Here is a 55,415-nt window from a genome sequence, read left to right on the forward strand (position 1 = left end):
GTGGCGACACCGCCGCATCGGATCGCGCTGCGAAGAACAAGAGCGAGCAAAGCTGACGCGATTGCGAAGGCTTCGTTTCGCAAACGCGACAATGCGCAGCACGATCGTTCCCAAAATGATTCCGATGTGACGCCGCGCCTTGACGGCGGGCACGGCGCCGATCAGCATGCCGCGCGAATTTCAGGCCACAAGAACAGGACGCCCAAATGAGCGATCGCCTTCCGGGATTTTCAACGCTCGCCGTGCATGCCGGTGCACAGCCCGACCCCACCACCGGCGCGCGCGCGACTCCGATTTATCAAACGACCTCTTTCGTCTTCAACGATGCCGATCACGCCGCCTCGCTGTTCGGCCTGCAGGCGTTCGGCAACATCTATACCCGCATCGGTAATCCTACCAATGCGGTGCTGGAAGAGCGCGTCGCCGCGCTCGAAGGCGGCACGGCCGCGCTCGCGGTCGCTTCCGGCCATGCCGCGCAGGTCGTGGTGCTGCAGCAGCTGCTTCAACCCGGCGACGAATTCATCGCCGCGCGAAAGCTCTATGGCGGCTCGATCAACCAGTTCACGCACGCCTTCAAGAGCTTTGGCTGGAACGTGGTGTGGGCCGATCCCGACGATATCGCGAGCTTCGAGCGTGCGGTGACGCCGCGCACGAAAGCGATCTTCATCGAGTCCATCGCCAACCCCGCCGGCAGCATCACCGACATCGAGGCGATCTCGACCGTGGCGCGCAAGGCGGGCGTGCCGCTGATCGTCGACAACACGCTGGCTTCGCCCTATCTGATCCGTCCGATCGACCACGGCGCTGACATCGTCGTGCACTCGCTGACGAAATTCCTGGGCGGCCACGGCAACTCGCTCGGCGGCATCATCGTCGATGCCGGCACCTTCGACTGGTCCACGGGCGGCAAGTACCCCATGCTCTCGGAGCCGCGCCCGGAATATCACGGCATCCGGCTGCAGGAGACCTTCGGCAATTTCGCCTTCGCGATCGCCTGCCGCGTGCTGGGCCTGCGCGACCTCGGACCGGCGTTGTCGCCCTTCAACGCCTTCATGATCCTGACCGGCATCGAGACTCTGCCGCTGCGCATGCAGAAGCACTGCGACAATGCCAAAGCCGTTGCCGAATACCTCGCGGGACATCCGGCGGTGGCCTCGGTGAGCTATGCCGGGCTGCCGAGCGACAGGTACAATCAGCTCGCGCGCAAATACGCACCAAAGGGCGCCGGCGCGGTGTTCACCTTCAGCCTGAAGGGCGGCTATGACGCCGGAGTCAGCCTGGTGTCGAAGCTGCAGCTGTTCTCGCACCTCGCCAATGTCGGCGACACCCGCTCGCTGGTGATCCATCCGGCCTCGACCACGCACAGCCAGCTCGACGACGCCGCCAAGATCAAGTCCGGCGCCGGCCCGGACGTGGTCCGGATCTCGGTCGGTATCGAGGACAAGGAAGACCTGATCGCGGATCTGGAACAGGCGCTGGGGACGTAGCGCCTGGGAACGACGGCGGCCGTTTTGGCCGCCGTCGGTTAACCCTCATTAACTATATCTGCCTCATACATCGTGCTTGGATCGCCCCTTTGATTCGGAGCCGACGATGCTGCGCTGGATGGTGCCCGCTCTGGCTGTGATGCTAACGGCCTCGGCGGCCATTGCCGCCGATCTGCCGGCGACGCCGAAGCGGCGCGCGGCCGGGCCGCCGCAGGACCCACCTCAGGTCTATGTCGAAACCGATCCGGATGCGCTGATCTCGCCGGCCTACGGCATCGGCAGCTACATCCGCAACCTGCCGGGCACGCCGCTGCTGCCGGGCTCCCACACCTTGCCTGGCTATTACGGCCGCCCCTGGAGCTACGATTATCAGGGCGCCTATTACGGCGGGAAACAGGTCGATTATTTCTGGCGCCTGCCCTACGCGTGCGGTGTCTACGGCTATTGCTGATCAGCCGGGCTGATGGTGATCAGCCGGGCTGACCCACGGGGACCGCGCGCGGCTGCGCCTGCGCAGACTGCCGTGACGCCAGCCGCTCGACCTGCATCACTGCCAGCGTCAACACCACGATCGCAACCGCCTGATGGGTCAGCGCGAGATCGATCGGCACCTGGTTGAGCAGCGTGAGGATGCCGAGCACCGCCTGCACGCTCACCGCCGCGAACAGCCACAACGCGCCGCTCGCGGCCGCACCTGCACGCGAGCGCACCGCGTCGATCGCATGCAGCAGCGCCAGCACGATCAGCACGTAGGCGGTCATGCGATGCTCGAACTGCACCGTCAGCACATTGTCGAACATGTTGCGCCACCACGGCGTCTCGAACCACAGCCGTTCCGCCGAGGGGATGAGCGCCCCATCGATCTCAGGCCAGGTGTTGTAGGCCCGCCCGGCACGCAAGCCCGCGACCAGCGCACCGAAATAGATCTGCACGAAGGTCACCGCGAGCAGCACCGCGCTCGTGAACCGCAGCCGAGCCGGCGCCGCGATCTGCGGCCGCTGCTCGAGCCGCCGCACCGTCCAGACGATCCCGGCGAAAATCAGGAGCGCGAGCGAAAGATGCGTCGCCAGCCGATATTGCGACACCTCGGTGCGTTCCGTCAGGCCCGAGGCCACCATCCACCAGCCGACCGCCCCCTGGAGGCCGCCGAGCGCGAACAGCAGCCACAGCCTGCGCTTCAGCTCACCCGACAGTCCGCCGCGCCAGAGGAAGAACAGGAACGGCAGCAGATAGGCGACGCCGATGAAGCGGCCGAGCAGCCGGTGGCTCCACTCCCACCAGAAGATCGTCTTGAACTCGGACAGGCTCATGCCTGAATTCAGCTCGCGATATTGCGGGATCTTCTTGTAGGCCTCGAACGCCTCGGCCCATGCCGCTTCCGACAGCGGCGGAACACTGCCCGTGACCGGCTTCCATTCGACGATCGATAGGCCCGATTCCGTCAGCCGTGTCGCACCGCCAACCAGCACCATCAGTGCGATCAGCGCGGCCACACAGATCAGCCACCAGCGCACGGCGCGATGCGGCTCGGATGGGGCGGAATTCGTCGTCATTTCAAGGACAAAACCAAGCCTGTGGCGAAGAGACTTGAACCCGGTTGAGTGCCCCTTATAGTCCCCCGCTCCCGCAGCGCAAGTAACGCGAAAGCCTTAAAGTTCCCGCCATGACGATCCGCACCCGCAAGTTCCTCGGCGCCATCCTGCTCCTGGTGCTGGCCACCGTTTGGGCCCTGCTCGGCATGGCGGCGGCGCAGATGCCGTGGATCGCCGAATCCGGCTGGCGGCAGGCGATCTACTACGTCGTGGTCGGCATGGGCTGGGTGCTGCCGGCGATGCCGATCGTGAGCTGGATGCAGCGGCCCGATCGCCTCAGGTCTGGCTCGTAGAGCTCCCGGTCGGCCGCACCGGCGCAAAAGCGGCGCCCGACACCAGCACGCGCAGCATCCGCAGCGAGCGCACCCGCCCGTCCCAGGAGATCCGCGGCAGCGCGCGCAAGTTCGTCCGTCCCTCCGCCTCCACGATGCCCGGGATCGTCGAGGCCGCGCTGGCGAAGCCCGCCTGCTCCGCCATCACGACGTGGCTGCGCCGGAACGAAGCGCGGTCGCCGAACGGATAGGCGAAATGCCTGATCTCGCGGTTGAAAGCCGATTCCGCCACGGCCTTGCCCATCGTCATCTCGCGCAGTGCGGCCGCGTCCTTCATGTTGGCCAGCATCGGATAGTTCACCGTTGCGCTGCCGATCGTCACGAGCGGATCGCCGGCGAGCCTGGCGAGGTCCTCCCAATCCATCGACGCCTCGCGCGAGAGCGCGGCGAGGTCGATCCGGTAGCGCGTACAGAGATCGGCGATCGCGGCCGACAGATCCGCCGGCGGCAGCGAGCGCAGCCAGCTCTCCAGATGCGAGAACAGCGCCTGCTTCCCGGCCTTGTCGGCGACCGTGAAGCGCTGCTCCTTGTCGCCCATCATCAGGTCGATGCGGCTCTCGCGCGCGATCACCTGCTCCAGGGCGAGCCACCAGGCCTCGCCGACGCCGTCGGGAAAAGCGGTCGGCACATAGATCGTAAAAGGCACGGCGTGACGCGCCAGCACCGGATAGGCGAAGGTGATGAGATCCTTGCCGGCGCCATCGAAGGTCAGCGCCACGAAGCGACGCTTCTCCGGCAGCATCACCGCGCGCCGGCAGACCTCGTCCATGCCGAGAAAATCGTAGTTCCACCGCTTCAGCGCGCGGATGGCGCGATCGAGGAATTGCGGCGTAATCTCGTGCTCGCGCAGCGGCTGAAATCCGCGCCGCCGAGGCCGCACGTAGCGGAAACGCAGGATGGCGCCGGCACCGCGACTGCGCAGCATGGCCTGGCCGGTGAACCAGGCCAGCTCGAGGCGCAGCCGTTCCAACCATCTGTCGTCGGAAGCCAAAATCCCACCCTTCGCGCGCGCCGGCGGTCAGTTCCCTCGCCCCAGTCATTACCCTTTGTTGACCTTTGTTTGCAAAGGTCGGCCACGGGCCGAAATACGTATTCTCGATTTCTCGACAGGTTTCGCGAATGACCATGGCTGCGGCGATGCAAAGCCGGACGGCAGAAGCGCCAGCGCGGTCGAGAGCGAGCCGTATCGCGCGAGTGGAGATCGTCACGGATCTCGCCGAGGCCGAGGCGGTCTGGCGCGGCTTCGAGGCGAGCGGCCATCTTTTCACGCCCTACCAGCGCTTCGACCTGCTCGACCCCTGGCAGCGGCTGGTCGGCGCCCGTGAAGGTGCCCGGCCGTTCATTGTGATCGCCCGCGACGCCGATCGGCGCCCGCTCCTGCTGCTGCCGCTCTCGCTGCGGCAGGGCCACGGCGTGCGCACCGCCGGCTTCATGGGCGGCAAGCACACCACCTTCAACATGGGCCTGTGGAACGCCGAGTTCGCAGCAGAGGCCGCCAGCGCCGATCTCGATGCACTGCTTGCGCCGCTCGGCGAGCACGCCGACGTGCTCGCACTGACACAGCAGCCCGAGCGCTGGCACGACCAGCAGAACCCATTTGCAGCCCTGCCGCGGCAGCGCCCGATCAACGGCTGTCCGCGATTGGTGATGGAGCCGGGCGGCCCGCCGGCATCGCGGATCAGCAATTCCCTGCGCCGACGCCTCAAGAGCAAGGAGAAGAAGCTTCAGTCCCTCGCCGGCTACCGCTATCACCTGGCGACGTCCGAGGCAGACATCATCCGCCTGCTCGACTGGTTCTTCCGTGTCAAGCCGGCTCGGATGGCGGAGCAGAAGCTGCCGAACGTCTTCGCCGAACCCGGCGTCGAGCAGTTCGTCCGCAGCGCCTGCCTCGCGCCGCGCGGCGAAGGTCATGTCATCGACATCCATGCGCTGGAATGCGACGAGGAGGTGATCGCGATCTTCGCCGGCGTCGCCGACGGCGAGCGCTTCTCGATGATGTTCAACACCTACACGATGTCCGAGCACGCCCGCTACAGCCCCGGCCTGATCCTGATGCGCTACATCATCGACCGCTACGGCGAACGCGGCTACCGCTCGCTCGACCTCGGCATCGGCTCGGACGATTACAAGCGGATGTTCTGCAAGGACGACGAGGCGATCTTCGACAGCTTCGTCCCCCTGACCTCGCGCGGCAAGCTCGCGGCCATGGCGATGTCCTCGCTCAGCCACGGCAAGCGGCTGGTGAAGCAGAACCAGATGCTGTTCGACATGGCCCGCCGGCTACGGCAGGCGTTCGGGTAGCTCTTTCCACTTGCACGGCTGTCTTCCCTTCTCCCCTTGTGGGAGAAGGTGGCGCGAAGCGCCCGATGAGGGGTATGCCTCCGCGAGCTCGAATGGAAAGGTGAACTCGCGGAGAGATACCCCTCACCCGTCTCGCCGCTAACGCGGCGAGCCACCCTCTCCCACAAGGGGAGAGGGTAAGAAAGCCTACGCCGCCACCACGCGCGGCGTCTCGGCGGCATCGGACGGCTGCACCGGCTTGCTCAGCATCGCCACCGCGCTGAAGCCGACGGCTCTAAGCTGCTCGCACATCTGCGCGCGCGCATCCGCCGCCATCGACGCATCGGGCACCACGACGGCGCGGGCATGGGCCGTCAACAGGTCGGCCGGCAGGTCCGAGGCGCTGCCGGCGTCGATCAGCACGTGATCGTAAGCTCGCAGCAGCGCGTCGATCGCGAGTGCGACGCGCGGCGACTGCAGCAGGCTGCGGTCGAAGCCGGGACGGCCGGCCATCACCAGATGCAGCCGCGACAGCTTGTCCCGGGTGATGACTTGCGCGAACGAGGCCTCGCCCTGCATCAGCTCGGCAAGGCCGGGAGCCTGCGCATCGGCGGAGACTGCGGCAATGGTCGGCGAGGAGGCGGCGAGATCGACTACGACGACGCGTGCATCGCGCGCCAGGTTCCGCGCCAGCGTCAGCGTCGACAGCGTGATGGCCTCGCCGGGCGCCGTGCCGAGCACCGTAACCTTCTTGGCCGCAGCGCCCGCGGCACGCAGATCGTCGGCCAGACGCTCGATCTCGGCGAATTCACTCGTATCCAAATCGGCCGCCATCTCCGGCTGCAGCGGCGCGGGCTCCGCCAACACCGGATCGAGCATTGGTTCGCCGCCCCTGTCGACCACGGGCTCGATGGCCCGCTGAACGACCAGCGGCTCCTGGCGCACCGGCGTCTGCGCGGAGCCCATTGCCGCGCCCGGCGCGGTCTGGCGCAGCAGCTCGCCGGTGACGACGACGCCGGACGAGAGCAGCAGCGTTGCGATCGTTGCGATCAGCACGATCGGCAGCTTCTTCGGATAGGCCGGCGTGTTCGAGACGATGGCGCGCGAGATGATGCGGCCGTCAGTCGGCGCGGTGTCGATGGTCTCGCGGGTGTTGGCCTCGCGGTACTTGGCAAGATAGGTCTCGAGCAGATCACGCTGCGCCTTGGCCTCGCGCTCCAGCGCGCGGAGCTGGACGTCCTGGCCGTTGGTGGAGGCCGCCTGCTTCTTGAGCTGCTCGAGGCTCACGGTGAGGCCATCGACCCGACCGCTGGCGATGCGGGCGTCGTTCTCGAGCGAGCGCGATATCTTGGCGGCTTCGTCTCGAATCTGATTGTCGAGGTCGCCGAGCTGAGCCTTCAGCTCCTTGATGCGGGGATGATTGCCGAGCAGCGTCGACGATTGCTCGGCGAGCTGCGCCCGCAGCGTCACCCTCTGCTCCGACAGCCGGCGCATCAATTCGGAGTTCACGACCTCGGACGCCTCGATCGGCTTGCCGCTCTGGAGCATCTCCTTGATCAGCCGTGCCTTGGATTCCGCATCCGCCTTCATCGAGCGCGCATTGTTGAGCTGGGTATTGACCTCGCCCATCTGCTGGTTCGACAGCGTGGTGTTGTTGGTTCCGACGAACAGGCTGGACTTGGAACGGAAGTCCTCGACCCGCGCCTCGGCGTCCGAGACCTTCTTGCGCAAACTCTCGATCTCGCCGGCCAGCCATTGGCTGGCGTTCTTGGCCTGCTCCTGGCGCGCGGCCTGCTGCAGCACGAGATAGCCGTCGGCGATCGAGTTGGCGACGCGCGCGGCGAGCTCGGGATCGGCGGACTGGAATTCGACCACGATCACGCGCGACTTGTCGACGGCGTAGGCCGAAAGTCGCTCGTAATAGGAATCGAGCACGCGCTCTTCCGGCGTCATCGCGAACGGATCGCGGACGATACCGATCAACGCGGCAAGCGACTTCAGCGGCGAGATGCCCTGCAGCACCGGGTCGAATTCGGGGCGCTCGGCGAGCTTGTTCTTCTTGATGATCTCGCGCGCCAGATCGCGCGACAGCACCAGTTGCACCTGGCTGGTGACGGCCTCGGCATCGAGCGCCTGCCGCTCCTCGGTGCGGTCGCTGTTCGGACGCAGGAACACGTTCTCGCGGCCGTCGATCAGAATCCGGGTTTCAGATTTGTAGCGCGGCGTGACGAGATTGACGATGGCGAGCGAGGCAACGAGCGCCAGCACCGTCGGCACGATGACCCAGCCGCGCTTGCGCGCCAGGGCCGCACCGAGCGCGTGCAGGTCGATGTCGCCGGATTCGACCTGCCCAGGCTTGGCGATGACGGGCGCGGGCTTCGCTTCGGGCTTCGCTTCGATCTTGGCCTCAACCTTGGCTTCGATCTTTTCGGCTTCCGCTTCGCGCTTTTCAGCCTTCGCTTCGCTCTTGGGCGCAGCTTCGCCTTTGGACTTCGCGACGGCCCGCGCGATCACAGCCTTGTCCTTGCCGGCACGCCAGAACGCTAAACGCATCGAACACTCCCGCAGGGCAATGCTGCGACTCTACCTCAACCGGGGCGATTACACTCCATTAAGGTTGCCGCTGGGTTAATCGTGACGACCCGCGCCTTGTGCACGTCGACCCGTCACCGTTTGTTAACCACGAGGCCCCTTAATCCATCTCGATTTTTCACGAGAATTGTTCGGCAAGTCGCCGTCGAGCTGGTTTTGATCATGCCCCCCTCTCCCGACCGGCCGCTTCGCATCCTTCACGCCGTGCGCGCTCCGGTCGGCGGCATCTTCCGCCACATCCTCGACGTCGCCAACGGCCAGGTCGACCGCGGCCATCATGTCGGCATCCTCGCCGACAGCCTCACCGGCGGCGAGCGCGCCGACAAGGCGCTGACCGAGCTTGCGCCGCGCCTGAAGCTCGGCGTCCACCGCATGGCGATCCGCCGCGAGCCGTCGCCCGATGACGTCCTGGTATGGCTCCGAATGCGGCGGCTCATCGCCACGCTCAAGCCCGACGTGCTGCACGGCCACGGCGCCAAGGCCGGTGCCTTCATCCGCATGCGGCGGCGCTCTGACGACACGATCCGGATCTACACCCCGCATGGCGGCTCGCTGCATTATCCGCTCAACACCTTCAAAGGCGAGTTCTACGCGCGGCTCGAACGCGCGCTGATGGACTCCACGGACCTGTTCCTGTTCGAGAGTGCCTTTGCGCGCGACACCTATCAGCGTATCGTCGGCACGCCCAAGGGCGTGGTGCATTGCGTCTTCAACGGCGTGACGCCGGAGGAATTCGAGCCGGTCATCACCGCCGAGGATGCGACCGACCTGTGCTATGTCGGCGAGTTCAGGCACATCAAGGGCGCCGACCTGCTGGTCGATGCCGTGGCGCGCCTGCACGAGGGCGGCAAGAAGGTCACGCTCACGCTCGGCGGCGACGGCGAGGAGACGGCCGCGCTGAAGGCGCAGGTCGAGCGGCTCGGCCTGGCGAACGCCATCCGCTTCATCGGTCACGTCAAGGCGCGCTACGGCTTCTCCAAGGGGCGGCTGCTCGTCGTCCCCTCGCGCGGCGATTCCATGCCTTATGTCGTGATCGAGGCCGGGGCCGCGGGCATTCCGATGATCGCATCCAAGATCGGCGGCATTCCCGAGATCCTGGGCGTCGACAGCCCCGCACTGTTCGGCCCGAGCGATCCCGAGGCCATGGCGGAGGCGATCGCCTCAGCGCTGGACGATCCGCAAACCACCGCGCAACGCGCACTTTCCTTGCGCGAGCGCATCTCGGCGCACTTCTCGCAAGCCGCGATGGTCGAGGGCGTGCTCGCCGGCTATCGCGACGCATTTGCCAATCATTAACCATCCTTAAGTCCAGCTTTAGAGAATCTTCCGATTTGTTCGATAATCGAAGCGCCAGGGTATGCTTGCCCGGGCGCGCAATGCCGTGCCGCGGGTTCTGGAATGGACGTGAACGCCCGTGGAACCGCTCAACGCACGCTCGATGCTCGATGCCGCGGCCAGCGCTGCGGCAAAGCCTGCTGACCAGCCCTTCGTGGAGCGCCGTCGCCGGCTCTCGCCTGCCGCGCTCGACGTCGTCAACCAGAAGGTCGCCCGCGCCTATTCGCCGATCGTGATCGCCGGCTTCGTGCGCCTTGCCGATTTCGCGCTGCTGAGCCTCGTCGGCATCGCAATCTATCTCGGCTACGTCATGCCGCTCGCGGGGGCGTTCAGCTGGATCTATCCAGCCGAGGTCATCGCCGTCGCCATCGCCGCCGTGGTCTGCTTCCAGGCTGCCGACATCTACCAGGTGCAGCTGTTCCGTGGTCAGCTCCGGCAGATGACGCGGATGATCTCGTCCTGGTCGTTCGTCTTCCTGCTCTTCATCGGCATCTCCTTCTTCGCCAAGTTCGGCAGCGAAATCTCGCGGCTGTGGCTCGCCGCCTTCTACTTCCTCGGACTCGCCGCGTTGATTGCCGAGCGCCTGGTGCTGCGCGCGCTGGTCCGCGCCTGGGCGCGCCAGGGCCGGCTCGACCGCCGCACCATCATCGTCGGCTCCGACAGCAACGGCGAGCAGCTGGTCGAGGCGCTGAAGGCGCAGGAGGATTCCGACATCCACGTGCTCGGCGTGTTCGACGACCGCAACGACAGCCGCGCGCTCGACACCTGCGCCGGCGCGCGCAAGCTCGGCAAGGTCGACGACATCGTCGAGTTCGCCCGCCGCACCCGCGTCGACCTCGTGCTGTTCGCGCTGCCGATCTCGGCGGAGACGCGCATCCTGGAGATGCTGAAGAAGCTCTGGGTGCTGCCGGTCGACATCCGCCTCTCCGCGCACACCAACAAGCTGCGCTTCCGGCCCCGCTCCTATTCCTATCTCGGCGAGGTGCCGACGCTCGACGTGTTCGAGGCGCCGATCACCGATTGGGACCTGGTGATGAAATGGCTGTTCGACCGTATCGTCGGCAGTCTTGCGCTGCTCGCAGCCCTGCCGGTGATGGCGTTGGTTGCGCTCGCGGTGAAGCTCGACAGCCCCGGCCCGGTGCTATTCCGACAGAAGCGGTTCGGCTTCAACAACGAGCGCATCGACGTCTACAAGTTCCGCTCGATGTACCACCATCAGGCCGACCCGACCGCCTCGAAGGTGGTGACCAAGAACGATCCGCGCGTCACCCGCGTCGGCCGCTTCATCCGCAAGACCAGCCTGGACGAGCTGCCGCAGCTCTTCAACGTGGTGTTTTCAGGCAATCTGTCGCTGGTCGGCCCGCGCCCGCATGCGGTGCAGGGCAAGCTGCAGAGCCGGCTGTTCGACGAAGCCGTGGACGGCTATTTCGCCCGCCACCGCGTCAAGCCGGGCATCACCGGTTGGGCCCAGATCAACGGCTGGCGCGGCGAGATCGACAACGAAGAGAAGATCCAGAAGCGCGTTGAGTTCGACCTCTATTACATCGAGAACTGGTCGGTGCTGTTCGACCTCGTCATTCTCCTGAAGACGCCGATCTCGCTGCTGACCAAGAACGAGAACGCGTATTGAGTTTCTCTGTCATGCCCCGCGTAGGCGGGGCATCCAGTACTCCGTAGCGCCAGTGGTTTCCACGATAGGCGCCGCGGAGTACTGGATCGCCCGGTCAAGCCGGGCGATGACGGCTGTGTTGTGGCGCATGAGTTGCGTAAGCGTATGAGCGTGTGATGGCGTATGCGGCGACAGCCGGTGGAGTGAACGCAGCCGCAACGGCCGCGCCCGGCGTGCTGGCGTTGCAGCGCGCGCTGGTGTGGCTGGTCGGCGCCTCTGGCGCCATCGTCTTCATCGAGCCGAGCCCTTACGAGATCGCGACGCTGCTCGCGACCGTCACCTTTTTCGCCACCGGCCTGCGCCTGCGTCTCGTGCTGATGCCGCTGCTGTTGATGCTGATCCTGCTCAATGTCGGCTACACCATCAGCGCGATTCCGCTGTACGAGCGGACGGAGGTGGTGAGCTGGATCGCGACCTCCTGGTACATGGCGGTGACCGTGGTGTTCTTCGCCATGGTCATCTCCGAGGACACCGAGGCCCGGCTCGACATGCTGCGACGCGGCCTCGTGGTCGGCGCGATGATTGCCTCGCTGCTGGCGATCGCCGGCTACTTCCACCTGATTCCCGGCGGCAACGACCTCTTGACGCTCTACGGCCGCGCGCGCGGCACCTTCAAGGACCCGAACGTGCTCGGCGCCTACTTGATCCTGCCGGCGCTGTTCGCGCTTCAGAGCGTGGTCTCCGATAAATTGGCCAAGGCATTCCGCAACGTCATCGCCTTCGGCATCATGTCACTGGCGATCCTGCTCGCCTTCTCGCGTGCGGCCTGGGGCGGCCTGGTGCTGACCTCCGCCTTCATGCTGGCGCTGATGGTGCTGACCAGCCACACCAATGCGCAACGTTCGCGCATCGTCATCATGGCGATCGTCGCCGCGGTGCTCGGCCTCGCGCTGATCGCCGTGCTGCTGTCGTTCGATTCCACGGCGGAGATGTTCAAGCAGCGCGCGAGCTTCGGCCAGAGCTATGACGAAGGCCGCTTCGGCCGGTTCGGCCGGCACATCCTGGGTGCGGAGATGGCGCTCGATCTGCCGTTCGGCATCGGTCCACTGCAATTCAACCGCTACTTCCCCGAGGACACCCACAACTCCTACCTCAACGCCTTCATGTCCGGCGGCTGGCTCTCCGGCGTGTGCTATCCCGCGCTGGTCTTCACCACCGTCATCATGGGTTTCCGCCACGTCTTCATCCGTGTGCCGTGGCAGCGCGCCTACCTCGCGATCTTTTCCGCCTTCCTCGGCACCGTCGGCGAAAGCTTCGTGATCGACACCGACCACTGGCGGCACTTCTGGATGATGCTGGGCGCAGTGTGGGGGATGATCGCAGCCGCGCAAGCCTACAAGCTCAGGTCCGGCGAGGACGCTTCTTCAGCTTGAGATCCGGCCGCTTTTCCGGCGGCGTGTCGAGCAGACCTTTCAGTGCCTCGGTCGCCGCGAGCGTGCCCTTGTATGCTTCATTGGAGAAGCGAAGCAGCAGCCGCAATTCCTCGTCGGAATAGCCGTTGCAGACGTTCTCCATCGCCTGCTGCATCGGCACGTAATACTGGCCGAGGCCGGCGATCGCCTCCGGCACGACCGTGATGAAGACCTTGCGACGATCCTTCTCGTCTCTTTCGCGCCGCACCAGGCCCGCCTTTTCGAGCCGGTCGACAACACCGGTGATGGCACCGGTGGTCAGGCCGGTGACCTCGGCGAGCCGCCCTGCCGTGACGCGGCCTTCGAGATACAGGATGTCCATGCATTCGAGATCGGAATTGGCAATTCCGGCAACGTTGGCAACGGTCTGTCCGTAGAGCACGCCCTGCGCGGAGGACCTGCGCATGGCGTCCTCGAGTTCCTGCAGCAGCGCAGCGCGCGCCTTCGTCCTTGACAAGGCCCACCTCATCTCTTAGGCAATATATATCTTAGTAACTAAGATATTTAGTGACCGTAATTTCTCTTGCACCACGGAAACGTCGGGAGCAAGCCATGGCCCACCGTACCCGCAAGGCGCTGATCATCGGCGCCGGCATCGCCGGCCCCGTCGCCGCGATCCTGCTGCGCCGCGCCGGCATCGAATCCGCGATCTACGAGGCCTGGCCCTATTCGAAAGGGACCGGCGGCGGCCTGCAGATCGCACCGAACGGCATGCATGTCCTGGACGAGATCGGGCTGGCGAAGCAGCTGATCGACCGCGGCTCGGTCGCGGAAGCCTTCAACTTCTATTCGCAGGGCGGCGAGAAGCTCGGCTCGATCAACCGCGACCTGGCGCGGCGCTTCGGCCAGCCGGCCGTCAACATCGCGCGCGCCACGCTGAACGAGATCCTGATCGACAAGGCCTGGTGCGCCTCTGTCTCGCTCTATTTCGAGAAACGCCTGATCAAGATCGAGGATCGCGGCGACCAGCCGATTATCGCCTACTTCGCCGACGGCACCACCGCCGAAGGCGACTTCCTGATCGGCGCCGACGGCGTGCACTCGGTCGTGCGCCGCCAGGTGGTGCCTGACGGCCCGCAGCCGTTCGACACCGGCCTGATCGGCTTCGGCGGCTTCGTGCCGCATGCCGTGCTCGACGGCAGATCCAGCGGCCAGCACGTCGAAACGACCTTCGGCCAGAGCGGCTTCTTCGGCTACGGCTATTGCAGCTCCGATCCGAAAGACGGCGTGATGTGGTGGAGCACGCAGCCGGCGCACGGCATGGACGCGGCGACGTTCCGCGCGCTCGACCATGCGACGCTGAAGCAGCATCTGCACAGCTTCCATCACGGCTGGCATGATCCGATCCCCGCCATCATCGAAACGGCCGAGAACATCGTGGTCACCGACACGCTCGACGTCGCGACCCTGCCGACCTGGTCGCGCAAGCGTTCGCTTCTGATCGGCGATGCCGCGCACGCGACCAGCCCTCACGCCGGCCAGGGCGCCTCGCTGGCGCTGGAGGACGCGATGCGATTTGCTCGGCTGATGCAGGAGGGCCAGGAGCTCGGCGCCACTTTCCAGGCCTTCGAGGCCGAGCGCCGCCCGCGCACCGAGAAGATCGTCGCGATCGCCCGCCGCAACGGCAACAACAAGCGCGAGTTCAGCGCCACCGGCGCCTGGATGCGCAATCAGATGCTGAAATGGCTGCTGCCGCTGGGCGCCAAGGGCATGGACTTCATGTACGCGTACGATGCGCGGGCGGCGTGACAGAGACGGTGCCGTAGGGCGGGCAAAGCGCAGCGTGCCCACCACCGAGAGATGGTGGGCACGGCGCGTTGCGCCTTTGCCCACCCTACGAGAGCCAACCTAGCTCTCCACTTTGAACGTCAGCCCGGCATTGTCCTGCAGCCGCTTGATCAGCTTGTGCTGCATCGCTGCGCCCGGCGTCCAGAAGCCGGCGGGAACGTCGCTCGCATCGCGCAGCAGGCAGATGGCGCATTCGGAGATCATCTTCGAGGTCGAGCCGTAGCCGGGATCGCGGTCGCCGGTGACGCCGGCGCGGACCATGCGGCCGTCGGGGGCGATCGCGACATAGAGCAGGTTGAACAGGCCGTTCTCCCGCTCCTCCTTCGACGGCCCCTCGCCCGGCTTCGGCGCGTTCGGGCCGGTCTTCTCGGCATTGGCCGCCATCACGCGCTTGGCGTTGGCCTCACCCTTCTCGCCGGGGCCAGTCAGCACCATCTCGTCGTAGACGAAGTCCTTCCCGTAGGGAAAGCCCATCAGCATGTTGGAGCGATGGACGTTGCGGGTGTTGATCAGCGCCATCATGAACGGCGCGGCCCAGGATTGCAGGTCCTCCTCGAAGACCGCCCTGTTGCCCTTGGGCTGCTTCGGGCCGGTGAAATCAGGCGTCAGCGCGAAGTGGTCGTTGAGGATGGCGACGAGGCTGAGATCCTTGGCGACGGCGTCGAAGGTCGCCTTCGCGCTCGCCGCCGTGCCGCCTGACAACGTGCCGCGCATGTCGCGCACGCGGCCCTTCACGCGCGGTGCCGGCGCGCCGAACACGCGCCTGGCTTCCTCCTGCACGAAGAAGGTGCCGAGCTCGAACGGCACGGAATCATAGCCGCAGGAGAACACGATGCGCGCGCCGCTCGCCTTGGCCGCCGCCTCGTACTTGTCGATCATCTGCCGCATCCAGACCGGCTCGCCGCAGAGATCGAAATAATCCACACCCGCAGCGACGCAGGCAGCTAACAGGTCCTCGCCGTAGAACTGGTAGGGGCCGACCGTCGTGATCACCGATTTGGTTTGCGCCACCATCGCCTTCAGCGACGCCGCATCCGACGCATCCGCCACGATCAGCGGCGTGTCGGCCGGCGCGCCGATCGCATCTCGCACCGATGTCAGCTTGTCGAGGCTGCGTCCCGCCATCGCCCATTTGAGCGCCGTGTCGTCCTTGTAGTGCGCCGCCAGATATTCGGCGACGAGCTGACCGGTGAAACCGGTTGCGCCGTAGACGACGATGTCGAATTTCGCAGAGCTCATGATCGGCCTTTACTTCTTCGCGTAGCTCACGCCCATGCCGGCACGGACGTCGCTTTGAATGCCATAGGGCGGGATCGGATAGCGCAGGCCGTTCTTCGCCAGCGCCTTCATGCCCTCGATTGCCTTGGCGAGATGCGAGGGCTTCAATGCCATCAGCATCTCCTCGTCCGGCACGCCGCCATAGCGCCGTTCGGCATAGCATGGCAAGGACAGGCTGGGCTCCCCAGTCTTGAGCGCCCGCCCCCATGAATCGGCGCAGGCGGTCTCGCCAACCACGCCCCATTCGAACTTCTTGTAGCCGGTATATTGCAGCCCGTTGATCAGGATGATCATCTGCCCCGGCGTCGCATAGACGAGGCAGATATCGGGAGGATCGAGCCGGCCGCTCGCGAGCGGGCTGACGGCGAGCGCCTGATAGTGCCCGAACGGAACCACGTCCAGCGCCGCCTGGCGGTTGCGCGCGTCCTCCGCCGTGCCGTGCCAGACCCCGACATAGTTTTCGCCGGCGAGCCATTTCTCGTCCTGCGGCGCAAGACCGATCACCGCACGGCATTGGCTACCCACGAGATCGTCGGCGGTGATGCCGACGGTCCAGCCCAGGCGCGCAGCCATGCTGACGATCTGGTCGGTGGTGTGAATTGCGTTCGGGCGGCGGATCTTCGGGATCGCCTCCATTTCTGCGACGCTCGCGAACAGCTTCATGCCGATCACGTTCGTCTTCAGCCGCAGCAGGCTGTTGAGATCGGCGACGAGGCCGGCAAGGTCGATCCTGCCCGTACTCTGCTGTTGCATGGCTTCCTCCGCGCCGGCGATGGTGCGCCGCGTATTCTTGTTTTGCGGCTTTGTTCTAGTCCCTGCCCGGTCCCGGAAGCAACTCGGAGATCCTGCCCATCAGACGGTAAGCGGTAAGACCGATCCACTCGCGCACCGCAACTTCGGTTCGTCTCAAGCCGTCCGCGCCCATGTTGGTGAAGGAGAATAGATCCTCACGTCCTCCCATCCGCCAGTCCACCGGATAGGCCTCGACGTCAAATCCGGCCTTGCGGAAGATCCCCATCGAGCGCGGCATATGGAAGGCCGACGTCACCAGGAGCCAGCGCTCGCCGGGCTTTGGCGATACCAATTGCTTGGTGAAGATCGCATTCTCCCAGGTGTTGCGGGAGTTACGCTCGAGGATCAGGCGGTCCTTCGCGATGCCGAGATTCTCCAGGATCGGCGCGGAATAGTCGGCCTCCCTGGCCTCGCTCGACACCAGGTTCGCGGAGCCTCCGGTGAAGACGATGCGCGCATTGGGGTAGCGGCGCGCAAGCTCGGCCGGCGCAAACAGACGATCGGCCGCGTGCGCGACGACCGGCGTGCGATGCGCCGCCGACAGATCGGTGTCGACCGAGCCGCCGAGCACGATGATGCCGTCGGGCGCGCCGCGCGAGGCGTCCCACGCCGGGAAGCGCGACTCCAGCGGGTAGATCAGGAGATTGCCGAGCGGCGAGAACGCCGCGAGCGCCAGCAGCACCAGCGTGGTCACGGCAAGCCGGCGGCCAAACGCGGCAAAGCGCGTCGCCATCAGCACGACAGATACAATTCCGAGCTCGACCAGAAGATTGATCGGCAGCAGCGCGACGCCAATGGTCTTGGAGAGAGCGAAAAACAGAGGAGCCTCGCTGGAATGATCGTGCCTGCCATGCGCGGGCTTGGCCGGCACGGCCTTGTTCGGAAATCCTTCTTGAAAGAGGATCGATCGCCGGGTCAAGCCCGGACCGATCAAACCAACCGGACGCGGCAAATGACCCATCATCACCTGCATTCCAGCCCCGAAACCTGCCATTGGGGCTTCTTCGAAGCCGCACTCGAGCCCGTCCTCACCGTGGCCAGCGGCGACGAGGTGACGGTCGACACCATCAGCGGCGGTCCCGACATGCTGCCTGATCGCGACAGGTTTCACATTCCGCCCGAGATGCACGAGGTTCATGCCAGGAGCGAACGCATGCTGCCGGGCCACATCCTCACCGGTCCGATCGCGGTCGAAGGGGCCGAGCCCGGCGACGTGCTCGCGGTCGAGATCCTCGACGTGCAGCTCCGGCAGGATTGGGGCTGGAACATGATCAAGCCGCTGTCCGGCACCCTGCCCGACGATTTCCACGAGACGCGGATCCTGAACATTCCGCTCGACCGTACCAGGATGGTCGGCCGCATGCCGTGGGGCCTCGACCTGCCGCTGAAGCCGTTCTTCGGCGTGATGGGCGTATCGCCGCCGCCAGCCTGGGGCCGCATCTCCTCGCTGATCCCGCGCGCGATGGGCGGCAATCTCGACAACAAGGAGCTCGGCGCAGGTGCGACGCTGTATCTGCCGGTGTTCGTGCCGGGGGCGATGTTTTCCTGCGGCGACGGCCATGGCGTGCAGGGCGACGGCGAGGTCTGCGTCACCGCGATCGAGACCGCGCTGCAGGGCCGCTTCCGCCTGACGCTGCGCAAGGACCTGAAGCTCGACTACCCCCGCGCCGAGACGCCGACGCATTACATGACCATGGCGATGGACCCCGATCTCGACCAATGCGTGGTGCGCGCGCTGCGCGACATGATCGCGCTGCTCGGCGAAACGCGAAATCTGTCGCGCGAGGATGCCTACACGCTGTGCAGCCTCGCCGCCGATCTCCGGGTGACCCAGACCGTCAACGGCGCCAAAGGCATCCATTGCATGATCGAAAAGGCGATCGTGCACGGCTGAGCCGCCGCGCCCTTTCCTGACCTGCCGACATCACGCCGCCGCCCGGTCTTCCCGGCGGCGCGTCGTGGCGTGCCTGATTCCCAAGCGATTCCAATCACGTGACCTTCGGCCCCAGCGCTGATTTGACTTCCACCCCCGAACCTAAATAGAGTCTTAATCGTTACTTTTATGTACCCGAGTAAGAGGCTAGCGTTCGGGCCATGGCCACCGAAAAAGCCGAGACTGACCGCATTCCCGTAACCTTGGCGCTCTCGACCATCGCGTATCTGGAGAAGCTGGTGAGACAGGGCACCCACGGCACCAGCGTTCCCGGCGTCGCACGGACATTGATCGAGGAAGGCATCCGTCTCGCCATCAAAGACGGTCTTCTGTCGATCCGCGACAATGGCAGGACGTGAGCGCGCTCGGTACGTGAGGCGGACGGATCTCGAGACCGCGGATGGCCGACATCTGCAACCTGGGATCGCCGACAAATGCCTGTTCTCTCACCGACCTGGACCGACGAACGAATCGAACTCCTGAAGCAGCACTTCGAGGCCGGCCTCTCCTGTCGCGAGATCGCCGCCGACATCGGCGTCAGCCGCAACGCGGTGATCGGCAAATTGTCGCGGCTCAATCTGACGCGCGGCCGGACGGTCGACGACCGCAAGGTCCAGGACAAAGGCCTGGCGCCGGCGCGGATGCGCAAGGCCGTGCCGCGGCTGCAATACGAGATGCTCGCCACGATCTATGGCGAGACCGATGCGCCGGTGTTTGCCGGCCCAATCGACGAGGCCAACCGCTGCTCGTTGCTGGAGCTGTCGGAGAATCGCTGCCGCTGGCCGATCTCGACGCCGGGCGCAGCCGATTTCTGCTTCTGCGGCAACACGGCGCCGGACGGCCAGCCCTATTGCGCCGGCCACAGCCGCCTCGCCTACCGGCCGCCGGCGCGCACCCGCGTGATACGCGGCTGACGTTGCGGGCATCTTGACAACAAAAAACCTCCGGCGGGGCATCGCCGGAGGTTTCTGGAGGCTTAGCATGAAGCTAAGAGCCGCAACTTTCGTATCTGGCTGGCAGTGATATAGCTTAGTAGCTCAAGTAAGTAAATAAGTTTGACGCGACGGAATCGCATGGCTCGCCTTCGTGTTCCGCAATGGCATTCGATTTTCCGAAACTCTTGCCCATGAAAAACCCCGGCAGTTTCCCGCCGGGGGTCTCCGATCGATTTGCGCGATCGATGATCAGAAGTTGCGCTGAGCGCGCAGCAGCATGCTCACCGAGTCTTGGTCCTTCAGCTCGTACACGGCCGCCGGCTTCGCAGCGCTGGCAATGCCCGGGCTCGCGATGAAGCCGGAGTACTTCTGGTCCAGACGCGACCAGCTCAAGTCGGCAGTGAACGCCAGGCCCTTGACCGGGGTCCACACGGTGTTCACACCGACCACCGCGAAGTTGAAGTCCGGATTACAGGTCGAACCGGCCAACCCGATTGCGGCGAAGTTGGTGCAGATCAGGGCCTTGCCCGTGTTGCCGTACTTCAGCTGGGCGTAGCCACCGTAGATGGCGCTGGCCCAGTTCGGGCTCCAGTTGTGGGTATAACCGCCACGGAAGCCCCAGGTCTTGACGGTATCGATGCCGGTACCGGTTCCGAACACGCCGTCGGCGAGACCGGCGAACCCGGTGCTCTGATACGCGCCGTTGCCGCTGCCGCTGAACATGAAGAAGCTCTGCGGGAACAGGCTCTGGAAGTTGTAGCGGGTCGCACCATCGGTGTAGACGGCCTGCAGGTTGATGACGTCACCCGCGCCGGTCGGGATGTTCTTGATCGACAAGGCGCCCTGCACGGCCCAGCCCCACTTGTCGGAGGGATGACCGGTCACTTCAGTCGCGCCGTAATAGGCTGAATGCAGCTCATGGGCCGCGACCGAGATCTGCGCCAGACCCCAGGCCTGGTCGACACGAACCTGACCGATCACCTCGGGCATGCGCGTGCCGCCCCAGGCGCTGGCGCCATAGACGCCGGTCACGAACTGCGCCGCCGTACCCGACGACACGTTCCAGAGGTTCGATTGACCATTGTTCGCCGAGGTCTCGTCCTGCAGCGCGAACGAAGCAGTGATGCCCTGGCCGAAGTCAGCCGTGTAGGCAACCTGGTTCACGCCGTTGACGTGGTTGGAGCCGCCCGGAAGGGTATCGGGGCCGCCGGCCGGATAGCTCTGCCAGGGAGCGTCGAAGATCGAGACCGTGCGGCCGAAGGTGAAGCCCGCGAACTGGATGAACGCATGGTAGAGACCGAGCGAGGCCGAACTGGTCGAGAACGCCGACGGGTTGCTGCCGGTGACGTTCGTGGAGTCGTAGCTGACGACCAGGTCGGCGTAGGTGCGAACAACGCCGTATTCGGTCGCCGTGCGGGTATCGATGTTGAAGTCCAGACGAGCGCGGCTGTAGTAGTAGTTGGTCAGACGGTTGTTGGACCCGCCGTTCACACTGCTCGAGCTGTTCCTGAAGCCATAGTCGCCGCCGCCGCCGAGAAGCATGTCAGCGCGGATGTAACCACCAAACTTGATGCAGGTATCGGTGCCCGGCATGTAGTAGAAACCCGCGCCGTAGAGCGAGCAGATCTTCACGTATTCGACTGCCTTGGCCTTGACCGGAAGATCAGCCGCCTGAGCTCCACCAACGGCGATCAGTCCCGCCGCAGTGCCGAGCAAAAGGCTCTTCACCACTTTCATTTAAAACCTCCAAGTTGCTCATTTCACGGAGACCGGACCGTGAGGCCCCCCAGATCCCCGTCTCTTCATCAAATCCGCTCGGCCGCTTCGCGTTTTCGGACGTACCTGCATTCGCGAGGGACGTGAGCGAACCACCTGCAACGGGACGATCGAGAACCCCCCACCGTCGGGATCAATATGCCCGCGCCGTTCCGTTAATCAAAATAGTTTATTAGATCAGCTTTGTGGTTTCACTAACCCTGTGGCCGCAACGCAACACCGGTGTTGAGCCAAAAAGCCTGATCGGGTCATATTTGTAGTTTTCGTGACACCATTACCCTGCTCTGCACTTGCGTCAGAGCAGAGTTGCGTGGACTATGCCCGCCGAAAATGAGCCGGAAAGAGAATCAGCTTGCGGGAGTGACGCTGTGTCCGCGACGAGGAAGGAAGGCGCGCGCCTGCGCACCATCGGCAACCTGGATATCATCAGGCGATTCACCTGGGAGATATCGTCGATCAACATGTATCTCGAGGAGCTGCGTCAGTTCTGGGCGAGGACGCTCGGCATCAGCGGACCGCAATGGCTGATCCTGATGGCCATCTCGGACCTCGACAAGGACGACGGCATTCCGGTCAACGTCGTGTCCAAGCTCCTCCACGTCGATCCGTCCTTCGTCACCACCCAGTCCAAGCTGCTGGAGAAGAAGGGCCTTTTGCGCCGCCGCCCCTCGCCGACCGACGCGCGCGTGGTCCGGCTATCCCTGACCGAGAAAACGCAGAAGCACCTGGCGAGCCTCAACGAGCAGTACAAGACCATCAAGGAATTCGTCTTCCAGGAGTTCGACGAGGCCGAGCTCGCCGAATTCACCACCAAGCTCGCGACGCTGAAGACCCGGCTGGAAAAGGCCTGCGTCCGCCTCAGCCTGGACCTCTGACGGCTCGCCGCTAGATCCGCCCCGCGCCACGGAGCCGCGATTCCAGCCAGTCGAATATATATTCGTTGGCAAGGCTCGGATTGTCGGCATGGGCCTGCGCGGCGCCGGTCTCCGCCGCGGTGAACACTTTCAGCGTGACATCCGAGCTGCCGAGCCGGGAATTCCGGACGAGCTGACGCGCCCGGTCGGCCTTGAGCCAGCCGTCCTCCCCGAGCGTGATCAGCACCGGGCAGTCGGCGCTGGAGGCCATCAGCGGCGCATGCGGCACAGGGACGATGCTGACGTCGCTCATCGCGAATCGGCTGGCGAAAAAGGCCCGCTCGTGCAGATCCCACAGGCCGCCGTCGCAGACGGCGGCGGCAAGCCGCGGCTCCTGCAGCACCGCGCGCGCCACGAAGGACGAGCCCCAGCCATCGGCGATGATCCCGACCCGCGCGAAATCGACGTCCTGCCGCATCTCCAGATAATCCATGACGCCGGGGATCGCGCTCTCGAGATCCTGGCGCCGCAATAGCGCCTCGAGAAAATCGTCGCGCTGGTCGCCGAACAGGTCGAGCGCCAGCATCGAGAAGCCACGCTCGCGCGCGTGCGGCACGAGCTTGAACAGAAATTCTTCCTTGCGGTGGCCGGGCTCGCCGATGCAGATCACGGTCGGCGCCGGCTCCTTCCCCGATGGCGCGGGCAGGAAGTATCCCTGCAGCGAGTGCCCGTCGAGCCAGGGTATCGTCACCACCTCGCCGGCCGGGCTGCGCGCGGCGAGATAGCGGCGCGCGCATTCCTGCATGGCCAGCACGGCGACCCAGCGGCGCTCGTCGGCGGGATCGAGCGGCATCGCTGCGGCACCATAATAGTTCATGGCGCGCAGCCAATTGCGCTGCGCACTGGCGCGGTGGCCCTCCGCGAACGCGGTCTCCGCGCGCTGCCGATTGGTCTGCGCCAGCTTCTTCCACTCGCGGTGCCAGGAGCGGTCGTCGCCGCGCTTCAGCTGCCGCGCGATCATCAGGCATTCCGCGATCGTGGCGCCACCCTCCTGGGCCGCCGCGAGCAGCCGCGTGAACTCAGCTGAAATGTCCTCTCGCTCCGGGCAAAAGGTCCAGTCGTCGGAGAGGCATGCGGGCATCATTGGGAGCTACGCTCTAATCGTCGCGTTACCCCGATTGACTAAACCATTTCAAGTCGCCGACCAAGCCGGCGCGCGCGTCATTACAGGCATGTGAGATCAACATCGCTTGAACAACGTCATGACGGATGCGTGACATTGCAACAGATCATGGTGCGCGACGAACATTGGCGGGAGCTGGCACTTAGAATTGTCCAAGTATCTCTTGCCATGACGACCATCATAGCCATATCGGCGCGCCTTGCTGGGCGCGCTAAAGAATATGACCCCTAGCGGCGGCGTGCGCGCACGCCTCTCCTTCGAGACGGCGCTGACGTGCCTCCTCGGGTGCGATGGGTGGGCGCCCCGGCAGCGGCCTCAACCAAGCCGCCAGCCGACCTCCTGCGTAATACTTTCGAAGAAGGCACGGTCATAGGCCTGCTCCGGCGCGGCGCGCACGCGCTCGTCGAGAAGCTTGGCGTCCTCGCCGACCAGAATGCGCCACCGCTCCGCCTTGACCCCGTCGAGGATGATCTTGGCGGCTTCTGCCGCCGTCGTCGGCGCATCCTCCAGGAAGCTGCGGGCGCGCTCGGCGAACGCCGCCTGGATGTCCTCGTCCGACATCCCGTCGGCATCCGGCACGCCGGCCGCGACCATGCGCTTGCGGGTCAGCGCGACCTCATCGGCATTGAGCCGCTCCGAGCCGTCGGCGCTCTGCACCTTGCGCGAGTTGGAGACGATCGAGGTGCCGATATGGCCGGGCATCACCACCGAGCATTTGACGTGCGGCGCATGCAGGCGCAAATCGTTGATCAGCGCTTCGGTGAATCCCTTCACTGCGAATTTGGCCGCACTGTAGGCGGTGTGCGCCTGGTTCATGCCGATCGAGGCCCAGAAGCCGTTGACGCTGGCGGTGTTGACGATGTGGGCTTCGTCCGCGGCCACCAGCATCGGCAGGAAGGTGCGCACGCCGAGATAGACGCCGCCCCAGCAGATGTTGAAGGTGCGCTCCCATTGCTCGCGGGTGTTGGTGAACAGGCTGCCGCCGCCGCCAATGCCGGCATTGTTGAACAACAGATGGATCCTGTCGGTCTGCTGCTGCTCGGCGAGCTCGTCGCGAAAACGCTTCAGATGGTCCTCGATCGCGACGTCGGCGACGTGCGTCGTGACGCGCAGCCCCTGCGGCAGCTTCTCGGCCTCGCACAGCCGCTTGGTCTCGGCCATCGCGGCCTCCGAGACGTCGCACATGGCGACGTTGCAGCCCTCGGCCACGAGCTGCCGCGCGAGCTCGCGCCCCATGCCCGTGCCGCCGCCGGTGATGACTGCGATCTTTCCAGCAAAATCCTTCATGGGACTTCGGTCCCTCCCCTTGTCGGTGTGTTTCTTGGTCACGGCGCCGCTGACCGCGGCGCGCGCAAAACTGTAGCAGCGCGACATCCGCGGGTAAAAGCCGTGCGCTGCCCTCTTCGCCTTCGGTAATTTCGGCGGGCGGACTACGCGCGATGTTGCGCGCGGGCCTTGTGAAGTGGCTCATAGGCGACACGGCCCGGATAATCGATCATTCCTGAGTATTTTCCAGCGGGTTCCCCGTATTTGTCCGGCTTCGGGTTAATGGCAATTTTTCTACAATCCGAATCGCCAAATGGGGGTGGACGCTGGATTGAGTCGGCCAGGCCAGCGTGTTGTTTGCGTGTCACAGGCTCTGGCACTCCGCTTGCATCCTCTTCGTGGTCAGAAACAACCAACGAGGTGATAGGAATGTTCGTGACCGTCGTTGCCGTGCTTTGCCGGCTTGGCGCAGCCAGCTCAGGCAGTTGTGTCGAGGAAATCGTGACAGACAGCAACATGACACCCGAGATTTCGCTAATGCAGTGCGCGATCGGCGCACAAGCGCCTCTCGCGAAGTGGATGGGTGAGCATCCGATCTATCACGCGAACTGGCGCCTCGAGCGCTACAAATGCGTGCCGGGTCATTACGAGATCAAGGGCCACGCCTAAGGCCCCGCAAAACCACTGGTACCGAGACCACGGATACCAGAACGATCGATCCAAGAGGAAACGCCCGGGGGCCGCTTATCCCTGCGTGCGGACACTGCCAGCGCCAGACCGATCACGGCAGGCGCTCTGTGACAATGATCACGCCCTCCCTCTAAGCCACTTCACGCAAGATGATCGCGCGTGCCCGCCGTCCTTCCGGCGTCGGCATCAGCGCGAAGTTGTGCGGTTGCTCGCGCAATAGATGCAGCTCGATCGGCACGCCCACCGCCCTCGCTCTTGCGGCAAGGTCGACGCTGTCTGGATACAGAAGATCGCGCGTGCCCGAAAAAATCGTCATCGGCGCGAGCCCGCGGAAACTGCCGTTGAGCGGGCTGACGAAGGGATGGCCGACTTCGAGCTCGCCGGCATAGAGCCGCGCGGCCTCGACGATGCCCGGAATATCCTGGATCGGATCGCGCGCCGCGATCGCAACCTGCTCCGGACGGCCGACCGAGGCATCGGCCGCGGGCGAGATCAGCAGCAACCGGCTCGGCTGCCGATGACCGCGATCGCGCAGCCATTGGCAGGCGGCGAGCGCAAGCCCAGCGCCGGCCGAATTGCCGACGACCGTCACTTTTGCATCGCCAGCGTCTTCCAGCAGCATGCGCAGCAGCTCGGCCGTCGCCGGCACGACGTCCTTGGCGGTCGCCCGCGGCGCCAGCGGGTAGATCGGCACGACGCAGCAGATTCGCGCCTTGCGCGTCATCTCACCGATGAAGCGCCAATGCGCCGGCGCGATCTCGTTGATGTAGCCGCCGCCATGCAGGAACATGACGTAGTTGCAGCCCTCGTGGCCTGACGCCGGCTCGGTGTAGTAGACCGGCCAGCCGCCCATCTTGGTCAGCGTCACCTCGACGTTGCCGACCCCGACCGGCTCGTGAGAGGCCGGCGCCAGCGCCAGCTTCTGCACACGCGCCAGCACCGCCTCGGCGGATGCAAGCTGCTGCTTGTAGGGAAGCTGCCGCAGCAGCAGGTTAAGGGCCCGGCTTTGCAGGCTTGGTGCTGGATCGCGCGGCGCCCGCGCGCCGAATACGCAGCCGCCCGGACAGAATTGGAAGGCCGATACAAGTCTCGCAACGCTCATCGCCACATCCCCATCCGGCTGTTTCGACCCGGCGACGAAGAGGGTTGCCGACCCGCCGCCATTGGTCGATATAATGCGAGCATTCACTCGCTTTTCCTACTCGCATTCAGATCACAAGTCCGTGGCCCGCAAACCGTCCACAACACCCCGGAAAAATGCCTCGCAGGAGCGATCCCGTGCCACCGTCGACGCGCTGGTCGAGGCAACTGCTCGCATTCTGGTCAAGGAAGGCTTCGAGAAGGCCAGTACCAACCGCATCGCCGAGATCGCCGGCGTCAGCGTCGGCTCGCTCTACCAATATTTTCCCAGCAAGGAGGCCCTCGTCGCCGCCGTGATCGATCGCCACAATGATGCGATCATGAATGTCGTCCGCGCCGCCTTCGCGGAGGTCGCCGACCTGCCGATCGAGATGGCCGTGCACCGCCTCGTCACCGTCGCGATCGAGGCCCATCACATCGACCCGAACCTGCATCGCGTCCTCGCCGAGCAGATCCCCCGCTCCGGTCACCTCGCGGAAGTCGAAGCCTACAGCCACGAAATCCACGCCCTCGTGCGCACCTATCTCGAACGCCACCGCAAGGAGATGCGCAAGATCGATCCCGCGCTCGCAGCATTCATGTGCGTGAGCGCGATCGAAGCCATCGCGCACAACACCGTGCTGAACGGAGAGATGCTGTCGGAGAAGATGGTGAAGGTGCTGGTGGACGAGACGACGCGGATGGTGGTGGGGTATTTGAGGTAGCGGAGCCTGAGATTACGGAAATCGGCGACAGCGCGCCCATTTGGATGAGGCAGCGTCCTGCGCCCTGAGAGGCGCGCCAGAATGCAGTCCAGCACTGTCACCGTAATGTCCGAACACGACGGATCGAGGAAGCGCCCACTTCGCCAGGCCCGATGACACAAAGCGCACCGCGTTTGTTCGGGACCAAGTTACCATGCATAGTACCGGGGCTCTCGGCGGGCCGCTTGACTCAGGTCAATATCCCGCCGGCCTCAGCGCGCCAACATTGTCGTATGGGTGTTGTATTGCCTGCCATCTAGCGTGAGCGATCCCGGCGGAGTGCCGGGGCGCGGACATCGATCGTGAATCGTGACACGACGGAAAGCAGAATGAAGCTCGCGCTTGCGCTGCCACCACCGCAACGTGATTTGCGTCTCGACCTGTTTCGCGGCCTCGCCAACTGGGCGATGTTTCTCGGCCATGTGCCCGGCACAGTGCTGGTGTGGTGTTCGTTCCGAAATTATGGATTCAGCGACGGGGCCGACCTGTTCGTGTTCATCTCCGGCTACACCTCGGCGCTCGTTTATACCCGAAAAATGGAGCGAGGCTTTGTGTTCGGAACGAGCAGGCTCTTCAGGCGCGTATGGCAAATCTACACCGCCCATATCGTGCTATTCATGATCTACCTGGCTTTCATCCATTTCCTGTCGGAGAGGTTCAACGCGCCTGATCTGATCGATCTGTTCAACGCCGGACCGGTCACCAGCGCGCCGATCGAGATGATGACGCAGGGGCTTTTGCTGCGATACAAGCCTCTGAATTTGGACGTGCTGCCGCTGTACGTCGTCTTGATGGGCCTGTTTCCTCCGATCCTCTGGTTGATGTTGAGATTTCCCGACGCCGCCATGATCGGGTCGGTGCTGTTATATCTGGCTGCGCGGCAATTCCATTGGAACCTGCCTTCCTATCCGTCGGGAAGCTGGTACTTCAATCCGCTGGCGTGGCAGCTTCTGTTTGTTACGGGCGCATGGCTCGCGTTGACCGGTGCGGGGCGTCTGCATTTCTTGCTGCGGTCCAGGTTCGTGCTGGTTGTTGCGGTTGCCTATTTGATTTTTGCGGCGATCATGACGTTAGCTGCTCACCAGCCTCAGCTCCGGGCCTTGTTTGCGCCTGCCTTGTTCGAGCTTTTCAATCCCAACGACAAGACCAATCTGGCGCCCTACCGCTATCTTCATTTGATGGTACTGATTATCCTTGGTGCCCGGTTCATACCGATCGATGCGCGCGGGCTACAAGCCACCATCTTGCGACCCCTGGTAAAGTGCGGCCAGCAGTCCCTCGAAGTGTTCTGTGTGGGCATTCTCCTGGCCTTCATCGGGTACTTCATCCTGCAGTTGGCAGGGAACGGCATCCTCGCTCAACTGCTCGTCGGAGCTGCGGGAATCGCGATCATGACGGCGGTTGCCTACTACAGATCCTGGTCAAAGCGAGTAGAGAAACCTTCACATGAGAGTCCGGTGGATGGAAAGAGGGCGCCGGAAAGCACCGGCCCCCTCGAGCATCTTGTAGTGCGCGCCGCCGGAACGGTGCCGCAGGTCGCTTGCGGGACGGGTACGCAGCAGCAGCCGTTAAGGGAAGTTTGACAACCGCGCCGGCCGTCAAGATCGCGATCGAGGCCCATTCCATCGACCCGAATCTGCACCGCGTCCTCGCCGAGCAGATCCCCCGCTCCGGCCACCTCGCCGAGGTCGAGGCCTACAGCCACGAAATCCACGCCCTCGTGCGCGCCTATCTCGAACGTCACCGGAAGGAGATGCGCAAGCTCGACCCCGCGCTCGCAGCGTTCATGTGCGTGAGCACGATCGAAGCCATCGCGCACAACACGGCGCTGAACGCAGCCGAGATGCTGTCGGAGAAAATGGTGAAGGTGCTGGTGGACGAGACGACAAGGATGGTGGTGGGGTATTTGAGCTGGGTGGGCGACAAGCCAGGGCACTTGCGATCTAGCTCCGCACGATGCTTCTTGAGCTTCGCATCTGGCCTGATGACGATCGCACTGCCCGCGTCCAAAGCTGATCGTATTTGCGCGACTCATCCTCCGCCGGGACGCGACCGCGTCAGTCGTCGCGCGGTAACTCGCCTCGCCAATTTAAATATTTATGCATATTTAATTTTGACAAATTAAATCATTATTATTTGAGGCCGGGCAGAACCGGAGCGTGGCCAATCTCAGTCAGGCACGCTCTTGCTCCGCGATGTCGGTATGTCATCACCGTTTTGCGCGTCTTGAGGAACGCGACCTCTGAGCTTGCATTGTCGGCTTGATCTTCAATCGTTCACGAGGTCGACAATGCATCTTCTCGTCAGAATGGCGGCGATTGCGACAGTCCCTGCTTGGATCGGATTGAACGCGAACGGCGCTGCAGCACAGGATTTCCATGACCGGTGGTCCATCATTCCGAAGGCTCAGGCAGAGCCGGCGCCTGCTGGACCCGAACAGCCGAAGAAGGATCAGATTGAGGCGCCACCTCCAACCGCACAAGAGCCATCGGCTGATCGCTCGGGCATGCGATCTTTCAATCGAGTCTTTTCGGGAAAGGCCTCCTATTATTCATATTCCAAAGGCAAGACAGCGAGCGGTTCGACATTCAATCGGAATCACCTCACGGCGGCGCATCGCAGCCTGCCGTTCGGCACCAAGGTCCGCGTGACCCATGGAGGAAGCAGCGTCATCGTCACCATCAACGACAGAGGCCCGTTCATTCGTGGCCGCGTCCTCGATCTCTCGCTCGCTGCCGCGCGCAGCTTGGGGATTACGAATCGCGGCGTAGCTCAGGTTCGTGCCGAGGTGTTGTAGCGGGCGGCTTTTGAACGGCCGTGACATTGAAAACCCGACGCGTTTGTGGATATGACCTCGAGTACTCACCGCCTTCAACGGGATGGCGATGGGGTATTTGAGGTATCAGCGCTTGTGCCTTTTGGGGAAGCCGGCGGAAGCCTCGCAGAATAACAAGTAGTCCCGCAACGCCGATCATGTCGGCGGGCAGACGAAGGTCGTCAGGCTTCCTTCTTCTTCACGCTGATATTTCCGTCGCCCTCGATATATGCCTCTACGACGTCCGAGGGACTCGCTATCCCCTCCTCGCGAAGCTTGCTCATCAACTCATCCATCGTCACCAGCTCCTGCCGCATGTGGCGGCGAAGGACCTGCCCGTTTTTGATGAGCAGGAGCGGCGCCGGCCGAGCAAGCCGCTCCACGAAAGGCACGTGATACCCGACCCAGTCGATGGCTAGATTCCAGAAAATGATGGTGGCAACGAGCACGATACCTTCTGTGATCGAGTGGTATTCGCCCGCCATGCCATTCTGCGCCGCGTCCGCCAACAGGACGACGAGAAGCAAATCGGGAATGCTGAGTCCGCCGGTTTGTCGCTTCAAAATGAACCGCATCAGGGTGAAGATGCCGAGATACATGATGGTGCCCCGCACGATCATTTCCATGATGGAATGCGTCGGGACGAAGATCTCGTTCCACGATAGCTGAAACATGTGTTGCCCTCGCACCTAAATGGAAGCGTCCTGATACCACGTATCGATGGTCCGCTATGAGGCGGCTGATCGTAGCGTCTTCTGGGAGGCTCAACCGTACTGGCGTGATGGCACGGAGATGGTGCGGACGCTGGTGGACGAGACGACGCGGGTATTTGAGGTCGGTGGGCCCTTAGGGCACGATCTGCTCAAAAGGTCAAAAATGATAGTTCACGCCGACTCGGGCGACGTGGAAATCCGCCCGGCCGAAATTTGCGGTGTATCTGGACAAGTTCGGACCAATACCCGTTGCGAGTGCGTTGGCCGTCACTGACGATTTGCCGAGGTCAACGTAGAGATATTCGGCCCTGAAGCTCCAACCAGGCGCAAAGCGCCATTCACCGCCTCCGCCGACCGTCCAGCCAGTCTGAATGCGGGAATCGTTCCCCGTGAAGCAAGTCGATCCGATCGTACAGCTGAATGAAGTGCCGGCGACGGAGACACTCAAAGCGCCCCCCGGTCCGTTCACGATGTAGTCGTCAAATGTCGCTACTCGACCAAAAGCAAAGCCGCCGGTCCCATACAGAAGAACGCTAGGCGTGACCAGCGCCCCCAGACGACCACGAACGCTCCCCCACCAGTCAATCTTTTGCTCAGCCGAGATGGTCTGTGCGAAGGCTGGGGGTAGAATCGGCGTTGTTTCACGACCGCCGCCGCGCAAGCTGGATGCGCTCAAGTCAGCTTCCACGCCGACTAACCACTTGCTATCGAGTTGCCAATTGTAGCCGGCTTGCAAGCCTCCCGTTACACCACTCATCGAAAAATCGTGAGGGCCGGGAGCAACCTGCCCCGCAAAAGGAGGCAGAATCGGAACTCCAGGATTGAAGATGAAAGCGGTGGCCGCGTCACTCGTAAAATTGACGGACCGGTCTGCCCATGCGCCGCCAACGTTGCCGCCAGCATAAAATCCCGTCCAGCTTGGGCTGGAGTCAGCCGTGCGCGCTTTCGTGAAAAGTGCAGGGCTTTGGTCAGCAGCTTCCGCCCCCGAAGCGACACTCGCCAAGACTGCTACAGCAGCCAGTGCTCTTCTCACGGGACACCCCTCCGCGATTCCAAAGTGCCCAAAATTCTTAAATCATGTTGACACTGGATGGTGTGACGCGAGGGCAACACCTGCGGAACGTTGCAAAATCAACCGCAAACGGCCGGCCCGCGGTCAACCGACGGCCCGGAAAGGAATTCCGTTCTTGAGGAATTTGGTCGGAGCGAGAGGATTTGAACCTCCGACCCCTAGTCTCCCAGACTAGTGCGCTAACCGGGCTGCGCCACGCTCCGAATGCCGTTCCATTAGCTAGGATCGCCGCTTTGCGCAAGGCGAGGCCGCAGCATTTTGGTGTATCCGCCCAAAGCTCCCGGAACTGCCCCGCAAAGCCGGGGACCGCCCTAGCCCTCCTTCAGGGCCTGATCCAGCATCTCGCGGCAGGCGATGAGGTCGCCGAGGACCCGCTCCAGCCGCTCGCGGTCGAGCGCGCTGGGGCCGGCGGGCACGGCGGCGCCGCCTTTGCGGAAGGTGGTGAGGATCTCCTCGTCGTCGACCTCGGTGAAGCGGAAGTCGATGCCTTCCTCTTCATCGCCCTGATAGTCGTCATCGTCGGTGTCGGTGATGCCCTTGATGGGGGCCTCGTCCTCGGGCTCCATCAGGCTCGCGCCGATGGCGTCCTCGATGGCGCCAAAGGAGACCGCGGCCGCGCTGTCGGCGAGGCCCTGCACCGATTTGACGCCGTGCTCTTTCAGGATCCGCTGCACCCCGCGGATGGTATAGCCTTCGCCGTAGAGCAGCCGGCGGATGCCTTTGAGCAGGTCGACGTCGTCGGGGCGATAATAGCGGCGGCCGCCGCTGCGCTTCATCGGCTTGATCTGGGAGAAGCGGGTCTCCCAGAACCGCAGCACGTGCTGCGGAATGTCGAGTTCCTGCGCTACTTCGCTGATGGTTCGGAACGCATCCGGCGCCTTGTCCAAAGGCCAGTCCTTTCCGAAAGGCGGTTACGCCTCTTCTTGAGCCTGGGTGGCGTCACCGTTGGTACGGTGCTGGGCGTTGATCCGCTGCTTCAGGATCGCCGACGGCTTGAACACCATGACGCGGCGCGGCGAGATCGGCACCTCGGTGCCGGTCTTCGGGTTGCGGCCGATGCGCTGGCCCTTCTTGCGCACCATGAAGGAGCCGAACGAGGACAATTTCACCGTCTCGCCCTTCTCCAGGCAGTCGGTGATCTCCTTCAGCACGAGTTCCACGAAGGCAGACGATTCCGTGCGCGATAGGCCCACCTTCTGGTAGACGGCTTCGCACAGATCGACACGCGTTACGGTTTTGCTGGTCTCGCTCATCGCCCTGCCCCACCTCACGGCGAACAATTCTTGTCTGAAATTATGAGCTTACGATACGGCGGTCAACACCGCACATCAATGCACACGTCGCGATAATCGGCGCGGATTCCGGCAAAATTTTATCGGTGTGGCTTACCAGCGCACCAGCGCGGAGCCCCAGGTAAAGCCGCCACCCATGGCCTCCAGCAGGACCATGTCGCCCTTCTTGATGCGGCCGTCCTTGCGCGCCACCGAGAGCGCCAGCGGGATCGAGGCCGCCGAGGTGTTGCCGTGACGGTCCACCGTCAGCACCACCTTCTCCGGCGCGATGTGCAGCTTGTGCGCGGAAGCGTCGATGATTCGCTTGTTGGCCTGGTGCGGCACGAACCAGTCGATGCCGTCGGCATTGAGCCCTGTCGCCGCAAAGGCATCGACGATGACGTCGGTGATCATACCGACCGCGTGCTTGAAGACCTCGCGGCCCTCCATGCGCAGATGGCCGACGGTCTGGGTCGAGGACGGCCCGCCGTCCACGAACAGCTTTGCCTTGTGGCGGCCGTCGGAGCGCAGATGCGTGGTCACGATGCCGCGGTCGGTCGCGGCATTGCCGGGCTGCTCCTGCGCCTCCAGCACCACGGCGCCGGCGCCGTCGCCGAACAGCACACAGGTGCCGCGATCGTTCCAGTCGAGGATGCGCGAGAAGGTCTCCGCGCCGATCACCAGCGCGCGCTTGTAGGCCCCGGTGCGCAGGAAATTGTCGGCGGTGGCGAGCGCGAAGACGAAGCCCGAGCACACTGCCTGCAGATCGAAGGCCGCGCCATGATTGATGCCGAGGCCGTGCTGCACGGCGACGGCGGTCGCGGGGAAGGTGTTGTCGGGCGTCGAGGTCGCCAGCACGATCAGCTCGATCGATTGCGCGTCAACGCCGGCATCGCGGAGCGCCGCCTGTGCCGCCTTGATGGCGAGGTGCGAGGTGAACTCGCCCTCGGCCGCGATGTGCCGCTCGCGAATGCCAGTGCGCTGCACGATCCACTCGTCGGAGGTATCGATGCGCGCCGCCAATTGGGCGTTGGTCACCACCTGCTCCGGCAGATAAGAGCCGCAGCCCAGCACGACCGAACGAATCTGAGTCACGAAACATCCTCCGGCGCGGGCTGCACGAATTTGAGTGCACCACCCTCGCGGTTGAGCATCTGATTGATCTTGTTCAGGAGATCGTAGTGAGCCATCTCATAGCCAACATCGATCGCATAGGCAAAGCCTTCGGCGTTGGTTCCGCCGTGGCTCTTGACCACCACCCCGTTCAGTCCCAGCAGCACGCCACCATTGGACTTGTTGGGGTCCATTTTGTCGCGCAGGGCCTGGAAGGCGCTGCGCGCGAAGAGGTAGCCGAGCTTGGACATCCAGCTCCGCTGCATCTCGTGACGAAGCAATTCCGCCATCTGCCGTGCGGTTCCCTCGGCCGCCTTCAGCGCTATGTTGCCGCTAAAGCCTTCGGTGACGATCACGTCGGCGAGCCCCTTGCCAATGCCGTCGCCCTCGACGAAACCGATATAGTCGAGCTCCGGCAGGTTCCGCGCCCGCAGGATCTCGCTGGCCTCGCGGATCTCCTCGTGGCCCTTGATCTCCTCGGCGCCGATGTTGAGCAGCCCGACCGTGGGCCGGGTTTTGTTGAACAGCACGCTCGCCTTGGCCGCGCCCATCACCGCCATCGACACCAGATGGTGGGCATCGCCGCCGAGGGTGGCGCCGAGGTCGAGCACGACGGACTCCCCGCGCAGGGTCGGCCAGATCGCCGAGATCGCCGGCCGGTCGATGCCCGGCAGGGTGCGCAGATGGAAGCGCGCCATCGCCATCAGCGCGCCGGTATTGCCGGCGGAGATCGCGACGTCCGCCTCGCCCTTCTTGACCGCGTCGATCGCGAGCCACATCGAGGAGGTCTTGCGGCCGCGCCGCAGCGCCTGGCTCGGCTTGTCCTTCATGCTGACGGCGACGTCGGTATGGATGATCTTGGAGGCGGCCTTCAGCTTCGGGTGCTGGTCGAGCTCGGGCTCGATCCTGGCGCGGTCGCCGACCAGCAGGAACTCGGTGTCGCGATGCCGGCCAAGCGAGATGGCGGCGCCCGGAATGACCACGGCGGGGCCGACATCGCCCCCCATGGCGTCCAGCGCGATGCGAACCTTGCTTGGCATGTAAGTCCTGGAAACCTGGTCTGGTGCGGTCTTGGGATCAGCGGGGCCGCAAAATGGGTTCGCCACCGGGACGGCGGCCGGCCAAGCGCCACGCCGCACCCGGACCGGGGCGCGACAATAGCGTTTTGTACCCCCGAAACAACCTCTTGCCCCCAGCCTTTTGCATTCGGGGCAATCCGGCCGCCGGGCGCGGATTTCGCGAGAAATCCATTGAAATCAGTGAGATAAACAGCTGTCTCAAACCATCAGGGCAAATGGCTCGCGTCCCCTGGCAAGGCAGCCGCGAGCCAAAATGCCCCTCATTGGCCCTTCTTCTTGTCCTGCAATGCCTTCAGCACGGCGAAGGGATGGTCTTCGGGGTCGGGAGCGGTGACCTCCGCCTCGAACACGGCCCCCTCCTTGCGTGGATAGGGATCGATCGCCAGGAACAGGACGTCGGTGGCGAGCCGGCCGAGGTCGATGATGCCGCCCGTGATCGGCTCGGGCGGGTCGGCAACCTCGGGCGGCGCCTCGTCGTCCTGCCCCTCCTCGATCAGATCGGCCAGGCGGCGCGCCTCGGCCTCGGGGGCGAACATCAGGTCCACCTCCTCCTCGATCTCGCTCTCGATCGGATCCAGCGTGACGACGCAGGTCTGGCCGATCCGGCCACGAACCAGGCCCGTGACCTGGACCCGCCCCCCGCTTTTCGGCACAACATCGAAGCTGGCATGGGCGGACAGGATCTCGCGCAAGCCCGCAACCTCCGCCATCGCCTGCCGCTCGGCCACTGAGGCCTCGAGCTCGCGATGCAACCCGCCGTCCGGGATTTGCGCAACGATGACGGGCGCCCGCCAGGGATCGCGCTCGGTATCTGGTCGGCTCATGGCGTGACATCCTCTGACAGCGCCCGGGGAAACTTGAAGGACGCGCGCAGCAGCGCGGCCTCGTCGGTCCGGCCAAGATCGGCCTCGCTGGCCCTCGCATAGGCCGCGAGCCGCTCCGCCTGGTCGAAGCCGGTCCCATTCAAGATATTCTTGCAGATCGCCGCTGCCAGCGCCTCGCCGCCGGCTTCCATCGCCTGGTCGTAGGCCTGGACGCGGCCGTAGAATGCCTCGCCGAAGGCCCGCATCCGCTTCGGCACGGTCTGGTCGCCCACCCCCATCTCGCGCAGATTGTCGTCCATGTCCTCGCAGAAGCGGTCGAACAGCGCCTGCGACAGCTCCGCGGCGCCCTGAACCGCGCGCAGACGGCGCAGCAGCAGCCAGAGATGCAGCAGCAACAGGTCGAAACGCCCGTTAACCGTATCGGGCACACCCAAAACCCGGTAAAACAGGGGTTCTCGCGCCTGCGTCACGATCATGCCATAGATGGCCTCAATGGTGCCGGGCGGGGTTCGCCGGGGTTTCCTGAAGTGATTGAACGGCCAAAGCATTGTGGTTTCCGCAAGCGGGCGCGCGCGAGTTGCATTCAGACGCCCAGCCCGGTACTTCAGCGCCTCGCGCGACGCAAGGGGACGGAATCAGTTCCGCTATGACGACAACGAACCAGATCAGCCTGCGCGCGGATATGCGGCGCGGCCTTCATGCCTGTTGGCGCGGCCTGCGCATGCTCGCGGCCACCGCCGTGATCGGCGTGGCCCTTGCAGCTTGCACCGGCGAGCAGTTCCAGAAAGGCTACATCCTGCCGCCCGGCGCGCTCGAGCAGATTCCGATCGGCGCGAGCCAGGATCAGGTGCTGATCGTGATGGGCACGCCTTCGACGGTCGCGACCCTCGACGGTGAAGTGTTCTACTACATCTCGCAGCGCTCGGAGCGCCCGGTCGCCTTCATGAACCAGAAGGTGGTCGATCAGCGTGTCATCGCAGTCTATTTCGACAAGACCCGGCGCGTGCGCCGGCTTGCGAATTACGGTCTCCAGGACGGCAAGATCTTCGACTTCATCAGCCGCACCACGCCGACGTCGGGTCAGGAGATGAGCTACCTTACCCCGCTGTTCAAGCTGCTCAGCTTCAACTGAGGCCGTCGAAGGATTCGATCGAAGCGGCTTGTCGCTTCGCGTCGAAAATGCGCGTCGAACGAGGCTCCTGAAGCCGCTTAATTCCATCGCAAGGTATATGGGCTTACGCCTGCGTCGTCGTGCCGCTCTCTGCGCGGCACTTGTCGTCGCGCGCGACTTGCGGTCGCACGTGCCGTTCCCTACGGTTCCCGCAAAGCAAAAAGCAGGAGTGGATTCGTGCATAAGCCTTTGTTGTCCCGCCGTCGTGTGCTCGCCGGTGCTGCCGGCCTTTCGGCCGCAGCGATTCTACCGCGATCGAGCCTTGCCGACTGGAAGCCCACTGAAAACGTTCGTCTCATCGTGCCGGCCGCGGCCGGCGGCTCGACGGACGTGATGGGCCGCCTCCTGGCCGCGCATCTGCAAACCGCCTGGGGTCAGTCGACTGTGGTGGAAAACCGCTCCGGCGGCGGCGGCACGATCGGCACCGCCGAGGCCGTGCGCGCCAAGCCGGATGGTCACACCATCCTGGTCGGCAACCCCGGCCCGAACGCGATCGCCTACAGCATCTTCAAGAACCTCAGCTACAAGCCGGACCAGCTTCAGCCGGTCTCGAACATGATCCGGATTCCGAACATCGTCTCGGCGCATCCGAAGACCGGCATCAAAACGATTCCCGAGCTGATCGCGTATCTGAAGGCCAATCCGGACAAGCTCAGCTACGCCTCCTCCGGCGTCGGCCAGAGCCCCCACCTCACCGGCGCCTGGTTTCTCCAGCTCACCGGCCTGAAGATGACGCACATCCCGTTCCGCGGCGCCGGCCCCGCGCTCCAGGCCGCCCTTGCCGGCGACATCCAGATCCTGTTCGACAATCTCTATCCGACCCTGCCTCAGGTGCAGAGCGGCACGCTCAACGGTCTCTGCGTCACCACGCCCGAGCGCAGCGACCTCGCCAAAGACCTGCCGACCATGCGCGAGAGCGCGTCGGAGCTGGCGAATTTCGACGTGTCCTCCTGGTTCGCGGTCTTCCTGCCGAAGGGCGCTTCGCCCGAGGTGCTGGGCGCGCTCAATCTCCAGGTCAAGGCGATGCTGGAGCGCGAGGACGTCAAGAAGCAGATCGCCGCCATGGGCGCCCGCGCCGACTACGGCACGCCCGAGCAGTTCGCCGCCTTCGTGGACGCCGAGACGAAGAAGTTCGCCGGCATCATCCAGAAGGAAGGCCTGCAGATGGACGTGCAGTAGGTCTCTCTCACGTCATTGCGAGAGAAGCGAAGCAATCCAGGCTGTCTCTGCGGAACGATGCTGGATTGCTTCGTCGCAAGAGCTCCTCGCAATGACGTCGGGAGAGCGTCGGATCGCCAAATCAAAAACCCCGCGGCTCACGCCGCGGGGTTTTCTCTTGTCGCGTCAGCGCCGCTCAGTGCGCCAGGATCGCCAGCAGCAGCAGGGCCACGATATTGGTGATCTTGATCATCGGGTTCACCGCAGGTCCCGCCGTGTCCTTGTAGGGATCGCCGACGGTATCGCCGGTCACCGCGGACTTATGGGCATCAGAGCCCTTGCCGCCGAAATGACCGTCCTCGATGTACTTCTTGGCGTTGTCCCAGGCGCCGCCGCCCGAGGTCATGGAGATCGCGACGAACAGGCCCGTCACGATGACGCCGAGCAGCATGGCGCCGACGGCCGAGAATGCCGCCGACTTGCCGGCCGCGCCGCCGCCCGCGATCGCATAGATCAGGAAGTAGACGACGATCGGCGACAGCACCGGCAGCAGCGAGGGGATGATCATCTCCTTGATTGCCGCGCGCGTGAGCAAGTCGACCGCCTTGCCGTAATCAGGCTTGTCGGTGCCCTGCATGATGCCCGGCTTCTCGCGGAATTGGCGACGGACCTCCTCGACGATCGCACCGGCCGCACGGCCGACCGCGGTCATGCCCATCGCGCCGAACAGGTACGGCAACAGACCGCCGAACAGCAGGCCCACCACGACGTAGGGATTGTTCAGTGAGAAGTCCGGATTGACGCCGGCGAAGTAGGGATGCTGCGCGGAGCGGGCCACGAAGAACTTGAGGTCCTCGTTGTAGGCCGCGAACAGCACCAGGGCGCCGAGACCAGCGGAGCCGATCGCGTAGCCTTTGGTGACCGCCTTGGTGGTGTTGCCGACCGCGTCGAGCGCGTCGGTCGACTTGCGCACCTCCTTCGGCAGTCCCGCCATTTCGGCAATGCCGCCGGCATTGTCGGTGACGGGGCCGAAGGCGTCGAGGGCGACGATCATGCCGGCCAGCGCCAGCATGGTGGCGGTCGCGATCGCGATGCCGAACAGCCCGGCGAGGCTGTAGGTGACCAGGATGCCGGCGATGATGACGATCGCAGGCAACGCGGTCGCTTCCATCGAGATGGCGAGGCCCTGGATCACGTTGGTGCCGTGGCCGGTGACCGAGGACTGGGCGATCGACTTCACCGGACGATAGTCGGTCCCGGTGTAGTATTCGGTGATCCAGATGATCAGGGCGGTGACGATGAGACCGACCACGCCGCACTCGAACAGCGCCAGGCCGGTGTAGTTGACGCCCTCGAGCTTGCCGAAGCCGATCAGGTAGTAGATCACCAGGGCGATGCCGATCAGCGACAGGATGCCCGTTGCGATCAGGCCCTTGTAAAGCGCGCCCATGATCGACTGGCTCGGCCCGAGCTTGACGAAGAAGGTGCCGATGATCGAGGTGATGATGCAGATGCCGCCGATCGCGAGCGGCAGCGTCATCATGTTGGCGAGGATCGGCGTCTTGGCGAAGAAGATCGCCGCCAGGACCATGGTGGCGACCGCGGTCACCGCATAGGTCTCGAACAGGTCGGCGGCCATGCCGGCGCAGTCGCCGACGTTGTCGCCGACGTTGTCGGCGATGGTCGCAGGGTTGCGCGGGTCATCCTCGGGAATGCCGGCCTCGACCTTGCCGACGAGGTCGCCGCCGACGTCCGCACCCTTGGTGAAGATGCCGCCGCCGAGACGGGCGAAGATCGAGATCAGCGAGGCGCCGAAGCCGAGCGCCACCAGGGCGTCGACGACGACGCGGCTATCCGGCGCGAGCTTCAGCGAATGGACCAGGAAGCCGAAATAGAGCGTCACGCCGAGCAGCGCCAGACCCGCCACCAGAAGGCCGGTGATGGCGCCCGCCTTGAAGGCGAGCTCCAGGCCGCCGGCCAGCGACGTCGTCGCGGCCTGGGCGGTGCGCACATTGGCGCGGACCGAGACGTTCATGCCGATGAAGCCCGCAGCGCCGGACAGGATCGCGCCGATGGCGAAACCGATCGCGACATAGAGCCCGAGGAAATAGGCAAGCAGTACGAAGATGACGATGCCGACGATACCGATCGTGGTGTATTGCCGCCGGAGATAGGCTTGTGCGCCTTCGCGCACCGCCCCTGCGATCTCCTGCATGCGCGGCGACCCCGCATCCGCGCCCAAGACCGAAGACGTCGCCCAAATCGCGTAGGCGACGGAAAGCGCTCCGCAGAGCACTATCAACCATAATGCTGTCATGTGATGTTTGCCTCAGATCCTTGATGTACCCCCGGCGCCTTTTGTTGTCCGTCGTGCGGTGAAGCGCCTTGATTTTGAACAAAGCCGCCCCCTTGCCCTTAAGGGACGGCTCCAGTCGGCCGCGAGCTTGCCAAAATCACATTGAGGGTGCAACGCCGGATCAGCCCGAAAAGGCCGATCTTGGCAGGTATTTAGGACCAAGCGCTGAGAACTCAGATGCCGGTTTGGAGCAATTCCTAGAAGTGGCTGTAGGACAGCCGCGTCAAAAGCAGATCCTGGCCCTGCCCGTCCAGGAAGCGCAGCGGCTTCTGCCCCTCCGTGATGGTACCGATTGCAGTCACGGCAACGCCGAGGGACTGCCCCGCGGCAATCAGCGTCTCGCATTGTGCCGGCGGAACGGTGCAGAGCACCTCGTAGTCGTCGCCCCCGGCAAGCAGCGTCTCGACAGACGCGACGTTGCGGGCGCGAAGGCTGGCTGCCGCGGCAGAGAGTGGCAGGCTCGTCACGTCGACCGAGGCCGAGACCCCGGAGGCGGCGCAGAGCTTGGTCAGATCGCCGGCGAGCCCGTCGGAGACGTCCATCGCCGCGGTGGCATGATCGCGCAGGGCCGGCGCCAGCACGTTGCGTGGCTGCGGCACCCGATAGCGCGAGACCAGAAAATCCCGTGCAGCGGGATCGGAGGTCAGCGCGCTGGCGGCAGCCCCGCCTTTGAGCACGTCGAGGCCGAGCGCGGCATCGCCGATCGTGCCCGTGACCAGGACGCGGTCGCCCGGCCTTGCGCCGGTGCGGCCGATCATCCGCCCCTGAGGCACACGGCCGAAGGCGGTGATCGAGATCATCTGCGGGCCCGGCGTCGACACCGTGTCGCCACCGAGCAGAGGACAAGCGAAGGTCTTCGCATCCTCGCCCAGCGCGTCCGCAAAGGGACGCAGCCAGGCATCCTCCTTGCTGCGCAGCGCCAGCGTCAGCACGAAGCCTGCCGGCGTCGCTCCTTTCGCCGCGAGATCGGACAGGTTCACCCGCAGCGCCTTGCGCGCGATGTTGTCAGGCGGATCGCCGGCAAGATAATGCACGCCCTCCACCACCGCGTCGGTGGTGACGACGATGTCCTCGCCGGACGAGGACAGCACCGCCGCGTCGTCGACCAACCCGAACGCGCCGGAATCGGTCGCCAGCGGTTTGAAATAGCGCGCGATGAGGGAGTCTTCGCCGGAGGGATTTTGTGTGGTTTCCATCGGCGTCAGCCCCATCCACCGCTGTCATCGCCCGGCTTGACCGGGCGATCCAGTATTCGAGAGACAGTCGTGTTAGCCCGATAGGCCGCGGCGTACTGGATCACCCGCCTTCGCGGGTGATGACGACGAAGAATGGGGCAGTCGTCTCGCATCACTTCACCGCCCTCGCGGGAAACTACCCCCGCCCGAACTCGTCGCCGCGAAACTGCCGGCCGATCTGGTCGAGCACGGCGTTGACCATGCCGGTCTCCTCGCGGTCGACGAAAGCATTGGCGACGTCGACATATTCGGAGACCACCACCCGGCCCGGCACGTCCTTGCGATGCTGGAGCTCATAGGCTCCTGCCCGCAGCACTGCCCGCAGGATCGCCTCGATCCGCTTGAGCGGCCAGCCCTTCGACAGCGCCTCGTCGATCAGAGGATCGAGCTTCTTCTGGTCGCGGACGACGCCGGAGACGACGTCGCGGAAAAAGGCGGCTTCCGCCGGCAGATACGTCTCGCCCTCGACCTCGTTGCCGAGCCAATGGCTTTCGAATTCGGCAAAGATGTCGTTGATGCCCGCACCGGCGATGTCCATCTGGTACAGTGCCTGCACGGCTGCGAGCCGTGCCGCACCGCGCCGGTTCGCCTTCTTCTCGACAACGCCGGTCGGCTTCTTGGTGTTATCGGCCATGGCTTCAGGCCCGCGCCAGGCGGCGTTTAATGCGCAGCATCGCAAGCGCGGCGCGCGCGGCATCGCCGCCCTTGTTGAGCTCGCTGGCACGCGCCCGCGCCCAGGCCTGCGCCTCGGTGTTGACGGTGAGGATGCCGTTGCCGAGCGGCAGCTTCCGCGCAACGGCGAGGTCCATCAGCGCGCGCGAGGATTCCTGCGAGACGATCTCGAAATGAATGGTGTCGCCGCGGATCACGCAGCCGAGCGCGATCACCGCATCATAGGGCCTGCCGTTCGCCGCCGCGGCATCGACCGCGATGGCGACTGCCGCGGGGATCTCCAGCGCACCGGGAACCGTAATGACGTCGTGGGTCAGGCCGGCCGCCTTCAGCTCGGCCACCGCGCCGTCCAGCAGCGCATCCTGGAGATCGTCATAGAACCGCGCCTCGACAATCAGCGCGCGCGCGCCGGAAATGTCGGTCTGGTCCTTCAGGGGTGCGCGCCGCGCGTCTGCCATCGTTCAATCCGTTTCGAAAGGGGTCGGCGCTATGTAGTCGCCGGAAGCATGTAAGCCAAGTTCTAAGAGACCGTCATTTCCGTCAGCCGCGCCGCGTAGCGGGCCATCAGGTCGACCTCGATATTAACCTCATCCCCCGCCTTCCAGCTGCCGATCGTCGTAACATCAAGCGTGTGCGGAATGATCAGCACCGAAAAGGTCACGTCTGCAACCGTATTGATCGTCAGCGAGACGCCGTCGAGCGTGATCGAGCCCTTGGTGGCGATGAACCGGGCCAGCTCCCGCGTCGTCGAGAGCACGAACCGCGCCATATCCGGCAAGTCCTCGCGGCTGACGATGGTTGCAATGCCATCGGCGTGGCCGGCGACGATATGGCCGCCGAGCTCATCGCCGATCTTCAGCGCGCGCTCGAGGTTGAGCCTGGTGCCGACCTTCCAGTGCTTGGCCGTCGTCAGCGCCAGCGTCTCGGCCGCGGTGTCAACGTCGAACCAGGTCCTTTGCTTGGAGTCCCTGCCATCCGAAACGCCCGAGGCAACCACGGTCAGGCACACACCGTTGCAGGCGATCGAGGCGCCGTCCGCAATCGTGCTCTGATCGTAGCGGCAGGCGATCCGCAGCCGGTGCAGCTGCCCCGGCGCCGTTGGCGTGAAGCTGACGATCTCGCCGATATCGGTGACAATGCCGGTGAACATTACGCGCGCTCGTAGATGGTGAGGTTATCCTTGCCGCAGGTCTCGCTAGCATGAACCTTGTAGGCCGGCGACTGCGTGATTTTCGACAGGGGCAATGCATCGAGCGCATCGACGCCGCCTTCGCCGACCGCTTCCGCTCCGCGGAACAGCCAGACCTCGTCGACGAGATCGGCCGCGACGAACGATGCCGCAACGCGGCTGCCGCCCTCGACCATCAGCCGTGTGATGCCCTTGTCCGCCAGCGCATGCAGCACGGCCGAAAGATCGAGCCCGGATGCACTCCCCGGAGGCATGCGCATGATTTGCGCACCGGCCGCGCCAAGGCGCGTCGCGGCGGCCGCTTCCGCAAGCTCAGACGCGATCACCCAAAGCGGCGTCTCGCGCGCGGACCGAACCAGCTGGCTCGATGCGGGAATGCGCAGGCTCCGGTCGAGCACCACACGCACCGGCGAGCGCGCCGCCATGCCCGGCAGGCGGCAGTTGAGCTGCGGATCATCCGCCAGCACCGTGCCGATGCCGACCAGGATGGCATCGCTTTGCGCGCGGAGCAGATGCACGCGGTTGCGTGCCGCCTCCCCCGTGATCGCAAGGGGCTTGCCGCCGGCCGCACCGATCTTGCCGTCAGGCGAGACCGCGAGCTTCAGGATCACATGAGGACGCTGGTCCCGGATGCGGCGGAAATGGCCGGCATGGTCGAACGCGGCCTCCGCCGCGCACAGACCGACGTCCACATTGATGCCGGCGGCGCGCAGGCGCGCATGGCCCTGGCCCGCAACTTCCGGATTGGGGTCCTCGATCGCCGCCACCACGCGCTTGATGCCGGCGGCGATCACAGCATCGGCGCAAGGCGGCGACTTGCCGAAATGCGAGCACGGCTCCAGCGTGACGTAGAGCGTGGCGCCCCGCGCTGCTTCGCCCGCCCGCCGCAACGCCTCGGGCTCACCGTGCGGACGTCCGCCTGCTTGCGTCCAGCCGCGGCCGACGATGACGCCGTCCTTGACGATGACGGCGCCCACGGCCGGATTGGGCCAGGTCCGGCCCTGCCCGCGCCGACCGAGCGCAAGCGCCAGCTCCATGAAACGGCGATCAGCATCCTTGGCCTCGCGGGCCTTCTGCGCGAACTGGTCTTCCAGGATGCGGAAGATCATTTGCGGATCGCGGCGAGCCGCGCTTCCTCCTCGCCGGAGAGCTCGCCGAGCACGTCGGCGAAATCCTTGGCCTCGCGGAAATTGCGGTAGACCGAGGCAAAGCGCACATAGGCGACGTCGTCGAGCGTGCGCAGATGCTCCATCACGGTCTCGCCGATCACCTCCGAGGAGATCTCGGCCTCGCCTCCGGTCTCGAGCTCGCGCACGATGGTGGAGACCATCTTCTCGACGCGCTCCGGCTCGACCTGCCGCTTGCGAAGTGAGATCTGCACCGAGCGCATCAGCTTGTCGCGATCGAACGGCACGCGGCGGCCGTTGCGTTTGATCACCGTGAGCTCGCGCAGCTGTACGCGCTCGAAGGTGGTGAAGCGGAAATTGCAGGCGACGCACACGCGCCGCCTGCGGATCACGGACGAGTCCTCGGTCGGACGCGAGTCCTTTACCTGCGTATCGAGACTGTTGCAGTTCGGGCAGCGCATCCGTGTGACCTTTATTTTCGCATGATCTCTTCGGAAAACCGGTACCCACTTTTCCGGATCATGCGGCGCCTTACTGGTAGATCGGGAACCGGTCGGTGAGCGCCTTGACCCGTTCCTTGACCGCAGCCTCCACCAGCGGCGCCTTGCCGTCGGAGGATTGCGCGATCGCATTGAGGACCTCGGCGATCATGCCGCCGACCTGCTGGAATTCGGCCACGCCGAAGCCGCGGCTGGTCGCAGCCGGCGTGCCGAGCCGAATGCCCGAGGTCACAAAGGGCGATTCCGGGTCGAACGGAATGCCGTTCTTGTTGCAGGTGATGGCGGCGCGAACCAGCGCCTTCTCCGAGACGTTGCCCTTCAGGCCCTTCGGCCGGAGATCGACCAGCATCAGATGATTGTCGGTGCCGCCGGAGACGATATCGAGACCATGGCCCTTCAACGTCTCGGCCAAGGCCTTGGCGTTCTCGACGATGTTCTTGGCGTAGACCTTGAAATCCGGACGCAGCGCCTCGCCGAAGGCGACCGCCTTGGCTGCAATCACGTGCATCAAAGGACCGCCCTGCAGACCCGGGAAGATCGCCGAGTTGAGCTTCTTGGTCAGCGTCTCGTCATTCCACAGCATCAGGCCGCCGCGCGGACCACGCAGCGACTTGTGCGTCGTGGTGGTGGTGACGTGCGCATACGGCACCGGGGAAGCATGCACGCCGCCGGCGACGAGCCCAGCGAAATGCGCCATGTCGACCAGCAGGTAAGCGCCGACGCTGTCGGCGATCTCGCGGAAACGCTTGAAGTCCCAGGCGCGCGAATAGGCCGAGCCGCCGGCGATGATCAGCTTCGGCTTGACCTCTTCGGCCTGCTTGGCCACCGCATCCATGTCGATGATCTGGTCCTCGCGGCGCACGGTGTAGTGCGCGGCCTTGAACCACTTGCCGCTCATGTTCACGGGCGAGCCATGGGTGAGATGGCCGCCGGCGGCGAGATCCAGGCCCATGAAGGTATCGCCGGGCTGCAGCAGCGCCAGGAACACCGCCTGGTTCATCTGGCTGCCGGAGTTCGGCTGCACGTTCGCAAAGCTGGCGCCGAACAGCTTCTTGGCACGATCGATCGCAAGGTTCTCGGCGACGTCGACCCACTCACAACCGCCGTAATAGCGCGCGCCCGGATAACCTTCCGCGTATTTGTTGGTCATGACCGAACCCTGCGCTTCCAGCACGGCCCGGCTGACGATGTTCTCGGAGGCGATCAACTCGACCTCGTGGCGCTGCCGACCGAGCTCACCCTTGATGGCGGCAGCGATTTCCGGATCGGCCTGCTCGAGCGAGGCGGTGAAAAACGAATCGGGCGCGGAGGCGGACTTGGGTGCGGTCATCTTGCGAATATCTCCACCGCCGCAGCCTTTTGGCGGGCTACGGGCGGGTCTGGTGTGGCGGTCGGAAGCACGCGCGATCTACCACATCGGCCGACCGCGGCCAAGCATTTGCGGGTCGGGCCTGATATTTATGCAAGATATGGTGGGATTGGAGGTTTTCAGCCCGGGAGCGGTCTTGCGAGATCCGCTCCCCGTCAATATCCGGGTGGGGCCGCTTTGGGCCTTATTTCTTGCCAGCTGCCGCCGGGGCAGCCGGCGTCGTTTTACAGCCCGGTATACCCCGCCTTCACGGGGTCGACGCTGCCGTCGAGCTGGCGCAGATAGGTCAGGCCGCAGACCGTCAACCTATGGGTGTCGGTCTCGCCGGCTTCCATCAGGATGTTGAGGTAGTTCGTGACCTTTTCACGCGCCTCGGCGCTGGCCGCCGCGGTGCGGTTGGCGAGCAGGTCGTAGGTCTGCATGATGCGGTCGATGGCAGCTTCCATGGCATCCTCTGGTTGGTCGGGATCTTGGGGGTTTTGATCAGGCAACCGCTCTGGCCTCGGTCTGCGCCTGGAACCGGGCGATCGCCCTGTTGGCCAGCCTGATCTTGTTGAATTCGCCCTGCTGGAGCAGCTTGACGATCAGGTGAAGCAGGCGGTCGTCGGTGACGAGAGTGTCCGGGATTGCGCCGGAGCGGCGAAGGTAGTTCGCGGCGATGGCGTAGGCCTCGCTGACGAGTTCCACGTTCATCACCCGAAGCCCGCGCTCGACCAGCATCGCCGTTTCTCCGATCCGAAGAAGATAAGCGCCGAGCCCGGAACTGGTTCCTGGCTGCCGGGGGGATTTTTTCGCAGGTGCAAAAAAATATCAACGCACCGGTCCGGGGCAACTCCGGACCAGCGCGCTTGGGGAAGTCAGGCACGTTCGGGAGGGCTGCCGGTCTTGTTGCGGGCCGGCTTCGCCCAGATCCCTTTAGAACTCAGAGGCGATAGAGGATCTGGTCGGTCCAGAACCGCTCCAGGCGGTGCAGCGACTTGTTGAGGTTCGCAAACTCGTCGCCGGAGATGCCGCCGACCTGCTCCACCGTCTTGACGTGCTTCTGGTAGAGCGCATCGACGATGCGGCGGACTTCCTGGCCCTGCGGGGTCAGGCGGATGCGCACCGAGCGGCGATCGACGCGCGAGCGCTGATGATCGAGGAAGCCGAGCTCGACGAGCTTCTTCAGATTGTAGGAGACGTTGGAGCCGAGATAGTAACCGCGCGTGCGCAATTCGCCCGCGGTCAGCTCCTTGTCGCCGATGTTGTAGAGCAAGAGCGCCTGGACCGAGTTGATGTCCGCGCGGCCGCGGCGATCGAATTCGTCCTTGATCACGTCGAGGAGCCGGCGATGCAGCCGCTCCACCAGAGTCAAAGCTTCCAGATAGAGCGACTGCACCGAACCCTGCTGGCCGGAGACGCGCTCTGCGGTATCTGCCGCAGTTGCGACGGCTTTCATCATGACACTTCCCCTGTTGTCGTTTTTATCGACACTTATTCGACGAAACTTGTGTCCCGTCTGATAGGTGCAACTTAAGAGGGGCGTTTGAAGATCGGCTTAAATAAGAGAATAAAGAGATCATGAATTTAAGACAGTGAATTGCGCATTAAGCCTGTGCCACAAGTACTTTTTGAAAGCCTCTGTTGACCTTCGCAAGGTCCTGTTCACCCTCCGTCCGCCGCTGTTGTCGCATTCCAGAACAGCCCCGCCCCGTTTCGAAACGCACGCGTAAGAGCTGTGGCGGAACCGGCTGGTCAATGAAAACTTACCGCGAATTTTAGGCAACCAGCGGTCAACCAAACGCAACATTCTCCTGTCCCGGACAAGCGCAGCAAGCGGCGCGCCGACCCGGGATCCCAGAAGCCAAAAGCGAGATATCGGAAAGATGGGCCCCGGCTCTGCAACGCATCACGCCGCAAACTTCGGCGTGCTGCATTGCGTCCGGGGCACGAGAGCGTGAGCGTGAATCTCTGCGCGCTACGGCGGCCGCTCGCGCGCGGCCATCCAGGCGAGCGCAAGATAAGCGGCAAGCATGAAGACCTCGATGCCGACCACGACGAGGCTGCCGCCGTAGATTCCCGGGAACATCAGCTCGATCACGGCCATCGACACCACGGTCGTCAGCCACACCACCGCGCCCCAGGGCGTCGCCAGCCAGAGGCCGACGGCGGCGACGAGCTCGATCACCGCGAAGTAGACCGTCGCGGCCTGCCAGGCCATCGACTGGTTCTCGAACGCCTCGTCCTCGCCGCCGACGAAGCCCGTGACCTGCGCCCAGTGATAGAGGCCTTTCAGGATCGAGAGCAGCGCCATCACCCGCAGGAACAGCACCAGCCGTCGGGTCCAGACATTGTCGTCGGACTCCGAGCGCTCCGAGGAGATCGCCGCCACTGAGAGCGCGCTCTCTCGGGCAGTGTCACGGGCAGCGTCCCTGGCATTGGCGCCGCCTTGGGCCGCATCGCGGGTGGAGATCTCGGACATGGCCCCTTCTGGCTGCTTCGGCCCGCAAAATCAATCGGCTGCCCAAGTCAGGTTCAGATCTGCCTTGCGGCAGGTCAAGCCGCGGTGACGGGAACCATGCGAGCTGGTATAAGAATAATTCCAGCCGGAGGAAGAGTGATGGCGATCAAATACGGACGTCCGATCGAATTGCGCGACGTTTCGCGCCGGGACAGCACGGCAGTGCCGCATGCCCTCGATCTGACCGTCCGTCCGCGCCGCAACCGCAAGGCCGAGTGGGCCCGGCGCATGGTGCGCGAGAACGTCCTCACCACCGACGACCTGATCTGGCCGCTGTTCCTGATCGACGGCACCAACAAGCGCGAGCAGGTCGCCTCGATGCCCGGCGTCGACCGCCTCAGCGTCGACCAGGCCGTGCGCGAGGCCGAGCGCGCGATGAAGCTGACCATCCCCTGCATCGCGCTGTTTCCCTACACCGATCCGTCCCTGCGCGACGAGGAAGGCTCGGAAGCCACCAACCCGAACAACCTGGTCTGCCAGGCCGTGCGCGCGATCAAGAAGGAGTTTCCGGAGATCGGTATCCTCTGCGACGTCGCGCTCGATCCCTTCACCAGCCACGGCCATGACGGCCTGATCTCCGACGGCAAGATCCTGAATGACGAGACGGTCGCCGTGCTGGTGCGTCAGGCCTTGGTGCAGGCCGAAGCCGGCTGCGACATCATCGCGCCCTCCGACATGATGGACGGCCGCGTCGCCGCGATCCGCGAGGGGCTGGACCGCGCCGGCCTGCTCGACGTGCAGATCATGGCCTATGCCGCGAAATACGCCTCCGCCTTCTATGGCCCGTTCCGCGACGCCATCGGCTCGGCCAAGACGCTCACCGGCGACAAGCGCACCTATCAGATGGATAGCGCCAACACCGATGAAGCGCTGCGCGAGGTCGAGCTCGACATCGCCGAGGGCGCCGACATGGTGATGGTGAAGCCCGGCATGCCCTATCTCGACGTGGTCCGCCGCGTGAAGGACACGTTTGCGATGCCGACCTTCGCCTATCAGGTCTCCGGCGAATACGCGATGATCGCCGCAGCCGCGAACAACGGCTGGCTCGACGGCGACCGTGCCATGATGGAAAGCCTGCTCGCCTTCAAACGCGCCGGCGCCGACGGTGTGCTGAGCTATTTTGCGCCGAAGGCGGCGGAGAAGCTGCGGGGCCAGACGTAAGCTGTCGTAGGGTGGGCCAAGCGAAGCGGGCCCACCGATTCATCCATCGTGTAAGTCGGCGGGCAATGGTGGGCACGGCGCAAGCGCGCCTTGGCCCACCCTAGAGGACCGCCCGATCCACCGCCCCCGAATCGCCGGAATATTTCGGCTTGCTGCCGCCCGCGCGCCCTTGGCACGGGCATGGCCTGTTCCCATGTCCTGCGGGGGGGGGCTTCGCTGGGAGAACGGTCCATGTCGTACAACTCGGGCAATTCAGGAGGCTGGCGCGATGACGGCGCCATGCAACCGCATGCCTACGACCCTGACCTGCATCCGGAACTGTTCCGGGGCGTCGCGACGCGGCGGGTGTTCGCCTTCCTGATCGACATGGTCGTGATCTCGGTGCCGGTGATCCTCGGCTACATCTTCATCGCCTTGTTCGGCGTGGTCACCCTCGGCATCGGCTGGGCGCTGTTCTGGATCGCCTGGCCGGCCTCCGTGATCTGGGCTATCGTCTATTACGGCGCCAGCATCGGCGGTGCGTCCTCCGCCACGGTCGGCATGCGCCTGATGGACCTGGAGCTGCGCACCTGGTACGGCGCGCCCGGCTACTTCGTGCTCGGCGCCACCCATGCCGTGCTGTTCTGGGTGACGGTCTCGTTCCTGTCGCCGTTCGTGGTGCTGGTCGGCCTGTTCAACGGCCGCCGTCGCCTGCTGCACGATTTCGTGCTGGGAACGGTCGTGATCAACAATTCGGTTCGCATACCCACTCCGCAGGCGGCGCGGACGTGGTGAGCTAATCGATTGACCGGGGGCTTTTGGAGCGCGATGCTGATGCCTGTTTCGGAGGCCCACGACGTCCCTTGACCCAGCACTCGCGCGACACCCCCCAGTTTTACCTCACGGCGCCCTCACCCTGCCCGTATTTGCCGGGCCGACATGAGCGCAAGGTGTTCACGCATCTGGTCGGAGACCGCGCCGGTGACCTCAACGACCTGCTCACCCATGGCGGTTTCCGCCGCAGCCAGTCGATCGCCTACCGTCCCGCCTGCGACCAGTGCCGGGCCTGCGTCTCGGTCCGAGTCATCGCCAACGAGTTCCGCCCCTCGCGCAACTTCCGCAAGGTGATGGCCCGTAACGCCGACATCATCGGCGAGCAGCGCAGCGCGGTGCCGACCTCCGAGCAATATTCGGTGTTCCGCGCCTATCTCGACGCCCGCCACCGCCACGGCGGGATGGCCGACATGACCGTGCTCGACTACGCCATGATGGTCGAGGACAGCCACGTCGAGACCCGCATCATCGAATACCGCAAGCGCGGCCCCGACAGCGGCATCACCGGCCGCGGCGAGGAGCTGATCGCAGTGGCGCTCACCGACGTTCTCAGCGACGGCCTGTCGATGGTCTATTCGTTCTTCGAGCCTGGCCAGGTCAGCCGCTCGATGGGCACCTTCATGATCCTCGACCATATCGCCCGTGCGCGACGGCAAGGGCTGCCTTACGTCTATCTCGGCTACTGGATCGAAGGCTCTAAGAAGATGGACTACAAGGCCCGCTTCCTGCCGCAGCAGCGCCTCGCCCCCTCAGGCTGGCTGCGCATCGACGCGCAGGGCGACACGGCGTCCGAGCCGCAGGATTAGTGAATGGCGAGTAGCGAATAGGATGACACCCCCCACTCGCTACTCGCCATTCGCTACTCACCCAAAAAACGTATCTGCCAGCAGCTTCAGATTCAAAATCACGATGATGCCCGCGACGATCCAGGCGACCGCGGCAACCGACATCGGGATCGCGAACTTGCCCATCTTGCGGCGGTCGGAGACGAAGCGGACCAGCGGAATCACCGCGAAAGGCAGCTGCATCGACAGCACGACCTGGCTGAACACCAGCAAATCCGCAGTGCCGCGCTCGCCGTAGATCGCGGTGACGATGATCACGGGAATGATGGCGATGCCGCGGGTCAAGAGGCGGCGCGCCCAGCTGGGCAGGCGCAGATCGAGAAAGCCCTCCATCACGATCTGGCCGGCGAGCGTCGCAGTGACCGTCGAGTTGAGGCCCGAGGCGAGCAGCGCCACCGCGAACAGCGTCGAGGCGATGCCGAGGCCGAGCAGCGGCGACAGCAGTTCGAACGCCTGCTCAATCCCGGCCACGTCGGAGTGGCCGCTCTTGTGGAAGGTCGCAGCAGCGACGACAAGGATCGCGGCGTTGATGAACAGCGCCAGCATCAGCGCGATGGTCGAGTCCGTCGTCGCCCATTTGATCGCTTCGCGCCGGCCGGTGTCGTTGCGTTCATAAGCGCGCGTCTGCACGATCGAGGAGTGCAGGTAGAGATTGTGCGGCATCACGGTGGCGCCGATGATGCCGATCGCGATGTAGAGCATGTCGGAATTGGTGAAGATCTCGCTCTTGGGCACGAAGCCCCGCAAGACCTCTGCCACCGGCGGAGCCGCCGCCGCGATCTGCACCGCGAAGCAAACGGCGATCACCACCAGCAGCGCGATGACGAAAGCCTCCAGGAAGCGGAAGCCCCGGTTCATCAGCAGCAGCAGCAGGAAGGCGTCGAGGGCTGCAATCAATGCGCCCCCGATCAGGGGAATGCCGAACAGCAGCTTCAGCGCGATCGCCGTGCCGATCACCTCGGCGAGATCGCAGGCGATGATGGCCGCCTCGCAGGCGAGCCAGAGCAGGAAGTTCACCACCCGGGGATAGGAGGCGCGGCAGGCCTGCGCGAGATCGCGGTCGGTGACGATGCCGAGCCGAGCCGCCAGCGACTGGAGCAGGATCGCCATCAAGTTCGAGATCAGGATGACGGAGAGCAGCGTGTAGCCGAACTTCGACCCGCCGGCGAGATCGGTCGCCCAATTGCCGGGGTCCATATAGCCGACCGAGACGAGGTAGCCCGGCCCGACGAAGGCCAGCAGCCGGCGCCACCAGCGGCCCGCGGCGGGAATGGCAACGGTGGAATTAACCTCAGCGAGGCTTTTGGTGGTGGGCGCATCAGCGCGCCAGCCGGCGAGGTCGGGAGTTATGTGGGGTGATCGGGCATCCATATCGGCAGAATACCCAAGTTCATTCTTATTGCAACTCATTTGCAACTGCATCTAGCGGCGGGCATTCCCGCCGCCGATCGCGGAAATCGCCTCTTGTCGGGAAGCGGGTGGGTTTGGTGGTCATCGGGGGCCAACATTGGCGCAAATTCGCCTCTACGGGATATGCGCCATGTCAACGCCGCCTCGCCTTCCTGACACTTTCAACCGCCTCGCCTGGTCCAATCTCGCAGCGCAGTCGGCCGAGCAGATCGCGCTCGCGGCAGCGCCCATCGTCGCCGTGCTGACGCTGGGGGTGGCCGAAGGCCAGACCGGCCTGCTGCAGACCGCGCTCACCCTGCCCTTCGTCCTGTTCGCCATCCCCGCCGGCGTGTTTGCAGACCGAATTTCCCGCCGCAGGCTGATGGCGAGCGCCGAGGCACTGCGGGCGGTGGCGCTCGCGGCCGTCGTGCTGCTGCTCACGCTGGGAGCCCTCAACCTGCCGCTGCTGGCCCTGCTCGGCTTCGCCGCCGTGTGCGGCACCGTCGTTTACAGCGTGGCAGCACCGGCGCTGGTGCCCTCGCTGGTGAGCTCCAACTTGTTGCCGGCGGCGAATGCGCGCATCGAGCTGGCGCGCACCATCGCCTTCGCCAGCGGGCCTGCACTCGGCGGTGCGCTGGTTGGGTGGTGGGGCGCGAGCCCGGCGTTCGGCTTTGCCGCGGCGCTCTCGGCCATCGCGGTCGTGCTGCTCTCCGGCATCTACGAGCCCGCACGTGCGCCGGCGCCCCGGCGGCATCCGCTCCAAGAGATCCGCGAGGGCGCGGCCTTCGTGTTTCACCATCCGCTGCTGCGGCCGGTCTTCATCACCCAGTTCATCTTCAACACCGGCTGGTTCCTGCAAATTGCGGTGTTCGTGCCTTACGCCGTGCGCCATCTCGGTCTGAGCGCCGCCGGTGTCGGCACGGTGCTGACGATGTACGGCGTCGGCATGGTGATCGGCGCGCTCCTCGCCACGCGCGTGATGAAGCGCATCGCCTTTGGCACCGTGGTGGGGCTCGGCCCCGTCACCGGCTTTGTCGCCGCCTTGGTGATGGCGCTGACGGTGCTGGTCCCCTCGCCCTGGCTCGCGGGCTTGAGCTTCTTCCTGCTCGGCGTCGGCCCGATCCTATGGGTGATCTCGACCACGACGCTGCGCCAGTCCGTGACGCCGCCGCGCCTGCTCGGCCGCGTCTCCGCCATCAACATCATGAGCTACGGCGCCCGCCCGCTCGGTTCAGTGCTGGGCGCGCTCGTCGGCGGCCTCTGGAGCGCGGAGGCATGCCTCTATCTCGCCGCGGCGTTATTCGGCGTGCAGGCGCTGGTGATCCTGCTGTCACCGGCAGTGGGACTGGACCGGCAGCCAGACATGGTGGGAGATGAGGTGGCGGCGCGGTGCTGACCACAAGTGCATTGCGAGGAGCGTAGCGACGACGCAATCCAAGGTCCCTCCGTTGAGGGACCCTCGATTGCTTCGCTGCGCTCGCAATGACGGCGCCTGTTGAGGCCGCGGAGACTAACCCGCCAGATAGCGCTCGTAGCTGCCCCTGACCGGCTCGCTCGCGTCGACTTCCGGATCGAGCGTGTAGAGATCCTGCGCGCGGCCGATGCCGCGCAGCGCGTAGCGGCCGGTGGAGACGAGATAGCGGCGGCCGGCGGCATCTAGGCCCTTGTAGAATTCGGACGAGGCCAAGAGCTCGCGATCCACCGAGCGGCTCATCGAGGCGATGCGGCTGACCTCGTTGACGGTCGGGCCGACCACGGTGAAATCAAGCCGGTCCTCGCTGCCGATATTGCCGTAGAAGACCTCGCCGACATGCAGGCCGATATAGGCTGACGTGGTCGGACGGCCCTCCGCCGCCCGCCGTTCGTTCAGCGCAGCGACATTCTTGCGGAACAGGTGCTCGGCGCGGAGCGCGGCCCGCCGCGCATCCGCCATGTCCTCGCCCCAGAACATCGCGAGCACGCCGTC

At 64.6% G+C, this 55,415-nt stretch carries 57 protein-coding genes and 1 tRNA gene (2 of these 58 cut by a window edge); 24 read left to right on the forward strand and 34 right to left on the reverse strand.

What is annotated here, in order from left to right; translation table 11 throughout:
• The 3 genes from GA0061099_RS20215 to GA0061099_RS20225 all read left to right on the forward strand — a co-directional run.
• Nucleotides 1-56, forward strand: partial view of a CoA-binding protein gene (locus GA0061099_RS20215; protein WP_036010322.1) — the 3' portion only. 529 nt of this gene lie to the left of the window's left edge; only the last 56 of its 585 coding nucleotides appear in the window; its start codon lies off the left edge, out of view; its stop codon occupies nucleotides 54-56.
• Between the two features lie 150 nt (nucleotides 57-206).
• Nucleotides 207-1,487 (forward strand): O-acetylhomoserine aminocarboxypropyltransferase, encoded by a 1,281-nt coding sequence (locus tag GA0061099_RS20220; RefSeq protein ID WP_036025404.1) that lies wholly within the window; start codon nucleotides 207-209, stop codon nucleotides 1,485-1,487.
• 106 nt (nucleotides 1,488-1,593) lie between these two features.
• The gene (locus tag GA0061099_RS20225; protein WP_036025406.1) at nucleotides 1,594-1,938 is read left to right on the forward strand and encodes a hypothetical protein; all 345 of its coding nucleotides are present in this window, start codon (nucleotides 1,594-1,596) and stop codon (nucleotides 1,936-1,938) included.
• A 19-nt stretch (nucleotides 1,939-1,957) separates the two neighbouring features.
• On the opposite strand, the gene GA0061099_RS20230 is transcribed toward GA0061099_RS20225, so the two are convergent.
• Nucleotides 1,958-3,040 carry a COX15/CtaA family protein gene (locus GA0061099_RS20230; protein ID WP_036025409.1) on the reverse strand — a complete coding sequence of 361 codons (1,083 nt, stop codon included), beginning with the start codon at nucleotides 3,038-3,040 and terminating at the stop codon, nucleotides 1,958-1,960.
• Nucleotides 3,041-3,150: 110 nt separating this feature from the next.
• Here GA0061099_RS20230 and GA0061099_RS20235 point away from each other — a divergent pair, with 110 nt between their 5' ends.
• On the forward strand, nucleotides 3,151-3,372 hold the full coding sequence (locus tag GA0061099_RS20235; protein ID WP_036010340.1) for a DUF2842 domain-containing protein: 222 nt from the start codon (nucleotides 3,151-3,153) through the stop codon (nucleotides 3,370-3,372).
• Here GA0061099_RS20235 and GA0061099_RS20240 read toward each other — a convergent pair.
• Entirely contained in the window at nucleotides 3,356-4,402 is a 1,047-nt protein-coding gene (locus GA0061099_RS20240; protein WP_036025412.1) for a polysaccharide deacetylase family protein, read from the reverse strand. The two genes, GA0061099_RS20235 and GA0061099_RS20240, sit on opposite strands and share 17 nt — an antisense overlap.
• Nucleotides 4,403-4,530: 128 nt before the next feature.
• On the opposite strand from GA0061099_RS20240, the gene GA0061099_RS20245 reads away from it, so the two are divergent.
• On the forward strand, nucleotides 4,531-5,712 hold the full coding sequence (locus GA0061099_RS20245; protein WP_036025414.1) for a GNAT family N-acetyltransferase: 1,182 nt from the start codon (nucleotides 4,531-4,533) through the stop codon (nucleotides 5,710-5,712).
• Between the two features lie 186 nt (nucleotides 5,713-5,898).
• Here the strand turns inward: GA0061099_RS20245 and GA0061099_RS20250 are convergent, their stop codons facing one another.
• Complete coding sequence (locus GA0061099_RS20250; protein ID WP_036025418.1) at nucleotides 5,899-8,244, reverse strand: GumC family protein; 2,346 nt, start codon at nucleotides 8,242-8,244, stop codon at nucleotides 5,899-5,901.
• Nucleotides 8,245-8,445: 201 nt separating this feature from the next.
• Between GA0061099_RS20250 and GA0061099_RS20255 the strand changes: the two genes are divergently transcribed.
• The 3 genes from GA0061099_RS20255 to GA0061099_RS20265 all read left to right on the forward strand — a co-directional run bounded on the left by GA0061099_RS20255 (nucleotide 8,446) and on the right by GA0061099_RS20265 (nucleotide 12,660).
• Nucleotides 8,446-9,579, forward strand: coding sequence for a glycosyltransferase family 4 protein (locus GA0061099_RS20255; protein ID WP_036025444.1), 1,134 nt, complete (start codon nucleotides 8,446-8,448; stop codon nucleotides 9,577-9,579).
• A 118-nt stretch (nucleotides 9,580-9,697) separates the two neighbouring features.
• Nucleotides 9,698-11,248, forward strand: a complete 1,551-nt coding sequence (locus tag GA0061099_RS20260; RefSeq protein WP_036025420.1) for an undecaprenyl-phosphate glucose phosphotransferase — start codon at nucleotides 9,698-9,700, stop codon at nucleotides 11,246-11,248.
• A 155-nt stretch (nucleotides 11,249-11,403) separates the two neighbouring features.
• Nucleotides 11,404-12,660: an O-antigen ligase family protein gene (locus GA0061099_RS20265; RefSeq protein WP_036025423.1), complete on the forward strand. Its 1,257-nt coding sequence runs from the start codon at nucleotides 11,404-11,406 to the stop codon at nucleotides 12,658-12,660.
• Here the strand turns inward: GA0061099_RS20265 and GA0061099_RS20270 are convergent.
• Nucleotides 12,629-13,105 (reverse strand): MarR family transcriptional regulator, encoded by a 477-nt coding sequence (locus tag GA0061099_RS20270; RefSeq protein WP_050995948.1) that lies wholly within the window; start codon nucleotides 13,103-13,105, stop codon nucleotides 12,629-12,631. The genes GA0061099_RS20265 and GA0061099_RS20270 overlap by 32 nt on opposite strands.
• Nucleotides 13,106-13,251: 146 nt before the next feature.
• Between GA0061099_RS20270 and GA0061099_RS20275 the strand changes: the two genes are divergently transcribed.
• On the forward strand, nucleotides 13,252-14,448 hold the full coding sequence (locus GA0061099_RS20275) for an FAD-dependent monooxygenase (protein WP_036025424.1): 1,197 nt from the start codon (nucleotides 13,252-13,254) through the stop codon (nucleotides 14,446-14,448).
• Nucleotides 14,449-14,547: 99 nt separating this feature from the next.
• On the opposite strand, the gene GA0061099_RS20280 is transcribed toward GA0061099_RS20275, so the two are convergent.
• From GA0061099_RS20280 to GA0061099_RS20290, 3 genes are read right to left on the reverse strand one after another with little or no spacing between them, the layout of a single operon-like run.
• Entirely contained in the window at nucleotides 14,548-15,726 is a 1,179-nt protein-coding gene (locus tag GA0061099_RS20280) for a saccharopine dehydrogenase family protein (protein WP_036025425.1), read from the reverse strand.
• Between the two features lie 9 nt (nucleotides 15,727-15,735).
• Entirely contained in the window at nucleotides 15,736-16,518 is a 783-nt protein-coding gene (locus GA0061099_RS20285; protein WP_036025428.1) for a DUF169 domain-containing protein, read from the reverse strand.
• 55 nt (nucleotides 16,519-16,573) lie between these two features.
• Entirely contained in the window at nucleotides 16,574-17,341 is a 768-nt protein-coding gene (locus GA0061099_RS20290; RefSeq protein WP_036010382.1) for a YdcF family protein, read from the reverse strand.
• A 168-nt stretch (nucleotides 17,342-17,509) separates the two neighbouring features.
• Between GA0061099_RS20290 and GA0061099_RS20295 the strand changes: the two genes are divergently transcribed.
• From GA0061099_RS20295 to GA0061099_RS20305, 3 genes are all read left to right on the forward strand, one after another.
• A complete protein-coding gene (locus tag GA0061099_RS20295; protein WP_036025430.1) occupies nucleotides 17,510-18,451 on the forward strand; it encodes an acetamidase/formamidase family protein in 942 nt (313 codons plus the stop codon).
• 200 nt (nucleotides 18,452-18,651) lie between these two features.
• Nucleotides 18,652-18,849: a hypothetical protein gene (locus GA0061099_RS20300; protein ID WP_024341172.1), complete on the forward strand. Its 198-nt coding sequence runs from the start codon at nucleotides 18,652-18,654 to the stop codon at nucleotides 18,847-18,849.
• A 75-nt stretch (nucleotides 18,850-18,924) separates the two neighbouring features.
• Nucleotides 18,925-19,404: a GcrA family cell cycle regulator gene (locus tag GA0061099_RS20305; protein ID WP_036010389.1), complete on the forward strand. Its 480-nt coding sequence runs from the start codon at nucleotides 18,925-18,927 to the stop codon at nucleotides 19,402-19,404.
• Nucleotides 19,405-19,674: 270 nt separating this feature from the next.
• Here GA0061099_RS20305 and GA0061099_RS20310 read toward each other — a convergent pair whose 3' ends face one another.
• Nucleotides 19,675-21,162, reverse strand: a complete 1,488-nt coding sequence (locus GA0061099_RS20310; RefSeq protein WP_036025433.1) for a porin — start codon at nucleotides 21,160-21,162, stop codon at nucleotides 19,675-19,677.
• A gap of 407 nt (nucleotides 21,163-21,569) precedes the next feature.
• Between GA0061099_RS20310 and GA0061099_RS20315 the strand changes: the two genes are divergently transcribed.
• Nucleotides 21,570-22,076, forward strand: coding sequence for a MarR family winged helix-turn-helix transcriptional regulator (locus GA0061099_RS20315; RefSeq protein WP_036010395.1), 507 nt, complete (start codon nucleotides 21,570-21,572; stop codon nucleotides 22,074-22,076).
• A 10-nt stretch (nucleotides 22,077-22,086) separates the two neighbouring features.
• Here GA0061099_RS20315 and GA0061099_RS20320 read toward each other — a convergent pair whose 3' ends face one another.
• Nucleotides 22,087-23,199, reverse strand: a complete 1,113-nt coding sequence (locus GA0061099_RS20320; RefSeq protein ID WP_036010398.1) for an alpha/beta hydrolase family protein — start codon at nucleotides 23,197-23,199, stop codon at nucleotides 22,087-22,089.
• Nucleotides 23,200-23,553: 354 nt separating this feature from the next.
• Entirely contained in the window at nucleotides 23,554-24,525 is a 972-nt protein-coding gene (locus tag GA0061099_RS20325; RefSeq protein WP_036025445.1) for an SDR family NAD(P)-dependent oxidoreductase, read from the reverse strand.
• Nucleotides 24,526-24,933: 408 nt separating this feature from the next.
• Between GA0061099_RS20325 and GA0061099_RS20330 the strand changes: the two genes are divergently transcribed.
• On the forward strand, nucleotides 24,934-25,173 hold the full coding sequence (locus GA0061099_RS20330; protein ID WP_025036674.1) for a hypothetical protein: 240 nt from the start codon (nucleotides 24,934-24,936) through the stop codon (nucleotides 25,171-25,173).
• 151 nt (nucleotides 25,174-25,324) lie between these two features.
• Here GA0061099_RS20330 and GA0061099_RS20335 read toward each other — a convergent pair whose 3' ends face one another.
• Nucleotides 25,325-26,296 carry an alpha/beta fold hydrolase gene (locus tag GA0061099_RS20335; protein WP_083235130.1) on the reverse strand — a complete coding sequence of 324 codons (972 nt, stop codon included), beginning with the start codon at nucleotides 26,294-26,296 and terminating at the stop codon, nucleotides 25,325-25,327.
• 121 nt (nucleotides 26,297-26,417) lie between these two features.
• Between GA0061099_RS20335 and GA0061099_RS20340 the strand changes: the two genes are divergently transcribed.
• From GA0061099_RS20340 to GA0061099_RS41265, 4 genes are all read left to right on the forward strand, one after another.
• Entirely contained in the window at nucleotides 26,418-27,038 is a 621-nt protein-coding gene (locus tag GA0061099_RS20340; protein ID WP_036010401.1) for a TetR/AcrR family transcriptional regulator, read from the forward strand.
• 368 nt (nucleotides 27,039-27,406) lie between these two features.
• Nucleotides 27,407-28,660, forward strand: a complete 1,254-nt coding sequence (locus GA0061099_RS20345) for an OpgC domain-containing protein (protein WP_063822468.1) — start codon at nucleotides 27,407-27,409, stop codon at nucleotides 28,658-28,660.
• Nucleotides 28,657-29,202, forward strand: coding sequence for a hypothetical protein (locus GA0061099_RS41260; protein ID WP_225125132.1), 546 nt, complete (start codon nucleotides 28,657-28,659; stop codon nucleotides 29,200-29,202). The genes GA0061099_RS20345 and GA0061099_RS41260 overlap by 4 nt, the downstream gene beginning before the upstream one ends.
• Before the next feature lie 165 nt (nucleotides 29,203-29,367).
• Nucleotides 29,368-29,874 carry a septal ring lytic transglycosylase RlpA family protein gene (locus GA0061099_RS41265; RefSeq protein WP_036010404.1) on the forward strand — a complete coding sequence of 169 codons (507 nt, stop codon included), beginning with the start codon at nucleotides 29,368-29,370 and terminating at the stop codon, nucleotides 29,872-29,874.
• Between the two features lie 200 nt (nucleotides 29,875-30,074).
• Here the strand turns inward: GA0061099_RS41265 and GA0061099_RS20360 are convergent, their stop codons facing one another.
• From GA0061099_RS20360 to GA0061099_RS20400, 9 genes are all read right to left on the reverse strand, one after another.
• Nucleotides 30,075-30,566: a DUF421 domain-containing protein gene (locus GA0061099_RS20360; protein WP_036025451.1), complete on the reverse strand. Its 492-nt coding sequence runs from the start codon at nucleotides 30,564-30,566 to the stop codon at nucleotides 30,075-30,077.
• 196 nt (nucleotides 30,567-30,762) lie between these two features.
• Nucleotides 30,763-31,638 carry an outer membrane protein gene (locus tag GA0061099_RS20365; protein WP_036025453.1) on the reverse strand — a complete coding sequence of 292 codons (876 nt, stop codon included), beginning with the start codon at nucleotides 31,636-31,638 and terminating at the stop codon, nucleotides 30,763-30,765.
• 164 nt (nucleotides 31,639-31,802) lie between these two features.
• Nucleotides 31,803-31,880: transfer RNA gene (locus tag GA0061099_RS20370), tRNA-Pro, on the reverse strand.
• 108 nt (nucleotides 31,881-31,988) lie between these two features.
• A complete protein-coding gene (locus GA0061099_RS20375; RefSeq protein WP_074448001.1) occupies nucleotides 31,989-32,564 on the reverse strand; it encodes a MerR family transcriptional regulator in 576 nt (191 codons plus the stop codon).
• A gap of 24 nt (nucleotides 32,565-32,588) precedes the next feature.
• Complete coding sequence (locus GA0061099_RS20380; protein ID WP_036010431.1) at nucleotides 32,589-32,930, reverse strand: integration host factor subunit alpha; 342 nt, start codon at nucleotides 32,928-32,930, stop codon at nucleotides 32,589-32,591.
• Nucleotides 32,931-33,062: 132 nt separating this feature from the next.
• Nucleotides 33,063-34,043, reverse strand: coding sequence for a beta-ketoacyl-ACP synthase III (locus GA0061099_RS20385; protein ID WP_036025462.1), 981 nt, complete (start codon nucleotides 34,041-34,043; stop codon nucleotides 33,063-33,065).
• Nucleotides 34,040-35,101, reverse strand: coding sequence for a phosphate acyltransferase PlsX (gene plsX, locus GA0061099_RS20390; protein ID WP_036010436.1), 1,062 nt, complete (start codon nucleotides 35,099-35,101; stop codon nucleotides 34,040-34,042). The genes GA0061099_RS20385 and plsX overlap by 4 nt, the downstream gene beginning before the upstream one ends.
• Nucleotides 35,102-35,400: 299 nt before the next feature.
• Nucleotides 35,401-35,964: a YceD family protein gene (locus GA0061099_RS20395; protein WP_036025465.1), complete on the reverse strand. Its 564-nt coding sequence runs from the start codon at nucleotides 35,962-35,964 to the stop codon at nucleotides 35,401-35,403.
• On the reverse strand, nucleotides 35,961-36,512 hold the full coding sequence (locus GA0061099_RS20400) for a ubiquinol-cytochrome C chaperone family protein (protein WP_036025467.1): 552 nt from the start codon (nucleotides 36,510-36,512) through the stop codon (nucleotides 35,961-35,963). Before GA0061099_RS20400 ends, GA0061099_RS20395 begins: the two co-directional genes overlap by 4 nt.
• A 98-nt stretch (nucleotides 36,513-36,610) precedes the next feature.
• On the opposite strand from GA0061099_RS20400, the gene GA0061099_RS20405 reads away from it, so the two are divergent.
• Together GA0061099_RS20405 and GA0061099_RS20410 are read left to right on the forward strand one after the other, a co-directional pair.
• A complete protein-coding gene (locus GA0061099_RS20405) occupies nucleotides 36,611-37,096 on the forward strand; it encodes an outer membrane protein assembly factor BamE (protein ID WP_036010444.1) in 486 nt (161 codons plus the stop codon).
• Nucleotides 37,097-37,312: 216 nt separating this feature from the next.
• Nucleotides 37,313-38,314: a Bug family tripartite tricarboxylate transporter substrate binding protein gene (locus tag GA0061099_RS20410; protein WP_036025470.1), complete on the forward strand. Its 1,002-nt coding sequence runs from the start codon at nucleotides 37,313-37,315 to the stop codon at nucleotides 38,312-38,314.
• Nucleotides 38,315-38,489: 175 nt separating this feature from the next.
• On the opposite strand, the gene GA0061099_RS20415 is transcribed toward GA0061099_RS20410, so the two are convergent.
• The 12 genes from GA0061099_RS20415 to GA0061099_RS20470 all read right to left on the reverse strand — a co-directional run bounded on the left by GA0061099_RS20415 (nucleotide 38,490) and on the right by GA0061099_RS20470 (nucleotide 49,202).
• Nucleotides 38,490-40,610 (reverse strand): sodium-translocating pyrophosphatase, encoded by a 2,121-nt coding sequence (locus GA0061099_RS20415; RefSeq protein WP_036010450.1) that lies wholly within the window; start codon nucleotides 40,608-40,610, stop codon nucleotides 38,490-38,492.
• Nucleotides 40,611-40,846: 236 nt separating this feature from the next.
• The gene (gene thiL / locus GA0061099_RS20420; protein ID WP_036025476.1) at nucleotides 40,847-41,845 is read right to left on the reverse strand and encodes a thiamine-phosphate kinase; all 999 of its coding nucleotides are present in this window, start codon (nucleotides 41,843-41,845) and stop codon (nucleotides 40,847-40,849) included.
• 175 nt (nucleotides 41,846-42,020) lie between these two features.
• Nucleotides 42,021-42,518 (reverse strand): transcription antitermination factor NusB, encoded by a 498-nt coding sequence (nusB, locus tag GA0061099_RS20425; RefSeq protein ID WP_036010453.1) that lies wholly within the window; start codon nucleotides 42,516-42,518, stop codon nucleotides 42,021-42,023.
• A 4-nt stretch (nucleotides 42,519-42,522) separates the two neighbouring features.
• Nucleotides 42,523-43,014: a 6,7-dimethyl-8-ribityllumazine synthase gene (gene ribH, locus GA0061099_RS20430; protein ID WP_036010456.1), complete on the reverse strand. Its 492-nt coding sequence runs from the start codon at nucleotides 43,012-43,014 to the stop codon at nucleotides 42,523-42,525.
• Nucleotides 43,015-43,076: 62 nt separating this feature from the next.
• Nucleotides 43,077-43,706 carry a riboflavin synthase gene (locus GA0061099_RS20435; RefSeq protein WP_074448002.1) on the reverse strand — a complete coding sequence of 210 codons (630 nt, stop codon included), beginning with the start codon at nucleotides 43,704-43,706 and terminating at the stop codon, nucleotides 43,077-43,079.
• Nucleotides 43,706-44,854 carry a bifunctional diaminohydroxyphosphoribosylaminopyrimidine deaminase/5-amino-6-(5-phosphoribosylamino)uracil reductase RibD gene (ribD, locus tag GA0061099_RS20440; RefSeq protein WP_036010471.1) on the reverse strand — a complete coding sequence of 383 codons (1,149 nt, stop codon included), beginning with the start codon at nucleotides 44,852-44,854 and terminating at the stop codon, nucleotides 43,706-43,708. The genes GA0061099_RS20435 and ribD overlap by 1 nt, the downstream gene beginning before the upstream one ends.
• Nucleotides 44,851-45,333 (reverse strand): transcriptional regulator NrdR, encoded by a 483-nt coding sequence (gene nrdR / locus GA0061099_RS20445; protein WP_011087793.1) that lies wholly within the window; start codon nucleotides 45,331-45,333, stop codon nucleotides 44,851-44,853. Before nrdR ends, ribD begins: the two co-directional genes overlap by 4 nt.
• Before the next feature lie 70 nt (nucleotides 45,334-45,403).
• A complete protein-coding gene (gene glyA, locus GA0061099_RS20450; RefSeq protein WP_036025480.1) occupies nucleotides 45,404-46,702 on the reverse strand; it encodes a serine hydroxymethyltransferase in 1,299 nt (432 codons plus the stop codon).
• 263 nt (nucleotides 46,703-46,965) lie between these two features.
• A complete protein-coding gene (locus GA0061099_RS20455; protein WP_025036694.1) occupies nucleotides 46,966-47,187 on the reverse strand; it encodes a hypothetical protein in 222 nt (73 codons plus the stop codon).
• A 37-nt stretch (nucleotides 47,188-47,224) separates the two neighbouring features.
• Nucleotides 47,225-47,461, reverse strand: a complete 237-nt coding sequence (locus tag GA0061099_RS20460) for a hypothetical protein (RefSeq protein ID WP_036010478.1) — start codon at nucleotides 47,459-47,461, stop codon at nucleotides 47,225-47,227.
• 202 nt (nucleotides 47,462-47,663) lie between these two features.
• A complete protein-coding gene (ldtR, locus tag GA0061099_RS20465; protein ID WP_036025481.1) occupies nucleotides 47,664-48,182 on the reverse strand; it encodes a transcriptional regulator LdtR in 519 nt (172 codons plus the stop codon).
• A 516-nt stretch (nucleotides 48,183-48,698) separates the two neighbouring features.
• Nucleotides 48,699-49,202, reverse strand: a complete 504-nt coding sequence (locus GA0061099_RS20470) for a DUF6163 family protein (RefSeq protein ID WP_036025482.1) — start codon at nucleotides 49,200-49,202, stop codon at nucleotides 48,699-48,701.
• A 138-nt stretch (nucleotides 49,203-49,340) separates the two neighbouring features.
• Between GA0061099_RS20470 and hemB the strand changes: the two genes are divergently transcribed.
• From hemB to GA0061099_RS20485, 3 genes are all read left to right on the forward strand, one after another.
• On the forward strand, nucleotides 49,341-50,402 hold the full coding sequence (gene hemB, locus GA0061099_RS20475) for a porphobilinogen synthase (RefSeq protein WP_036025484.1): 1,062 nt from the start codon (nucleotides 49,341-49,343) through the stop codon (nucleotides 50,400-50,402).
• Between the two features lie 231 nt (nucleotides 50,403-50,633).
• Entirely contained in the window at nucleotides 50,634-51,176 is a 543-nt protein-coding gene (locus tag GA0061099_RS20480) for an RDD family protein (RefSeq protein WP_074448003.1), read from the forward strand.
• A 68-nt stretch (nucleotides 51,177-51,244) separates the two neighbouring features.
• Nucleotides 51,245-52,021, forward strand: a complete 777-nt coding sequence (locus GA0061099_RS20485) for an arginyltransferase (protein ID WP_036014979.1) — start codon at nucleotides 51,245-51,247, stop codon at nucleotides 52,019-52,021.
• Nucleotides 52,022-52,078: 57 nt separating this feature from the next.
• On the opposite strand, the gene GA0061099_RS20490 is transcribed toward GA0061099_RS20485, so the two are convergent.
• Nucleotides 52,079-53,431 carry an Nramp family divalent metal transporter gene (locus GA0061099_RS20490; RefSeq protein ID WP_036014980.1) on the reverse strand — a complete coding sequence of 451 codons (1,353 nt, stop codon included), beginning with the start codon at nucleotides 53,429-53,431 and terminating at the stop codon, nucleotides 52,079-52,081.
• Nucleotides 53,432-53,600: 169 nt separating this feature from the next.
• On the opposite strand from GA0061099_RS20490, the gene GA0061099_RS20495 reads away from it, so the two are divergent.
• A complete protein-coding gene (locus GA0061099_RS20495) occupies nucleotides 53,601-54,845 on the forward strand; it encodes an MFS transporter (protein ID WP_036014982.1) in 1,245 nt (414 codons plus the stop codon).
• A gap of 114 nt (nucleotides 54,846-54,959) precedes the next feature.
• On the opposite strand, the gene GA0061099_RS20500 is transcribed toward GA0061099_RS20495, so the two are convergent.
• Nucleotides 54,960-55,415 carry the 3' portion of an adenylate/guanylate cyclase domain-containing protein gene (locus GA0061099_RS20500; protein WP_036014983.1) on the reverse strand. Its footprint extends 804 nt past the window's final position, so 456 of the gene's 1,260 nt are visible here — the last part of the coding sequence; the start codon falls outside the window, past its right edge; its stop codon occupies nucleotides 54,960-54,962.

This window comes from Bradyrhizobium yuanmingense, assembly GCF_900094575.1.
Classification (GTDB): domain Bacteria; phylum Pseudomonadota; class Alphaproteobacteria; order Rhizobiales; family Xanthobacteraceae; genus Bradyrhizobium; species Bradyrhizobium yuanmingense.

Coding starts and splice junctions, on each gene's coding strand:
- GA0061099_RS20310 (WP_036025433.1), bottom strand. CDS start 21,162: ATGAAAGTGGTGAAGAGCCTTTTGCTCGGCACTGCGGCGGGACTGATC.
- GA0061099_RS20275 (WP_036025424.1), top strand. CDS start 13,252: ATGGCCCACCGTACCCGCAAGGCGCTGATCATCGGCGCCGGCATCGCC.
- GA0061099_RS20335 (WP_083235130.1), bottom strand. CDS start 26,296: ATGAGCGTTGCGAGACTTGTATCGGCCTTCCAATTCTGTCCGGGCGGC.
- GA0061099_RS20320 (WP_036010398.1), bottom strand. CDS start 23,199: ATGATGCCCGCATGCCTCTCCGACGACTGGACCTTTTGCCCGGAGCGA.
- GA0061099_RS20235 (WP_036010340.1), top strand. CDS start 3,151: ATGACGATCCGCACCCGCAAGTTCCTCGGCGCCATCCTGCTCCTGGTG.
- GA0061099_RS20405 (WP_036010444.1), top strand. CDS start 36,611: ATGACGACAACGAACCAGATCAGCCTGCGCGCGGATATGCGGCGCGGC.
- GA0061099_RS20250 (WP_036025418.1), bottom strand. CDS start 8,244: ATGCGTTTAGCGTTCTGGCGTGCCGGCAAGGACAAGGCTGTGATCGCG.
- GA0061099_RS20325 (WP_036025445.1), bottom strand. CDS start 24,525: ATGAAGGATTTTGCTGGAAAGATCGCAGTCATCACCGGCGGCGGCACG.
- hemB (WP_036025484.1), top strand. CDS start 49,341: ATGGCGATCAAATACGGACGTCCGATCGAATTGCGCGACGTTTCGCGC.
- GA0061099_RS20285 (WP_036025428.1), bottom strand. CDS start 16,518: ATGCAACAGCAGAGTACGGGCAGGATCGACCTTGCCGGCCTCGTCGCC.
- GA0061099_RS20280 (WP_036025425.1), bottom strand. CDS start 15,726: ATGAGCTCTGCGAAATTCGACATCGTCGTCTACGGCGCAACCGGTTTC.
- GA0061099_RS20360 (WP_036025451.1), bottom strand. CDS start 30,566: ATGTTTCAGCTATCGTGGAACGAGATCTTCGTCCCGACGCATTCCATC.
- GA0061099_RS20270 (WP_050995948.1), bottom strand. CDS start 13,105: ATGCGCAGGTCCTCCGCGCAGGGCGTGCTCTACGGACAGACCGTTGCC.
- ldtR (WP_036025481.1), bottom strand. CDS start 48,182: ATGATGAAAGCCGTCGCAACTGCGGCAGATACCGCAGAGCGCGTCTCC.
- GA0061099_RS20400 (WP_036025467.1), bottom strand. CDS start 36,512: ATGCTTTGGCCGTTCAATCACTTCAGGAAACCCCGGCGAACCCCGCCC.
- glyA (WP_036025480.1), bottom strand. CDS start 46,702: ATGACCGCACCCAAGTCCGCCTCCGCGCCCGATTCGTTTTTCACCGCC.
- GA0061099_RS20435 (WP_074448002.1), bottom strand. CDS start 43,706: ATGTTCACCGGCATTGTCACCGATATCGGCGAGATCGTCAGCTTCACG.
- GA0061099_RS20245 (WP_036025414.1), top strand. CDS start 4,531: ATGACCATGGCTGCGGCGATGCAAAGCCGGACGGCAGAAGCGCCAGCG.
- GA0061099_RS20470 (WP_036025482.1), bottom strand. CDS start 49,202: ATGTCCGAGATCTCCACCCGCGATGCGGCCCAAGGCGGCGCCAATGCC.
- GA0061099_RS20345 (WP_063822468.1), top strand. CDS start 27,407: ATGAAGCTCGCGCTTGCGCTGCCACCACCGCAACGTGATTTGCGTCTC.
- GA0061099_RS20220 (WP_036025404.1), top strand. CDS start 207: ATGAGCGATCGCCTTCCGGGATTTTCAACGCTCGCCGTGCATGCCGGT.
- GA0061099_RS20490 (WP_036014980.1), bottom strand. CDS start 53,431: ATGGATGCCCGATCACCCCACATAACTCCCGACCTCGCCGGCTGGCGC.
- GA0061099_RS20305 (WP_036010389.1), top strand. CDS start 18,925: ATGCCTGTTCTCTCACCGACCTGGACCGACGAACGAATCGAACTCCTG.
- GA0061099_RS20255 (WP_036025444.1), top strand. CDS start 8,446: ATGCCCCCCTCTCCCGACCGGCCGCTTCGCATCCTTCACGCCGTGCGC.
- GA0061099_RS20480 (WP_074448003.1), top strand. CDS start 50,634: ATGTCGTACAACTCGGGCAATTCAGGAGGCTGGCGCGATGACGGCGCC.
- ribH (WP_036010456.1), bottom strand. CDS start 43,014: ATGGCAGACGCGCGGCGCGCACCCCTGAAGGACCAGACCGACATTTCC.
- GA0061099_RS20300 (WP_024341172.1), top strand. CDS start 18,652: ATGGCCACCGAAAAAGCCGAGACTGACCGCATTCCCGTAACCTTGGCG.
- GA0061099_RS20495 (WP_036014982.1), top strand. CDS start 53,601: ATGTCAACGCCGCCTCGCCTTCCTGACACTTTCAACCGCCTCGCCTGG.
- GA0061099_RS20380 (WP_036010431.1), bottom strand. CDS start 32,930: ATGAGCGAGACCAGCAAAACCGTAACGCGTGTCGATCTGTGCGAAGCC.
- GA0061099_RS41265 (WP_036010404.1), top strand. CDS start 29,368: ATGCATCTTCTCGTCAGAATGGCGGCGATTGCGACAGTCCCTGCTTGG.
- GA0061099_RS20265 (WP_036025423.1), top strand. CDS start 11,404: ATGGCGTATGCGGCGACAGCCGGTGGAGTGAACGCAGCCGCAACGGCC.
- GA0061099_RS20395 (WP_036025465.1), bottom strand. CDS start 35,964: ATGAGCCGACCAGATACCGAGCGCGATCCCTGGCGGGCGCCCGTCATC.
- GA0061099_RS20295 (WP_036025430.1), top strand. CDS start 17,510: ATGACCCATCATCACCTGCATTCCAGCCCCGAAACCTGCCATTGGGGC.
- plsX (WP_036010436.1), bottom strand. CDS start 35,101: ATGCCAAGCAAGGTTCGCATCGCGCTGGACGCCATGGGGGGCGATGTC.
- GA0061099_RS20225 (WP_036025406.1), top strand. CDS start 1,594: ATGCTGCGCTGGATGGTGCCCGCTCTGGCTGTGATGCTAACGGCCTCG.
- GA0061099_RS20460 (WP_036010478.1), bottom strand. CDS start 47,461: ATGCTGGTCGAGCGCGGGCTTCGGGTGATGAACGTGGAACTCGTCAGC.
- ribD (WP_036010471.1), bottom strand. CDS start 44,854: ATGATCTTCCGCATCCTGGAAGACCAGTTCGCGCAGAAGGCCCGCGAG.
- GA0061099_RS20415 (WP_036010450.1), bottom strand. CDS start 40,610: ATGACAGCATTATGGTTGATAGTGCTCTGCGGAGCGCTTTCCGTCGCC.
- GA0061099_RS20230 (WP_036025409.1), bottom strand. CDS start 3,040: ATGACGACGAATTCCGCCCCATCCGAGCCGCATCGCGCCGTGCGCTGG.
- thiL (WP_036025476.1), bottom strand. CDS start 41,845: ATGGAAACCACACAAAATCCCTCCGGCGAAGACTCCCTCATCGCGCGC.
- nusB (WP_036010453.1), bottom strand. CDS start 42,518: ATGGCCGATAACACCAAGAAGCCGACCGGCGTTGTCGAGAAGAAGGCG.
- nrdR (WP_011087793.1), bottom strand. CDS start 45,333: ATGCGCTGCCCGAACTGCAACAGTCTCGATACGCAGGTAAAGGACTCG.
- GA0061099_RS20330 (WP_025036674.1), top strand. CDS start 24,934: ATGTTCGTGACCGTCGTTGCCGTGCTTTGCCGGCTTGGCGCAGCCAGC.
- GA0061099_RS20455 (WP_025036694.1), bottom strand. CDS start 47,187: ATGGAAGCTGCCATCGACCGCATCATGCAGACCTACGACCTGCTCGCC.